55 protein-coding genes, 4 tRNA genes and 1 rRNA gene (1 of these 60 running past the window's edge) are annotated in these 57,671 nt (G+C 38.9%); 18 read left to right on the plus strand and 42 right to left on the minus strand.

Annotated elements, in window-relative coordinates; all coding sequences use genetic code 11:
• From BM073_RS16175 to rpmH, 6 genes are all read right to left on the minus strand, one after another.
• Nucleotides 1-317: ribosomal RNA gene (locus tag BM073_RS16175) — 16S ribosomal RNA — on the minus strand; the annotation flags it as partial.
• A gap of 360 nt (nucleotides 318-677) precedes the next feature.
• Nucleotides 678-1,187, minus strand: a complete 510-nt coding sequence (locus BM073_RS16180) for a DUF2480 family protein (protein ID WP_091655386.1) — start codon at nucleotides 1,185-1,187, stop codon at nucleotides 678-680.
• Nucleotides 1,184-1,870 (minus strand): tRNA (adenosine(37)-N6)-threonylcarbamoyltransferase complex dimerization subunit type 1 TsaB, encoded by a 687-nt coding sequence (gene tsaB / locus BM073_RS16185; RefSeq protein ID WP_091655387.1) that lies wholly within the window; start codon nucleotides 1,868-1,870, stop codon nucleotides 1,184-1,186. The genes BM073_RS16180 and tsaB overlap by 4 nt, the downstream gene beginning before the upstream one ends.
• 5 nt (nucleotides 1,871-1,875) lie before the next feature.
• On the minus strand, nucleotides 1,876-3,537 hold the full coding sequence (locus tag BM073_RS16190; protein ID WP_091655388.1) for a S41 family peptidase: 1,662 nt from the start codon (nucleotides 3,535-3,537) through the stop codon (nucleotides 1,876-1,878).
• Complete coding sequence (gene rnpA, locus BM073_RS16195; RefSeq protein WP_317042675.1) at nucleotides 3,530-3,910, minus strand: ribonuclease P protein component; 381 nt, start codon at nucleotides 3,908-3,910, stop codon at nucleotides 3,530-3,532. Before rnpA ends, BM073_RS16190 begins: the two co-directional genes overlap by 8 nt.
• Nucleotides 3,911-3,954: 44 nt before the next feature.
• Nucleotides 3,955-4,113: a 50S ribosomal protein L34 gene (gene rpmH / locus BM073_RS16200; RefSeq protein ID WP_073570883.1), complete on the minus strand. Its 159-nt coding sequence runs from the start codon at nucleotides 4,111-4,113 to the stop codon at nucleotides 3,955-3,957.
• A 149-nt stretch (nucleotides 4,114-4,262) separates the two neighbouring features.
• On the opposite strand from rpmH, the gene BM073_RS16205 reads away from it, so the two are divergent.
• Entirely contained in the window at nucleotides 4,263-5,903 is a 1,641-nt protein-coding gene (locus BM073_RS16205; RefSeq protein WP_091655389.1) for a M61 family metallopeptidase, read from the plus strand.
• A gap of 50 nt (nucleotides 5,904-5,953) precedes the next feature.
• On the opposite strand, the gene BM073_RS16210 is transcribed toward BM073_RS16205, so the two are convergent.
• From BM073_RS16210 to lpdA, 9 genes are all read right to left on the minus strand, one after another.
• On the minus strand, nucleotides 5,954-7,999 hold the full coding sequence (locus BM073_RS16210; RefSeq protein WP_091655390.1) for a M16 family metallopeptidase: 2,046 nt from the start codon (nucleotides 7,997-7,999) through the stop codon (nucleotides 5,954-5,956).
• A gap of 27 nt (nucleotides 8,000-8,026) precedes the next feature.
• A complete protein-coding gene (locus BM073_RS16215; RefSeq protein WP_091655391.1) occupies nucleotides 8,027-9,355 on the minus strand; it encodes a M16 family metallopeptidase in 1,329 nt (442 codons plus the stop codon).
• A gap of 209 nt (nucleotides 9,356-9,564) precedes the next feature.
• The gene (locus BM073_RS16220) at nucleotides 9,565-10,827 is read right to left on the minus strand and encodes a replication-associated recombination protein A (protein WP_091655392.1); all 1,263 of its coding nucleotides are present in this window, start codon (nucleotides 10,825-10,827) and stop codon (nucleotides 9,565-9,567) included.
• Nucleotides 10,828-11,003: 176 nt separating this feature from the next.
• Nucleotides 11,004-12,020: a threonine aldolase family protein gene (locus BM073_RS16225; protein WP_091655393.1), complete on the minus strand. Its 1,017-nt coding sequence runs from the start codon at nucleotides 12,018-12,020 to the stop codon at nucleotides 11,004-11,006.
• Nucleotides 12,010-12,960, minus strand: coding sequence for a glycerophosphodiester phosphodiesterase family protein (locus BM073_RS16230; RefSeq protein WP_091655515.1), 951 nt, complete (start codon nucleotides 12,958-12,960; stop codon nucleotides 12,010-12,012). Before BM073_RS16230 ends, BM073_RS16225 begins: the two co-directional genes overlap by 11 nt.
• Nucleotides 12,953-13,408, minus strand: coding sequence for a DUF2721 domain-containing protein (locus BM073_RS16235; protein WP_091655394.1), 456 nt, complete (start codon nucleotides 13,406-13,408; stop codon nucleotides 12,953-12,955). Before BM073_RS16235 ends, BM073_RS16230 begins: the two co-directional genes overlap by 8 nt.
• 94 nt (nucleotides 13,409-13,502) lie before the next feature.
• Nucleotides 13,503-14,327 (minus strand): anti-sigma factor, encoded by an 825-nt coding sequence (locus BM073_RS16240; RefSeq protein WP_091655395.1) that lies wholly within the window; start codon nucleotides 14,325-14,327, stop codon nucleotides 13,503-13,505.
• Nucleotides 14,327-14,860 carry an RNA polymerase sigma factor gene (locus BM073_RS16245; RefSeq protein ID WP_091655396.1) on the minus strand — a complete coding sequence of 178 codons (534 nt, stop codon included), beginning with the start codon at nucleotides 14,858-14,860 and terminating at the stop codon, nucleotides 14,327-14,329. Before BM073_RS16245 ends, BM073_RS16240 begins: the two co-directional genes overlap by 1 nt.
• Before the next feature lie 88 nt (nucleotides 14,861-14,948).
• Nucleotides 14,949-16,346, minus strand: coding sequence for a dihydrolipoyl dehydrogenase (lpdA, locus tag BM073_RS16250; protein WP_091655397.1), 1,398 nt, complete (start codon nucleotides 16,344-16,346; stop codon nucleotides 14,949-14,951).
• A 295-nt stretch (nucleotides 16,347-16,641) separates the two neighbouring features.
• Here lpdA and fabG point away from each other — a divergent pair, with 295 nt between their 5' ends.
• Nucleotides 16,642-17,388 carry a 3-oxoacyl-[acyl-carrier-protein] reductase gene (fabG, locus tag BM073_RS16255; RefSeq protein WP_091655398.1) on the plus strand — a complete coding sequence of 249 codons (747 nt, stop codon included), beginning with the start codon at nucleotides 16,642-16,644 and terminating at the stop codon, nucleotides 17,386-17,388.
• 95 nt (nucleotides 17,389-17,483) lie between these two features.
• Here the strand turns inward: fabG and BM073_RS16260 are convergent, their stop codons facing one another.
• The 5 genes from BM073_RS16260 to BM073_RS16280 form a co-directional block, all read right to left on the minus strand.
• Nucleotides 17,484-18,044, minus strand: coding sequence for a transposase (locus BM073_RS16260; protein WP_091655399.1), 561 nt, complete (start codon nucleotides 18,042-18,044; stop codon nucleotides 17,484-17,486).
• Nucleotides 18,045-18,272: 228 nt separating this feature from the next.
• Nucleotides 18,273-19,427 carry a hypothetical protein gene (locus BM073_RS16265; RefSeq protein ID WP_091655400.1) on the minus strand — a complete coding sequence of 385 codons (1,155 nt, stop codon included), beginning with the start codon at nucleotides 19,425-19,427 and terminating at the stop codon, nucleotides 18,273-18,275.
• 177 nt (nucleotides 19,428-19,604) lie between these two features.
• Nucleotides 19,605-21,242, minus strand: a complete 1,638-nt coding sequence (pruA, locus tag BM073_RS16270; protein ID WP_091655401.1) for an L-glutamate gamma-semialdehyde dehydrogenase — start codon at nucleotides 21,240-21,242, stop codon at nucleotides 19,605-19,607.
• 71 nt (nucleotides 21,243-21,313) lie between these two features.
• The gene (locus BM073_RS16275) at nucleotides 21,314-22,009 is read right to left on the minus strand and encodes a YjjG family noncanonical pyrimidine nucleotidase (RefSeq protein WP_091655402.1); all 696 of its coding nucleotides are present in this window, start codon (nucleotides 22,007-22,009) and stop codon (nucleotides 21,314-21,316) included.
• A 5-nt stretch (nucleotides 22,010-22,014) separates the two neighbouring features.
• A complete protein-coding gene (locus BM073_RS16280) occupies nucleotides 22,015-22,398 on the minus strand; it encodes an ArsR/SmtB family transcription factor (protein ID WP_091655403.1) in 384 nt (127 codons plus the stop codon).
• 107 nt (nucleotides 22,399-22,505) lie between these two features.
• On the opposite strand from BM073_RS16280, the gene BM073_RS16285 reads away from it, so the two are divergent.
• A complete protein-coding gene (locus BM073_RS16285; RefSeq protein ID WP_175557939.1) occupies nucleotides 22,506-23,153 on the plus strand; it encodes a carboxypeptidase-like regulatory domain-containing protein in 648 nt (215 codons plus the stop codon).
• Between the two features lie 47 nt (nucleotides 23,154-23,200).
• Here BM073_RS16285 and BM073_RS16290 read toward each other — a convergent pair whose 3' ends face one another.
• Together BM073_RS16290 and BM073_RS16295 are read right to left on the minus strand one after the other, a co-directional pair.
• Entirely contained in the window at nucleotides 23,201-23,590 is a 390-nt protein-coding gene (locus BM073_RS16290) for a GxxExxY protein (RefSeq protein ID WP_091655404.1), read from the minus strand.
• Between the two features lie 162 nt (nucleotides 23,591-23,752).
• Nucleotides 23,753-25,351, minus strand: a complete 1,599-nt coding sequence (locus BM073_RS16295; protein ID WP_091655405.1) for an aminopeptidase P N-terminal domain-containing protein — start codon at nucleotides 25,349-25,351, stop codon at nucleotides 23,753-23,755.
• A 112-nt stretch (nucleotides 25,352-25,463) separates the two neighbouring features.
• Here BM073_RS16295 and pafA point away from each other — a divergent pair, with 112 nt between their 5' ends.
• Complete coding sequence (gene pafA, locus BM073_RS16300; protein ID WP_091655406.1) at nucleotides 25,464-27,092, plus strand: alkaline phosphatase PafA; 1,629 nt, start codon at nucleotides 25,464-25,466, stop codon at nucleotides 27,090-27,092.
• 134 nt (nucleotides 27,093-27,226) lie between these two features.
• Nucleotides 27,227-27,640, plus strand: a complete 414-nt coding sequence (locus BM073_RS16305; RefSeq protein WP_091655407.1) for a transposase — start codon at nucleotides 27,227-27,229, stop codon at nucleotides 27,638-27,640.
• A 34-nt stretch (nucleotides 27,641-27,674) separates the two neighbouring features.
• Here BM073_RS16305 and BM073_RS16310 read toward each other — a convergent pair whose 3' ends face one another.
• Both BM073_RS16310 and BM073_RS16315 read right to left on the minus strand, forming a co-directional pair.
• Nucleotides 27,675-28,838 (minus strand): homogentisate 1,2-dioxygenase, encoded by a 1,164-nt coding sequence (locus BM073_RS16310; RefSeq protein WP_091655408.1) that lies wholly within the window; start codon nucleotides 28,836-28,838, stop codon nucleotides 27,675-27,677.
• A 114-nt stretch (nucleotides 28,839-28,952) separates the two neighbouring features.
• Nucleotides 28,953-29,150: a CsbD family protein gene (locus BM073_RS16315; RefSeq protein WP_091655409.1), complete on the minus strand. Its 198-nt coding sequence runs from the start codon at nucleotides 29,148-29,150 to the stop codon at nucleotides 28,953-28,955.
• Nucleotides 29,151-29,282: 132 nt separating this feature from the next.
• On the opposite strand from BM073_RS16315, the gene BM073_RS16320 reads away from it, so the two are divergent.
• Complete coding sequence (locus BM073_RS16320) at nucleotides 29,283-30,035, plus strand: glycoside hydrolase family 16 protein (protein ID WP_245756446.1); 753 nt, start codon at nucleotides 29,283-29,285, stop codon at nucleotides 30,033-30,035.
• A 105-nt stretch (nucleotides 30,036-30,140) separates the two neighbouring features.
• On the plus strand, nucleotides 30,141-30,761 hold the full coding sequence (locus BM073_RS16325) for an MCP four helix bundle domain-containing protein (protein ID WP_245756447.1): 621 nt from the start codon (nucleotides 30,141-30,143) through the stop codon (nucleotides 30,759-30,761).
• A gap of 33 nt (nucleotides 30,762-30,794) precedes the next feature.
• On the opposite strand, the gene BM073_RS16330 is transcribed toward BM073_RS16325, so the two are convergent.
• The 4 genes from BM073_RS16330 to BM073_RS16345 are packed head-to-tail and all read right to left on the minus strand — an operon-like array spanning nucleotide 30,795 to nucleotide 35,189.
• Nucleotides 30,795-31,355: a gluconate 2-dehydrogenase subunit 3 family protein gene (locus BM073_RS16330; RefSeq protein WP_091655411.1), complete on the minus strand. Its 561-nt coding sequence runs from the start codon at nucleotides 31,353-31,355 to the stop codon at nucleotides 30,795-30,797.
• Nucleotides 31,356-31,372: 17 nt separating this feature from the next.
• Nucleotides 31,373-33,052 carry a GMC oxidoreductase gene (locus tag BM073_RS16335; RefSeq protein WP_091655412.1) on the minus strand — a complete coding sequence of 560 codons (1,680 nt, stop codon included), beginning with the start codon at nucleotides 33,050-33,052 and terminating at the stop codon, nucleotides 31,373-31,375.
• 26 nt (nucleotides 33,053-33,078) lie between these two features.
• Entirely contained in the window at nucleotides 33,079-33,957 is an 879-nt protein-coding gene (locus BM073_RS16340) for a hydroxypyruvate isomerase family protein (RefSeq protein WP_091655413.1), read from the minus strand.
• Complete coding sequence (locus BM073_RS16345; protein ID WP_091655414.1) at nucleotides 33,957-35,189, minus strand: nucleoside permease; 1,233 nt, start codon at nucleotides 35,187-35,189, stop codon at nucleotides 33,957-33,959. The genes BM073_RS16340 and BM073_RS16345 overlap by 1 nt, the downstream gene beginning before the upstream one ends.
• Before the next feature lie 237 nt (nucleotides 35,190-35,426).
• On the opposite strand from BM073_RS16345, the gene BM073_RS16350 reads away from it, so the two are divergent.
• From BM073_RS16350 to BM073_RS16365, 4 genes are read left to right on the plus strand one after another with little or no spacing between them, the layout of a single operon-like run.
• Nucleotides 35,427-36,596 carry a Gfo/Idh/MocA family protein gene (locus BM073_RS16350; RefSeq protein WP_091655415.1) on the plus strand — a complete coding sequence of 390 codons (1,170 nt, stop codon included), beginning with the start codon at nucleotides 35,427-35,429 and terminating at the stop codon, nucleotides 36,594-36,596.
• Between the two features lie 28 nt (nucleotides 36,597-36,624).
• On the plus strand, nucleotides 36,625-37,677 hold the full coding sequence (locus BM073_RS16355) for a sugar phosphate isomerase/epimerase family protein (protein WP_091655416.1): 1,053 nt from the start codon (nucleotides 36,625-36,627) through the stop codon (nucleotides 37,675-37,677).
• 24 nt (nucleotides 37,678-37,701) lie between these two features.
• The gene (locus BM073_RS16360) at nucleotides 37,702-38,127 is read left to right on the plus strand and encodes a c-type cytochrome (protein WP_091655417.1); all 426 of its coding nucleotides are present in this window, start codon (nucleotides 37,702-37,704) and stop codon (nucleotides 38,125-38,127) included.
• A 4-nt stretch (nucleotides 38,128-38,131) separates the two neighbouring features.
• Nucleotides 38,132-38,869 (plus strand): 3-keto-disaccharide hydrolase, encoded by a 738-nt coding sequence (locus BM073_RS16365; RefSeq protein WP_091655418.1) that lies wholly within the window; start codon nucleotides 38,132-38,134, stop codon nucleotides 38,867-38,869.
• Between the two features lie 134 nt (nucleotides 38,870-39,003).
• On the opposite strand, the gene BM073_RS16370 is transcribed toward BM073_RS16365, so the two are convergent.
• The gene (locus tag BM073_RS16370) at nucleotides 39,004-39,672 is read right to left on the minus strand and encodes a hypothetical protein (RefSeq protein ID WP_317042676.1); all 669 of its coding nucleotides are present in this window, start codon (nucleotides 39,670-39,672) and stop codon (nucleotides 39,004-39,006) included.
• Between the two features lie 185 nt (nucleotides 39,673-39,857).
• Here BM073_RS16370 and BM073_RS16375 point away from each other — a divergent pair.
• From BM073_RS16375 to BM073_RS16390, 4 genes are all read left to right on the plus strand, one after another.
• Nucleotides 39,858-39,930 (plus strand) — tRNA-Lys (locus tag BM073_RS16375).
• A 202-nt stretch (nucleotides 39,931-40,132) separates the two neighbouring features.
• Nucleotides 40,133-40,206, plus strand: a tRNA-Pro gene (locus BM073_RS16380).
• A gap of 12 nt (nucleotides 40,207-40,218) precedes the next feature.
• Nucleotides 40,219-40,292, plus strand: a tRNA-Arg gene (locus BM073_RS16385).
• Nucleotides 40,293-40,329: 37 nt separating this feature from the next.
• A tRNA-Lys gene (locus BM073_RS16390) sits at nucleotides 40,330-40,402 on the plus strand.
• 571 nt (nucleotides 40,403-40,973) lie between these two features.
• On the opposite strand, the gene BM073_RS16400 is transcribed toward BM073_RS16390, so the two are convergent.
• Nucleotides 40,974-41,495 (minus strand): peptidase, encoded by a 522-nt coding sequence (locus BM073_RS16400; protein WP_245756448.1) that lies wholly within the window; start codon nucleotides 41,493-41,495, stop codon nucleotides 40,974-40,976.
• A gap of 192 nt (nucleotides 41,496-41,687) precedes the next feature.
• Entirely contained in the window at nucleotides 41,688-42,692 is a 1,005-nt protein-coding gene (gene gap / locus BM073_RS16405) for a type I glyceraldehyde-3-phosphate dehydrogenase (RefSeq protein ID WP_091655421.1), read from the minus strand.
• A gap of 252 nt (nucleotides 42,693-42,944) precedes the next feature.
• On the opposite strand from gap, the gene BM073_RS16410 reads away from it, so the two are divergent.
• Nucleotides 42,945-43,817, plus strand: a complete 873-nt coding sequence (locus tag BM073_RS16410) for a S1 family peptidase (RefSeq protein ID WP_091655422.1) — start codon at nucleotides 42,945-42,947, stop codon at nucleotides 43,815-43,817.
• A 154-nt stretch (nucleotides 43,818-43,971) separates the two neighbouring features.
• Here the strand turns inward: BM073_RS16410 and BM073_RS16415 are convergent, their stop codons facing one another.
• From BM073_RS16415 to BM073_RS16470, 11 genes are all read right to left on the minus strand, one after another.
• The gene (locus BM073_RS16415; RefSeq protein WP_091655423.1) at nucleotides 43,972-44,391 is read right to left on the minus strand and encodes a hypothetical protein; all 420 of its coding nucleotides are present in this window, start codon (nucleotides 44,389-44,391) and stop codon (nucleotides 43,972-43,974) included.
• 268 nt (nucleotides 44,392-44,659) lie between these two features.
• Nucleotides 44,660-45,388 carry a hypothetical protein gene (locus BM073_RS16425; RefSeq protein WP_091655425.1) on the minus strand — a complete coding sequence of 243 codons (729 nt, stop codon included), beginning with the start codon at nucleotides 45,386-45,388 and terminating at the stop codon, nucleotides 44,660-44,662.
• Between the two features lie 10 nt (nucleotides 45,389-45,398).
• The gene (locus BM073_RS16430; RefSeq protein ID WP_091655426.1) at nucleotides 45,399-45,848 is read right to left on the minus strand and encodes a hypothetical protein; all 450 of its coding nucleotides are present in this window, start codon (nucleotides 45,846-45,848) and stop codon (nucleotides 45,399-45,401) included.
• The gene (locus BM073_RS16435) at nucleotides 45,845-46,507 is read right to left on the minus strand and encodes a GTPase domain-containing protein (RefSeq protein WP_091655427.1); all 663 of its coding nucleotides are present in this window, start codon (nucleotides 46,505-46,507) and stop codon (nucleotides 45,845-45,847) included. Before BM073_RS16435 ends, BM073_RS16430 begins: the two co-directional genes overlap by 4 nt.
• Nucleotides 46,508-46,593: 86 nt before the next feature.
• Nucleotides 46,594-49,587, minus strand: coding sequence for a sensor histidine kinase (locus BM073_RS16440; protein ID WP_175557940.1), 2,994 nt, complete (start codon nucleotides 49,585-49,587; stop codon nucleotides 46,594-46,596).
• The gene (locus BM073_RS16445; RefSeq protein ID WP_091655429.1) at nucleotides 49,571-50,299 is read right to left on the minus strand and encodes a LytR/AlgR family response regulator transcription factor; all 729 of its coding nucleotides are present in this window, start codon (nucleotides 50,297-50,299) and stop codon (nucleotides 49,571-49,573) included. Before BM073_RS16445 ends, BM073_RS16440 begins: the two co-directional genes overlap by 17 nt.
• A 192-nt stretch (nucleotides 50,300-50,491) precedes the next feature.
• On the minus strand, nucleotides 50,492-52,723 hold the full coding sequence (locus BM073_RS16450; protein ID WP_091655430.1) for an NADP-dependent isocitrate dehydrogenase: 2,232 nt from the start codon (nucleotides 52,721-52,723) through the stop codon (nucleotides 50,492-50,494).
• Nucleotides 52,724-52,889: 166 nt separating this feature from the next.
• Nucleotides 52,890-53,702 carry an amidohydrolase gene (locus tag BM073_RS16455; protein WP_091655431.1) on the minus strand — a complete coding sequence of 271 codons (813 nt, stop codon included), beginning with the start codon at nucleotides 53,700-53,702 and terminating at the stop codon, nucleotides 52,890-52,892.
• Nucleotides 53,699-54,253, minus strand: coding sequence for a peptide deformylase (gene def, locus BM073_RS16460; RefSeq protein ID WP_091655432.1), 555 nt, complete (start codon nucleotides 54,251-54,253; stop codon nucleotides 53,699-53,701). Before def ends, BM073_RS16455 begins: the two co-directional genes overlap by 4 nt.
• On the minus strand, nucleotides 54,250-54,663 hold the full coding sequence (gene ruvX, locus BM073_RS16465; RefSeq protein WP_091655433.1) for a Holliday junction resolvase RuvX: 414 nt from the start codon (nucleotides 54,661-54,663) through the stop codon (nucleotides 54,250-54,252). Before ruvX ends, def begins: the two co-directional genes overlap by 4 nt.
• Nucleotides 54,663-55,421 (minus strand): hemerythrin domain-containing protein, encoded by a 759-nt coding sequence (locus BM073_RS16470; protein WP_091655434.1) that lies wholly within the window; start codon nucleotides 55,419-55,421, stop codon nucleotides 54,663-54,665. The genes ruvX and BM073_RS16470 overlap by 1 nt, the downstream gene beginning before the upstream one ends.
• Before the next feature lie 162 nt (nucleotides 55,422-55,583).
• On the opposite strand from BM073_RS16470, the gene BM073_RS16475 reads away from it, so the two are divergent.
• On the plus strand, nucleotides 55,584-57,236 hold the full coding sequence (locus BM073_RS16475) for a S41 family peptidase (RefSeq protein WP_091655435.1): 1,653 nt from the start codon (nucleotides 55,584-55,586) through the stop codon (nucleotides 57,234-57,236).
• A gap of 107 nt (nucleotides 57,237-57,343) precedes the next feature.
• Nucleotides 57,344-57,671, plus strand: the 5' portion of a protein-coding gene (locus BM073_RS16480; RefSeq protein ID WP_091655436.1) for a VOC family protein. 104 nt of this gene lie beyond the right edge of the window; 328 of the gene's 432 nt are visible here — the first part of the coding sequence; its start codon is at nucleotides 57,344-57,346; its stop codon lies beyond the right edge, outside the window.

Raw genomic sequence — 57,671 nt, forward strand, 5'->3', positions numbered from 1 at the left:
GTGCCAGTGTGGGGGACCTTCCTCTCAGAACCCCTACTGATCGTCGCCTTGGTGGTCCGTTACACCGCCAACTAGCTAATCAGACGCATGCCCATCTCTTACCGATAAATCTTTAACTATCTCATGATGCCAATCAATAGTGCCATGGGGTATTAATCCGAATTTCTCCGGGCTATCCCCCTGTAAAAGGTAGGTTGCATACGTGTTACGCACCCGTGCGCCACTCTCAACATCCCGAAAGATGTCTACCGTTCGACTTGCATGTATTAGGCCTGCCGCTAGCGTTCATCCTGAGCCAGGATCAAACTCTCCATTGTAAATTATCTAACTATACACAACTGATATATAAAGCATATATACCAGCCTCCCTGTCTTTCTTTCTCAGGTTATTATTTTTTCGCCTTACATCACTTCAAAGAACTTATTCTCTTGACATTTCAAGAGCTTGTGAGGACCAGCTTCCCCAAAAGCGAGTGCAAATATCGGGATTAATTTTTGGTTTCAAAACCGATTCGAATTTTTTTCAAAAAATTCTTTGCTACCCTTTCAAATTTCTGTTTTTCCCGAGGCTTTTCCTCAATTGGGAGTGCAAACATAGGTCAGATTATGAGATTACGCAAGAGTTTTTACCACAAAAAAACTCAAGTTTTTTCAAAAAATTTCCAGAGTATTAAAAATCAATGTTTTGGCTTCTTATAAAGCGGCACCGTGCTGCATGGTTCACCAAACATCACTGATTTTGCCCTCGCCTTCAACAAGGAAATTAATCTTCCGTATGCATATAAAGGAATCGGTAAATCACTACAGCCTTTGACAACAACCGGTCTGTCGTCAAACATATCCAAATCCAAATTCTCCAAATACTTTTCGGTAATGAAATTTTCAAGTTCAGAAAGACTTCCTACTACAAAACCTTTGGCAACTCCTTCTAAATAAGTAGCGACTAACATATATGCCCAAGTAGGAACAATCGCATCAGCAGAACAATTAATCGCAACCCATTTATCTGAATAAGCAGACCAATCCAATTCCTTCAAGGAGGCTCTAAAGTCCTTTTCTTTTAAAATCAATTCCTGAAATAAAAAAGGCTTCAAATCAAATTCAAGTCGTTCCTCTCTTGGATAACTTTCTTCTAAGTTTAAAGATACAATGGCACTTTGGGCAACTCTATTGACTATTTCACTCATTGCAATAGTGGATTTTTTTTGGATTGAAGCGCTTTAAATTCTTTCAGATAATTGGGAACAAAGTATGCTAAATCAGCGAACTCCTTATTCTGATACTTCTCCCATGCAATCCAACCAACAGATTCTGCACTGACTTGGTTCTCTAAAAAAACGGCATTTTCATGCAAAATAATTTGACTAGCCTTTCCTACAGCATCTCCTATGAAGCAAACTTTTCCTAAATCCAAATAAGATTGATAGATACCCTCTGTCAAAACCTCTGCCTCTAATGCTCTTTTCACACTTCCTTCATTTGAAAAAACCTGGCTATAAACTTCCATTCTCCTGGCGTCAAGCATTGCGATAATACGGAAGTCTTCATTTTCTTCTTTAGCCTGATAAGCCAAAGCCTGAAGCGTATTCACAGTAATTAGGGGCAGGTTCAAAGCAAAAGCAATTCCTTTTGCAGTAGAAACTCCTATTCTCAAGCCAGTGTAGGAGCCGGGGCCCTCCGAAACTGCAACTGCGTTTAAATCTGATGATTGAAGCTTTACGGAGTCTAAAACCTCATCGATCAACTCCATGATTTTTTCAGCATGAACTCCTTTTTCGTTGAGCTCTTTCATAGAAAGCAATTGTCCTGATCGATGAAGAGCAATCGATAGTTTGTCCGTAGCTGTCTCTATAGAAAGAATATATGCCATGTAATTTATTTTGCAGATGCAGTCAAAATCTTGCCCAATTGAGAAGGTTGCTTAATCAATTCCAAAGCTTTCAGCACATCCTTATCCTTCAAAAGCCCGGCTTCGATCATTCCTTCCTGGAAATAATATCGGGATACAATTTCTTCAGAAATTACTTTTTTCACCTCGTCCTTATAAGTGATCAAGTCTTGCTCCTTACTATGATTCACCCTTTTTTCCAAAGCTTCAATTTGATCTTTGATCTCATTATAATAAGGCGCCTTTTCAGCATTCTTTTTCATATCCGACACAGACTTTTCTAAGTAAGTTGTGTAATCATACTCTTTGCCTTCAAGCCACTTAATGAAATTCTGATATTCCTGATCCGTTATGCTGAACTCTCTAGGCTTACCTATGGATGGATGCTTATAAAAATATTCAGTGGCATAGTCAAAAACATGATTTCTCGCTACCAGACTATAAGTGATAGGAGCATATGTTTTAGATTCTATCATCTCATCAGGCTCAATTCCTGCTCCGTCTCTAACTATTCTTCCATTTTTAGTCTTGAACTCTTTTCTCAAAGAATCAGGAATGGAATATACCTCACCATTTTCTCTAGTTTGTGCATAATCTATTGCCTGAATACACCTGCCGCTTGGAATATAATATTTAGCGGTGGTAACTTTCATTTGAGCATTATATGTCAGTGGAATAGTGGTTTGTACTAATCCTTTACCGAAAGACTTCCTACCGATCAATACGGCTCGATCATAATCCTGCAGAGCCCCTGCCACAATTTCTGAGGCAGAAGCACTTCTTTCATTGATGAGTACGACTAGTGGGATATCTTTATCTAGAGGAGTTTTAGTCGTTTTGTAGGTAAAATTCACATTTTCCAGCTTACCTATAGTCTTTACGACCTCTTTTCCCTTAGGAATAAAAAGGTTGACTATCTCCACTGCCTCACTCAAAAGACCCCCTGGATTATCTCTTAGATCTAGCACAAGCTTCTCAGCTCCTTGGCTTTTCAAAGCAATCAATGCATTTCTCACTTCTAGGGAAGCATTGGTAGTAAAGTCTCCCAACTTGATATAACCCGTCTTTTCATCAAGCTTACCATAATATGGTACGTTCTTGAGGGAAATCTTCTTTCTGACCAGGTTAAACTCCAAGGTGTCGAGATTTCTTTTGACTTTTATTTTGACAGGGGTGTTAGCAGGACCTTTCAGTAAATCAGAAACTTCTGAGGTATTCTTTTTTGAAACATCAACTGAGTCCACTTTCAAAAGCTGATCAGCGATTTTCAGCCCCGCAGATTGGGCAGGAAAACCAGTATAAGGCATTATAATAATATTCCCTTCACCTCTTCCTCCAATCAAAGCACCAATCCCTGCATATTCTCCTGTTGTTAACATCCTGAAATCAGCAGATTCTTCTTCTGGAACATACTCAGTGTAAGGATCCAATTCCTCAAGCATGGCATTAATTCCAATTGAAACCAATTCGTCAGGATCGATCTCATCCACATAATAGGAATCAAGTTCTCGAACTAAGGTTGCGAAAATATCTATGTTTTTGGCTAGAGCGAATAACTTGTCATTTTTCGCTTTGAATGCAAAAAATCCTGTCAAAAGCAATCCTCCACAAAGGATGATTACCATATATCGCTTTAATTGATTACTCATGATGTTCGGAAACTTGGGTGGAAATTTGTTGTAAAATAGACACAACTTTCTTGGAAATAGTTGCAAAATCTATGGGCTCTGAAGCTACATATATCAGACCAATATGCAATCCTGACTCTGAAATTGTAAGTGAATGTTTGTTAAGACGGTAGGCTTCTTTCATCCTTCTCTTAATCAAATTTCTATCAACCGCCTTTTTGATTTTCTTTTTTGAAACGGAAAAAAGTACCTGAATAGTTTCCCCTTCCTGCTTTTTGGGTAAATACAAGACTTTAAAAGGGTATAAAAAAAAAGAGGAACCTTCGTTAAAAAGTTCCTTAATAGACTTTTGGGCATGAAGCCTTTCACTCTTGGGAAGTTTGTAATTCATCATCAGGTAAGGATTCGCATTAAAAATACGAAAACTACCTTGAAGAATTACTTCTTCAAGGTCTTTTCAGAGGATACAGATAGTTTCTTTCTACCTTTTGCTCTTCTGGCTTTAAGAACTCTTCTACCGTTGGCAGTGGACATTCTTTCTCTAAAGCCGTGCTTGTTTTTTCTTTTTCTGCGAGAAGGCTGGAATGTTCTTTTCATGATGGAATATCTTTAACTGATTGCTTTCTTTATGGTCTATTTGGAATTGGCCTTCCGGCTTACCCTCCAAAAAGGACTGCAAAGATATGCAGCCTTTTTTTAAATACAAACTGTACCTTTACAATTGTTGAAAGTCAATACCTTAATTCATGTTCGAATTTCTATTTAAAAGCTCAAATCCACTATCACAGTTCCTCGAAATTGAACTTAAAATACCTGTATCCCAATCGGGCGAAGTACAATTACAACTGCCATCATGGCGCGCAGGACGCTATCAATTTGCGAATTACGCTCAAAATATTCGAAAAATCAGTCTTTCTGACCAACAAGGAAAACCAATACAGCTTAGGAAGAATAGTAAAGACTGTTGGGCTTTCGATGCCAAAGAAATTCAGACATATTTTTTAAACTATGAATATTATGCTGGAAAAATGGATGCGGGATCTTGCTGGGTGGACGATCAGCAGATTTATATCAACTTCGTCAATTGTTGCTTCGAAGTAAAATCCTCTGATGATTTTCCATATTCAATTGAAATACAAGATTCACGATTTAAGGATTTTGTCTGCACCTTATCCAAAAGATCAGGTGGACAATTTCTGGCAGATAGCTTTCAAGAACTCGCAGACTCCACTTTTCTTACTTCAGAAAAATTAACACATTGGGAATATGAGTCCAATCATGCCCAATTTCATATCTGGATAAATGGAGAAATAGCATTTTCAAAAACAGAATTACTTCAAGCTTTCAAAAACTTTACAGATAAATTAATTGCTGATTTTGGAGAGTTCCCAGAAAAAGAATACCACTTCATCTTTCAGCTATTGCCATATAAGCATTTTCATGGAGTTGAGCATAAAAAAGGAACAGTCATCACATTTGGTCCAGCTCAGGAATTGTCCAACCCGGAACAATTTGGGGATTTGATGGGGGTGAGTTGTCATGAAATGTATCACGCATGGAATGTTTGCCGAATAAGGCCACAGGAATTATTGCCTTATGATTTTTCAAAGGAGAATTACAGCGAAGCTGGATGGATCTTGGAAGGAATCACCACATATATGGGTGACCTTTATCTGCTAAAATCCGGTTTTTTTAATCTGGATGAATATTTAAAAGAACTTGAAAAAATAATTTGGCGAGTAAGTTCAAATTTTGGCTGGAGGAATAAAAACTTACTGGATTCATCTCTGGAATTATGGCTAGACGGCTATCAAGAAGGTATTCCCGATAGGAAACAAAACATTTATGCAAATGGCTGTTTGGTTGCATTTGCTATTGATTTGGAATTGCTTCAACAGGGTTCATCCTTAACCGAAGTCATGAAGGAGGCCTGGCAGCGATTCGGTAAACCTAATATCGGTTATGATTTACAGACGTTCTGGAAGCTGATCCAAAAGCGAGAAGGTCATTGGGACAGCCAAACTTTTTTTAGAAAATTTATTGCAGGGAATGAGGATATTCTCAAGTTGTTGGAGCAGTTAATTCTGCCCTTTGGCATGAAAATTACAAAGAGTCCAAATGAAGAAATCCTAACCAAGCAACTGGGAATCATTTTAAAGGAAGGTAAGATTCAGAAGATCCATCCTGAAAGTCCAGCCTACTTTAATTTGATGGTAGGCGATGAGATCATTGAAAGCAAAATCAAATCTTCACAAATAACTCTGAAAGTAAAAAGGCTAAACGGAGGACAGCATCAATTGTCTTTTGATGAGGGTGGGAATTTCTTTCCTGTAGTTCAGGTGAAAAAAATGGAAGAAACATTACTGATGCAAAAATGGAGAAAATAAAAAAAGCGGAGAACAATCTCCGCTTTTCTAATTTTGTAAGAGAAGTACTCTTATTGAAAGTCTTCTGCTGTCAATTCAGGGTTTATCTCCAAAGAGGTAATCTTTGCTTCTAGGGGAACTGGAATCATCTGTGATTTGATAGTCCAAACCATAGGGAAAAGAACCCCTCCTTTTTCTTGATATTCTGAATAGAAAGTATCTCCTGATGCAGGATTTTCATTTTTGATTTTCAAACCGCTGTCAGCTGAATAATAGTTTACCAACTGAGCTCCTGAGGGAGATTTGATAATTACTTTGTAAGCAGGAGTTCCCTCAACATCTTTTAATCCATCCAATTCAATAGAGTAACCTAATTCTTGATACCAAGCCTCTGGGAATAAGTAAGAATTGATTTTTGCCATTTCAAACTGCTCTCCTGTCAATTCCATTGTTTGGCCTTGGGCGCTGATAGATCCACTGTCTTCAAGGATAGTTGTGCTCTGCATCACATTTCCCATGATGAGCGTTTTTTGTCCATACTTACCACCCTCTGCATCATAAACAGCCTGAAGAGTCAATTTATTACCCATCACATCTGCTTCCATTGAAATAGAAGCTGTTTTGATCGCTCTGGCATTTTCTTTCCCGCCAATTGCAGAAAGATAATTTTCCATCACCATCTCTGCTGTCATATCTGCATCTGCTGTTAATTCCTTAGCCGGGAAGCCCATGTTATCATACATTTTCACCTCCCCAAAACGAGCTAGTTTGTCTTTTATCTCTGAACCATTACCTACAGCAGTGATATAGAGTTTATCTGGCTCTATTAATTTTTTGGCAGTAGCATTAATATCAGCAACAGTAAGCGCATTGAGCTTCTGCAAGTATGTTTTATAATAGTCAGAAGGTAGATTATAGCGTTCGATGTTAAGTGCGAAGTTTGCAATGGTGGAAGGGCTTTCCAATGATCTACCGAAAGAACCGGAAAGGTTTGCTTTTGCTTTCTCCAATTCCTCTTCAGTCACTCCCTCATCCACAATCTTATTGAACTCATGTAGGAATTCAACTACTGCCGAATCCGTCACTTCAGTTCTGACAGAAGCATTGGCAGAGATTTGAGAAACCAATTTATCAGAACCAATGGAAGAATAAGCTCCATAGGTATAGCCTTTATCCTCTCTAAGGTTTACAAATAGTCTTGAAGAAGATCCGCCTCCTAAAATTTGATTCAACAGCCTACTTGGAATATAGTCCTCATCCCCCAATTTCAATTGAACTGGTTGCGCAATATTGATTACGGTTTGAACTGAAGAGCTTCTATCTACCAAACCCACTACATTCTCAGATGATCTTGTTGGCATTTTGTATTCAAATGATGGAACTTTTCCAACTTTCCAATTGGAAAAATACTTTCTCACCACTTTTTGTGCTTCTGATTTTTCCATATCACCCACAATCACCAAGTAAGCGATATTTGGTTTGAAGAAAGTATTGTAATACTCTTTAACATCCTCGACTGAAATATTTTTGACGGTTGCTTCAGTCGTTACCTCTCCATACGGATGATCTTTGCCATAAACCATTGCAGAACTTAATCTGCTAGAAATAGCATTTGGATTATCCTTACTTGTGGCAAGGCCAGTCAATGTTTGCTTTCTCTGCTTTTCCAATTCATCTTCCGGAAACACAGGATTAAACAAAACATCAGTCATCAACTCCAAGGTTTTATCCTGATGCTTTTTCAAGGAAGAAGCAAAGATGGAAGTTGAGCCTGCTGAAAGGCTGGCTCCAATGAAGTCAATTTCTTCATCTAGCTGATCTTTTGTTCTATTTTTTGTTCCAGCCATCATCATTTGGCCGACAAAACCAGTCAAACCAGCTTTATCTCCTTCCATTAATGGATCTCGGTCCAATACAAGATTGAAAGTTACTCGAGGTAGTTTATCATTTTTTACTACAAAAACTTTCAGACCATTATCTAATTTGAAAGTTTCTGCATCGGCAATTTTTATCTCAGGAGCAGGTCCTGATTCTGGAAATTGACTTCGATCTACTTGTGCAAAGCCAATGGTGCTTGCCAAAAGAATGCAGATATATGTTGCAATTAGTTTTTTCATTTCATTGTTGATTTAAAGTTGAAACAATTATTCAGTGGCGTCTTTTGGTTTTGGCAAATAATACAGTACCACTCTTCCATTGAGATTAAGATACTCATTAGCTACTCTTTTGATATCCGCTTGCGTCACTTTACTGTAATAGTCCATGGTCTTATTGATATAATCTGTATCTCCATAAATCACATGGGCTTCTGCCAAATTTTGTCCGATACCTGATACTGAGGAATTACTGCTGACGATGTTGTTCTCAATAATATTCTTCAGTTTTTCAAAATCTCTATCTGAAATACCTTCATGCTGTACCTGCTGAATCAACTTATCGATTTCCGACTCCAATGCTTGCGGCTCAACTCCCATATTGGTGATTCCATACATGATGAACAAACCTCCATCTTCCAATTCCAAAGGAATAGCAGCTATCGCCAAAGCTTTTTGTTGATTGTCAACCAGTTCTTTGGTCATCAAAGAAGAGTTACCACCAGTTAGGTAAGTTGAAAGCATGCTCAAAGCATAAGAATCCGGATGCGTCTGAGGAGGAAGATTGTATGCCTGAATTACTGCAGGAATCTGAATATTGTCATAGATAACATCTCTAATCTCCGCAGTCTTTTTAGGTTCAGCGACTTTTGGTCTATAGATATCTTTATTGCTGCTTGGGATTTCGGCGAAATACTTTCTAACCCACTTTTCAGTCTGATCATAATCGATATCACCTGCAATTGTCAAAGTGGCATTATTAGGCACATAAAAGTCCTTATAGAATTGCTGGAATTCTTCAATTTTCGCAGCATTCAAATCATCCAAAGATCCAATTGGCGCCCATCTGTATGGGTGTACAGAATAGGCTCGTTTTAGGGTCTCAGGAAGAATGGTACCATAAGGCTGATTCTCATAGCGCTGACGATATTCTTCTTTAACTACCTCGCGCTGGGTCTCTACTCCTACCTGATCTACTTTGGAATGCAACATCCGCTCACTTTCCATATATAGAGTCAATTCCAGTTCGTTTGAAGGAACAGTCTCATAGTAGAAGGTGATATCATTACTGGTGAAGGCATTCAAAGTTCCCCCTCTTCCCTGGATGATATTCATATATTCCCCTCTTTCGATATTCTCTGTTCCTTCAAACATCAAATGCTCGAAGAAATGCGCAAAACCTGTTCGGTCAGGCTGTTCGTTTTTCGAACCAACATGGTACAATACTGAGGTGTTGACGATTGGAGTGGAATTATCTTTGTGCATAATGACGTGCAAGCCATTATCCAAAGTAAATTCCTTAAACTCAATCTTGTTTTGGGCTAAAACTGGGCTGCCTAGCAGTCCAACTACCAAGCCTAAAGCAGTTAGTTTTTTCATGGTAAAAATTAAGGGTTTGTTTTCTTACTAAAGTTAAATCTGTAAACTCTTGGGATTTGTTTAACATGTCCACTAATGGACAATATTTTTCAATATTGTTGATAAATATGCCGTTAAACACAAATTCGCCCTTAAAAAATCATAAATAGCTGGAATAAAAAAATTTTCGTTGAAAAAATTATCTTAAATCAAAAACAGCCATTTTCCTATCAATAGCCATATTTTTCGCCCCACTTTGACTGAAGGTATCTTCTAAGTTCATTCTCCCTGGCGTTTTGACCTGGATCATATAGCTTCATTCCTTTTATCTCTTCTGGTAAGAACTCCTGATTTACAAAATTGCCCGGGAAATCATGGGAATATTTATAGGCTTTTCCATAATTCAAATCCTTCATCAATTTTGTGGGTGCATTTCTAAGGTGAAGTGGTACAGATAAGTCCCCCTTTTCCCGAACTAGGCTTTGAGCTTGATTGATCGCCATATAAGCGGCATTACTCTTTGGCGAGCTTGCCAAATAGGTCACGCATTGAGAAAGAATGATCCGAGCCTCAGGATAACCTATGATTTTGACTGCTTCAAAGCAATTGGTTGCCAAAAGTAAGGCGTTCGGATTAGCATTACCGATATCCTCAGAAGCTAAAATCACCAGTCTGCGTGCTATGAATTTGACATCTTCCCCTCCTTCGATCATTCTTGCCAACCAATACACGGCTGCATTGGGATCAGAGCCTCGGATGGATTTGATAAAAGCGGAAATGATATCATAATGCTGCTCACCGGACTTATCATAAAGCGCAACTTTTTGCTGAGCAATCTGCATCACTTTGTCATCAGTGATCACGCAGGGATCCTCGTTGATGCCATCAACTACTATTTCAAGAAGGTTCAGAAGCTTTCGTCCATCTCCCCCAGAAATTCGAAGTAAAGCGTCTGATTCTTTCAGTTCTACTTTTATTTTTTTGAGCTCGATATCTTGTTCTAAAGCTTGCTGAATCATAGCCTCCAGTTCTGCTTTTCCTAAGGAATTCAAGGTAAATACTTGGCATCTGGATAGTAATGCAGCATTTACCTCAAAAGATGGGTTTTCAGTAGTTGCCCCAATCAGTCGAATAATGCCTTTTTCCACTGCCCCTAAAAGCGCATCCTGTTGCGACTTGTTGAAGCGATGAATTTCATCGATAAAAAGAACCACCCCCATTTGAAACTTTGCCTTTTCAATAACTTCTCGAATGTCTTTTACACCTGAACTGATAGCCGACAGGGTATAAAAAGGAGCTTTGATCTCATTGGCGATGATATTGGCAATAGTTGTTTTTCCTACCCCAGGAGGTCCCCATAAAATCAAAGAAGGCACATTCCCGGACTTAATTGCCTTGTACAAAAAAGATTTGGGAGAGGACAAATGCTCTTGACCGATCAGATCATCCAATCTGGTGGGTCGCATGCGTTCGGCTAAGGGAGTAGAATTCATTTTTTCAGAAGCAAGAAATTAGAAGTATGAAACTATAAAGATTCACACATCAATTTTCACAGTATTATAAAGTTTCAAATTGAGTGTTTTTTCAATTTGAAATGGGAAAATAACATAAAAAAAGGCCTTTTCAGGCCTTATGAATTATTAAAGAAGTAAAATATCCTAGTCTGCCTTCACTTTGCTTTTTTTATCCTTTTCCCAAACTCCTCCAGTTGATCGTCTGTGAAATCCAAATGTGTAACAAAACGAACCAGATCTTTTCCAAATTTGACTGATTTGATATTTTGATCGGAAAGCTTTTTCATAAATTCCTCGGGAGTGGTTCCTTCCAATCTAGCAATGACAATATTGGTCGCTACGGGAAAAATTTCTGATACTACAGGCAAATCACCCAGCATTTCTCCCAAAGACTTTGCACGAGAATGATCTTCTTTTAGCCTATCTACTTGATGGTCCAATGCATAAATTCCTGCCGCAGCCAAAAATCCGGCTTGGCGCATTCCTCCACCAAAGGCTTTTCTGACTTTTCTAGCTCGTTTAATATCCGATTTGCTTCCAACCAAAGCTGAACCCACCGGACAACCCAATCCTTTGCTAAGGCAGATAGAAATGGTATCAAAAGTAGCTCCCCATTCTTGAGTTTTTTCACCGCTGGCTACCAATGCATTAAAAAGTCTCGCGCCGTCCAGATGAAGCTTAATCCCCTTTTCTTGACAGAGATTTTGAACTGGCTTGACCTCATCCAGAGTATAAATACTTCCCCCTCCTTTATTCATCGTATTTTCCAGGGAAACCAAAGTTGTCTCAGGAGCATGCACATCATCTGGATTGATGGATTCAGCGATTTGCGCCGCTGTGATTTTTCCCAAGTCTCCTTCAAGTAATTTCACGGAAGCCAAAGAATTAGCCATAATCCCTCCACCTTCATATAAATAAATGTGTGAGTACTTGTGGCAAATGACCTCTGTCTGAATCTGGGTATGCAATCGAATCGCTATCTGATTTGTCATGGTTCCAGACGGACAGAACAGCGCTGCTTCCATGCCGAATAGTTTGGCTATTTTTTCTTCTAAAGCATTTACTGTTGGATCTTCTCCAAAGACATCATCTCCTACAGGGGCAGCAAACATTGCTTCTTTCATTCCTGGAGTAGGACGTGTTACTGTGTCGCTTCTTAAATCAATTAACATGGGTAAAATAGGGGGATTTTGAGCTTTTACTTGGGCTTAGGTTCTTGATAATTTGAGCTGCTTCTATGGGTCTATCGGTAGCTAAGATATCTGCCCCATTCTGAATAAATGAAGCATAGATTTCATCGCCTCGAGCCTCGGCTCTTCTATCCAGGTTTCCTATCACACCGAGAATAGTAAAAACTCCTCTTTGGTGAAGGGCCTGATTAAATTCTTTTGATCTTTCAGTTACCCCTGTGAAAGCGATAACTCGGTTCCAAGGTATACCTGTTTCTTCTAAGCGCTTGATTTCATTTTCATTTCGGATAGTCACTGACAGCATTAAATCCGGGGCTAGCATATGAAGTTTTTTGGCAGCTGGAAAAGTATATGAAATCAAAGCAGCGTAGGCTTCAGACTCTGTTTTTCTAACCGTTTCAATTACTTTTTCAAAAGGAACAGAACGTTTTATATCTACTGTCAAAGGTGCTTTTCCTTTCGCCCAGATTAAAGCCTCTTCTAGGGTAGGAACTCTGAATTCAGTCAAATTACCATCCATATCCTCCAAGAATAATCCCTCGATGTATTCAAAAGTAACCTCATTAACTTTTCCGGTTCCATTGGTTGTCCGATCCAAGTCATCATCATGCATCAAAACAAGGACTGAATCTCTGGTCATAGCCACATCCAATTCGATTATTGCAGGAGTGTGCTTTAATACATTTTCAAAAGTTTCGATGGCATTTTCAGGAAAACCTGGGTAAGGTCCTCCTCTATGTGCAGAAACCAAGGGAATCCGATCGGAAGTCCAGGAATAAAACTGTCGTGTTTCTTCTAAATTGATCAGCTTAATTTGATGAACTTCACTCTGATCGGAAGTTTCAACAGCCGATTCAACCGGTTTATTTTCACATGCGGTAAACAGCAGTATCCAGCTTACTGCCAGGAATAGTTTATTCATTCTTTTTATTTTCTTTTCTGAAAAATACATCCAAGCTGCTTATACGCTTCTCGAAGACCTCTTCCATATCTGAAAGTTCCAAATTGAGAGCTTTGGTAGAAATTTGAATTTCAATCAGAGATAGCCCCAAAGAAACAAGCAAAGCTCCCATGCTACCTACAAACACCCAATTTGCGGCTACGGTATAGCCTTGGAAAAGCAAATACATACAAATGATGCATAATAAAAAGCTGAATACTCCGAAAAGCTGCATGTTTTTGATCAATGTCAGTCTTCTCCTCAGATTATGAATTTGCTCAACTATTATCTCTTGGTCAGGAGACTTCATGTAGTTTTTGTGAAGCCCCCTTATAAGACTGGCTATGGCCAAAAATCGATTAGTAAAAGCAAGCATCAGCAATGTAATTGCCGAGAAAAGCAATGCCGGAGTAGAAAGTTGGAGTTCCATGGGTAAATAAATGATTTGCTAGTCTCTAAGTTCAGAAAAAACAATAAAAAAGCCCGTTCTTTTCAAAACGGGCTTCAATTTAATTTTAAATCAATTAGGCGACTTCACCCAATACCACCAACTTCTCTAAGGTTGGGGACTGCGAACCACCTTTAGGTTCTATGGTAATCGCGAAGGCTCCTGCTTCAGCTACAGCTTGCATTTGCTGCAGGGTAAATCGCTCTCCTGGATTGACCAGACCGATTCCCACAGGACCATCCGGTCCTATAGCCCAAAGCTGATAATCATATTCTCCACCCAGAGAATTAAGTTTATTCACTGCAATGAATACTTCTTGCTGCCCTTGATCCCAAAAGACATCAACTTTAGCATCCTTTTGCATTTCAAATGCCTCACCTTTCATCTCGACTCTTTTAAAATCGCCTGCAACCAGACGATCAAGTCTCGAATCGGTTTCCTCGTACTGGAGCTTTACTTGATTGAGATTATCAGCCAATACTTCCTGTTCCTGAACTAAGGCAAGGAACTGTTCTTCTGTCTCGTAAAATTTACTCGCAAAATATATTGCGAGACCTGAGGCAATTACTGCCACAATGCTTGCCGCTACTGCAAATGGTTTCCAAGGAGAAATTTTCACAACCTTTCCGGTCTCTTCCGGAGCAACTGTAGGCTTCAACTCTTTTCCAGGAGCAAAGTCCTTTTCAAGGTCGGCCATAATTTTCTCTTTCAACCCTGCAGAAGGTATAGGAGCGCTTGCTTGGTCAAAAGCTAACATTGCTTCCTCGATCTCATCTAACTCTTTCTGAATCTCGGGATGCTGTTTAGCTAAGGCCAGAACCTCTTCACGCTCGCGATCAGACAACTCTCCTAATAAGAAGAGCTCCAATTTACCTGATTCTATGTATGCTTGAATGTTCACTAGATTCTGTCTATGTTCTTTTTTAATACTAATAACGCAGCCCGGACTCTGGATTTAACAGTGCCGAGGGGGATCTCAAATTCTTCGGAGATTTCAGAATGGGTGTATCCTTTGAAATAAATATACTCAATTACAAATTTTTGATCCTCATTGAGCTCATTCATCAGTTCTTTTACTCCTATGCCTTCGACATGTTCCTCAGTTCCTGACTGACTTTCAAGACCATATACGAAATCATCTATTCCATTGGTCTTACTGGATTGAGAAATTTCTTTAGATCGAAGTTTATCAATGGCAGAATTCCTGCAAATATTGGCCATCCAGGTATATAAGCGGCCTTTAGATTCTTCGTAGGAGTCAATTTTTCGAGTGATTTTGATAAATGCATCGTGAAAAACTTCCTCTGCAATATCCTGATCAGATATAATTCGAAAAATAACACCCAGCAGCGCACGGGAGTACTTTTCGTATAAGTAGTCTACCGTTTTTTTATCTCGGGCCCTAAGCCCTTGTATGAGTTGTTCTTCCTGCAAGAGTGAAACGCGGTTGGTTGAATTGGTTAAAAAGAAAACACCAGACTTTTGTTTAAGTCTGGTGCCAAAATACTAGATATTTTTCGCATTACAAGTGGATCACTTCATCATAAGCAGCTGCTGCCGCTTCCATTACTGCCTCAGACATAGTAGGGTGAGGGTGAACAGTTTTGATCAATTCGTGACCAGTTGTCTCTAATTTGCGAATAGCAACGATTTCAGCAATCATTTCAGTTACATTGGCTCCGATCATATGGGCACCTAGTAACTCTCCATATTTTTTGTCAAAAACCAATTTCACAAATCCATCCTTAGCTCCAGCGGCAGAAGCTTTACCAGAAGCTGAAAAAGGAAATTTACCAATTCTTACTTCATAACCTGCTTCTTTTGCTTTTGCTTCAGTATAGCCAACTGAAGCAATCTCAGGAGAACAGTAGGTACATCCGGGGATATTATTGTAATCCAAAGGTTCTGGGTGGTGTCCAGCAATTTTCTCAACGCAGATAATTCCTTCAGCAGATGCAACGTGAGCCAAAGCCGGTCCTGGAACAACATCTCCAATCGCATAGTAACCAGGCATATTGGTTTTATAGTACTCATCTACTTTGATTTTTCCTTTTTCCACCAAAATTCCAACATCTTCCAATCCACAATTTTCCAAGTTGGAAACAACACCAGCTGCTGAAAGCACTACATCACATTCTAAGGTCTCTTCCCCTTTGGATGTTTTTACGGTCACTTTACAGCCAGATCCTTTTGTATCTACAGCAGTCACTTCAGAAGAGGTCATGATCTTCATTCCTGCTTTTTTGTAGGTTTTTTCCAATGCTTTGGAAACTTCAACATCTTCAACAGGCACAATTCTATCCATGTACTCAACGATAGTCACTTCTGTGCCGATGGAATTATAAAAATATGCAAACTCCACTCCGATAGCACCTGAACCAACTACCACCATTTTCTTAGGCTGCTTTTCCAAAGTCATAGCCTTTCTATAACCGATGATTTTTTTGTCATCAATTTTCATGGAAGGCAATTCTCTGGATCTTGCACCAGTTGCGATGATAATATTATCTGCAGAGTAAACTGTCTTTTTTCCGTCCCTATCTGCTACTTCGACCTTTTTACCGGGCTGGATTTTTCCCCAACCTGCGATAATTTCGATTTTGTTTTTTTTCATCAGGAACTGTACGCCCTTGCTCATTCCGTCTGCCACACCTCGGCTTCTTTTGACCATTCCTTCAAAATCAGCTTTTGCATCTTTTACCGTGATACCGTAATCAGAAGAGTGATTGATGTATTCAAAAACCTGTGCACTTTTCAATAAAGCTTTGGTAGGAATACAGCCCCAGTTCAAACAAATCCCTCCCAACTCTTCAGCCTCTATGATGGCAGTTTTCAGTCCTAACTGAGAAGCTCTAATAGCGGCAACGTAACCACCTGGACCGCTTCCCAAAACAATTAAATCAAATTTGGTCGAAGACATATCTTATATACTTGTTTAATAACGATTTGAAACTATGCAAAAATAGGCCTTTTGGGTTCAGAAAAAAATTTGGATTATTTGGATCAAACAGGTTTAAAAAGACTTGTTTTAGAATACAAAAGCAGATTTCCAAATGAAATCCTGCTCTTACCCTATTCACATTTATAAAATTTTTAAATCATCAGAATTGTCAGTTTTATTCCTTGAAAATCAGCGAAAATTTAATTGTCGCTTTCCGGAGAAACGATTCTTACAGCTTTTTTTCTAATTTTGACAAAACAAAATTTTACTATTCATGGGTTTACTTTCAGGAAAAACAGCTTTGATCACCGGAGCTTCCAAAGGAATTGGAAGAGCAATTGCCATTAGATTTGCACAAGAAGGCGCTAATGTGGCTTTTACATTTTTATCCTCTGTTGAAAAAGGACAGGCTTTAGAATCAGAATTGGCAGGCTTTGGCATCAAAGCAAAAGGGTATAGATCCGATGCTTCTGACTTCAAAGCAGCAGAAGATTTGGTCAATGCAGTTGTCGCTGAATTCGGAACTTTAGACATTTTAATCAATAATGCGGGAATCACTCGTGATAACTTGTTGATGAGAATGACTGAAGAATCTTGGGATGAAATCATGAATGTCAACTTAAAATCCTGCTTCAATACTGTCAAGGCTGCCACCCGCACCATGATGAAAGCCAAATCCGGATCTATTATCAATATGACTTCTGTGGTTGGTTTAAAAGGAAATGCAGGACAGGCTAATTATGCAGCTTCCAAAGCGGGGATCATTGGTTTTACCAAGTCAGTTGCATTGGAGCTGGGTTCTAGAAATATCAGATGCAATGCGATTGCTCCTGGATTTATAGAAACTGAAATGACAGATGTATTAGATGAAAAAACGGTACAAGGATGGAGAGATGCTATTCCTATGAAGCGTGGCGGAAAGCCTGAAGAAATTGCGGATGCCTGTGTTTTCTTGGGCTCAGATATGAGTACTTATATTTCAGGACAGGTGTTACATGTGAATGGGGCGATGTATACTTAATTAACCTTTGAGGTCTTCAAGACCTCGAAGGTTTTTATTTAATAATAGAGGCTTTCGAGGTTATTGGAGTCTTCAAATATCTAAAGGAAAATTTTTTATTCTAATGAAAGATCTTCTATCAAATCTAACACCTGTTCCAATTCATGGACTTTTTTAAATTCTTCTAATCCACCAAACCAATCTAGGACAAAATCCCTTTCAATGTTCGTAGGTTTTTGTGAGATCAAGGCATTGAAAGATGAAAACTTCCAACTTTTAAAGTCTTTCACAATTCCATGCTTTTGAGGATTCTTATGAATATATATTATCACCTGGGATAAATAGCTTTCTTGACCGACTCGTTTCCTTTTAAATTTTCTTTGAAATAATCCACCATGCCGATCATAAAGCTTGTTATAGGATTTCGCATAGCTATTTAAAAAGTTCGAAAATGAACCAAGAGCAGCTTCTGGCTTTGTATCTTCTTTTACCTGGATCATAAAGTGAAAATGATTTGGAAGTAAACAATAGCTTAATGTTGAAAAATAACCTGAGCAATGATCTTGATATTTCTTTAAAAAATAGTTATAGTTTTCCTCATTTCGAAAAAGTAACTCTTCTCCATTGGTTCTGGAGTAAATATGGAAAAAATCACCAGCTAAAAATGGGTCACTCATAAATAGTGAGATTTTAAATATGAAATCCTAGAACAAGAGTTTATACTCAAAAATAATGAAGTTAAAGCAAATGTATTTGTGAGACCTTCGAGGTTTTAAAAACCTCAAAGGTCAGGGGTGCGGCTGGGGAGACTTAGCGGTTTTTTTTACGCTCCCCATACAAGCATGTTTCTAGAAGGTCTTCATTAAGAAAATAGATGAGGGTTGGTTTCCTAGATAAAGTAGAATTTAATTTTTAAACCTTGATAGATCTATTTTATAAAACTCATACTCGTCTTCGGATTTTTGCTCGGGTTTGTTGATAAAAAGACCTTCGGAAGTGCTGAACAAATTTTCAAATTTAGTCCCAGGATAATACACCTGTTCCAATTCTGCTAAAAGCTTCCAATCCTCATCATAAATAAGCATTAAATAGGTAACCTCCTTCGATACCGTCTTTTGATGTAAATCAACTTTGTCGGTTTCATTTCTTTTCTCTCTCAAATGGATAAATCTTATAAATAAACCTGTTCTAACATCTTTGATCAGATATAGATTAGAAGCTCCATCCTCCGGCTTAACCCACCTTCCTGAATTTTTGTTTCCTTCATATTTTTCAGGAAAATAATAAATGGAAGAAAGAGAGTTAAGCTTTAGTCTTTGAATTACTTCACAATTTTTGATTTGATATAATGAGTCAGAATAAGGAAACATCGCCCAAGATCCTCCTTCTTCCACCATTCTAACCAACTTTCCACCCTGAGTAGACTCTCCAAAACTCTTATCGTATGGAGCAAGAAAATCTGACTCACAAACAAGCTTCCCATTTCTATCAAATTCACCAATCCAGGAAGTAAAACTCAAATCTAAGCCATCTCTTCCCTCTCGAAATGCCATAAATTCAAAGGGGTTGAAGGTTAACTCAAAGTTTCCTGATGGAAGTGAATGAAAAGAATTTCTAGCATCACCGAGATAAATATACCTTCCATTTGCAAATGAATCCATCTCACGTCTAAAGGTAGTCATCAAGGTGTCTCTGAAGTAAATATTTGTATTTCCCGTTGAGTTTGTAACCAACAACATATCATCTTCCAAAAATCCTCCAACTTCAGCTCTTCCCTTGATCCCTTTAGGGCCCTCAGTAGGAATAGTTAGCAAATCAACTCTTCTACCTGATCGAACATCAAAAAATTGAAAAGTCTCATTCCATTTGGTATAAAGCAATTCTTTCCCATTTCGAATGGTCGTTTTGTGAAATCCCATAAATCCAACTCCCTCTTTTCGCTCAAAACTCAAACTATCAACAACGAAATCTTCCAAATCTCCTTGAAATACATGAGTAGACTTTTCAGGTCCACAGGAAATAAAAGTCCAAAGAAAAAGTATAAAAATTATTTTTTTCATATCTCTATTTGCATCACATAATTAAACTAATTTAAATTTAATATATTTAAAAACAAAAGCCCCGATCCCGATTTTATCGGGATCGAGGCTTTTGAAACCTTTAAGGTCTTAGGGATTTCGAAGGTTTTTGAAATTTGATTGATTTGTCTCAATTAGACCTTCGAGGTTTTAGAAACCTCAAAGGTCGCTACCCAAAAACGGATATCGATAGTCGGTTGGAGACACGAATGTTTCCTTAATCGTGCGAGGAGATACCCAGCGCAGTAAGTTTATCATGGAACCTGCCTTATCATTGGTTCCTGATGCTCTAGCTCCACCAAATGGTTGCTGACCAACTACAGCGCCGGTTGGCTTGTCATTGATGTAGAAGTTTCCGGCTGCATTTCTCAGCTTGGTACTTGCCAACTCAATCGCATATCTATCCTGAGAGAAAACAGCTCCCGTCAAGGCATAAGGCGAGGTTTGATCTACCAATTCCAAAACAGTTTCGAAATGCTCTGCATTGTAAACATAAATGGATAACACCGGTCCGAAAATCTCTTCACACATGGTGGTATACATCGGATCCTGCGTTAAGATTACAGTCGGTTCTATGAAGTAACCTTTAGACTTATCATATTTTCCGCCAGCAATGATTTCCACCCCTTCCGCAGCCTTTGCATTATCTATATACTTAGCGATTTTATCAAATGACTTTTCGTCAATGACTGCATTGATAAAGTTTGTGAAGTCTTCTGTTCCACCCATTTTCAGGCTGGCCAAATCTTCCAGCATGTACTTTTTCACATCTTCCCAAAGATTGGATGGAATATAGGCTCTTGAAGCAGCTGAACATTTCTGCCCTTGATACTCAAAAGCACCTCTAACCAACCCTACTGCAACAGCCTTCGCATCAGCAGATTTATGGGCTAATACAAAGTCTTTTCCACCTGTTTCACCAACAATTCTTGGATAGGATTTATAAAGCTGAATGTTTTCGCCGATAGTTTTCCAAATGTGCTGGAAAACCCCTGTAGAACCAGTAAAGTGTATTCCGGCGAAATCAGGATGCTTGAAAATGATTTCTCCAGCAGTAGGTCCATCCACATAAATCAAATTGATCACCCCATCCGGTACTCCCGCTTCCTTGAAAACTTCCATCAAAACCTGAGCAGAATATATTTGCGTGTAGGCAGGCTTCCAAACGATGGTGTTGCCCATCATCGCTGCGGATGTTGGAAGGTTCCCTGCAATCGCTGTAAAATTGAAAGGAGTCAAGGCAAAAACGAAACCTTCAAGCGGCCGTTGCTCTACTCTATTCCATACTCCGTTTCCGGACACAGGCGGCTGTTGAGCATAAATTTCGGTCATGTATTTCACATTGAACCTCAAAAAGTCGATGAATTCACAAGCTGAGTCGATCTCTGCTTGCATGGCATTTTTGGATTGACCCAACATCGTAGCAGCATTGATTTTAGCACGATATGGTCCGGCCAATAAATCTGCAGCTTTCAAGAAAATAGCTGCTCTTTGTTCCCAAGCCAGGTTTTCCCAAGCTTCTTTGGCTCCCAAAGCTGCATTGATAGCTTGCTTGACGTGGGATGCGTCTCCCTCGTGAAAATGTCCTAAAATATGCTGATGATCATGAGGAGGAGACATGGGTCTGGTTTTTCCGGTACGTACCTCCTCACTTCCGATATACATAGGCACGTCCACTTGCTTGGACCTTGCTTCTTTCAAAGCTGCCTGTAACTCTTTTCGCTCTGGGCTTCCCGGAGCATATGATTTTACCGGCTCATTGACAGGAGTCGGTACGCTGAAAAATCCTTTTAACATACTATTTGGTGTTTATATGATTTCTGATTTTCAAAGATAAGTCATCCCCCGCTAAGAGAAAGGGATTTTACTCACAAAAGGGATTCTAACTCCTGCAAATGTTTAATTTCATAAGTAGGCTTTAATTCTATGACCTTCCCTTCAGGATTGAAATAAACTTGATCGATATTGGCATTTTGAGCTCCTAAAATATCAGAGTTAGGATTATCTCCAATCATCAGGCAATGCTCTGCTTGGGTTTTCAACTGATCCAATGCATAATGGAAAATTCTTGGATCCGGCTTCTTATGTCCGGTAGTCTCAGAAGTCACTACTAATTCAAAAAATACATCCAAACCGGAAGATTTCATTTTCTTTGCCTGGGACTCATTGAACCCATTCGTGATCACATGTACTCTATATTTTTCCTTCAGATAGGTTAAAATTTCTTTAGAATATGGAAAAACATGGGATTTTGAGGAAGTACGATGCATGAAATCTTCTTCAAACTCCTGAGGAATGGCATCAGCCCGGCCTCCTGCATGAGAAAATATTCTAGGAAAGCGCTCCTTTCTGAGATTGACCTTGTCGATTTTCCCCACATTATACCAATCCCACAACTGAAAATTGACTGCATGGAAAGAGTCAAAAAAATGCTGGAAGCTAGGGATACCTAATTCCACCAAACTGTAGTGTTCATATAGCTCAGCTAAAGATTCGGTGACATTTTTATCATAATCCCAAAGTGTATGGTCTAAATCGAAGAATATATGTTGGTAAGTTTTCAAAGGGTCTATTTTCTGTATTGGTTATTCTGAATTTTATTGATAGCAAGCTCCCGGTTAGATTTGAGAATTTCAAATGTTTCCTGATCGCGAATTAAGTTGGGATCTTTTTGAATAAACTTAAAAATCTGCTGAATGATTTCAAGGTACTCTTCTAAAATGTAGTAAAACATCCATTGGTCTACCCTTCGACTTCCCAGTAGACCCGCGTTTTTTAAATAAATCAAATGACGGCTGGTTTTTGTTTGGGTAAAGTCAAGGATATGCTCCAAATCTGAGATGGTCAGCTCCTTATTCAACATTAATAGATGAATAATTCTTACCCGAGGTTCTTCACTGAGAGCCTTGAAGATTCGCAAACCATAATTTAAACTGATATTTTTGAGTCGCATTAGTAAGATTTAACGCTTATTTCTCGGTGAAAATAAAAAATCACCCGAAATTAGGGTATTATCGCATCCAAAAGCCAACCTTTGGCCGTCCAATAAGTTATTTATTTGTGAAGAATTCAATTTTACTCCCATTTCTATCGCTACTTTTTGTAGGATTTCTTTTTTCCTTCTCGTCAGTTCATGCCCAAGAGCGTGAAAGAAAGGTGATTCAGTTATCCGGTGTCATCCTTAACGCTGACAGTACCGATGCTGTTCCGGGGGTCAACGTATATGTACCCAAAAAAGGTCGTGGCACAAGCAGTGGTCGTTTTGGTTACTTCTCGATGCCAGTGTTAGAAGGAGATAGTATAGTTTTCAGCTTCATCGGATTAAAAAGACAGACTTTCAAAGTTCCTGATAATGTGGAAAATGATAGGATTAGCCTTATTCTTACCATGGAGGTAGATGAGATTGCATTGGCGGAAGTAGAAGTAATGCCTTATCCAACGGAAGAGGAGTTCAAGAAAGCTGTCTTGGCAATGAATGTGGTGGATCCAATGTCCATCTCCAGAGCTAATATGAGTCCTGAAATGTTATTGAGATGGGCTGAGTCCATGCCTGCATCGGGCAATGAAAATTTCCGATACTTTCAACAGGGTGTGATGCAGCAAAATCAGGATATATATGGACCTAGACCTTTGAGGCTGCTAGATCCATTCGCTTGGGCACAGTTTATTCGGTCGATCAAGAGAGGCGACTTGAAAAGCCGTGATTAAATTCAATCTCCCGCAAAGATTAAAAGAGGCAAAGGTGAAGTGAAGGATTATGAAGATTCTTTAAGTCCATTTACAACTCTTACAATTCCATTTACAAGCTTTATTTCATTGAAGTTTATAAGAAGGCCTAACCTAAGGTCCAATACCTTTAAGTAAGTTTTCAACTGCTTTGGATGAATAGGGAGAATTTTTTCAACCGACTTAAGCTCAACCAACACCTTCTCATTCACTAAAAGGTCTCCTCGATAGCCTAATCCGATTTCTTCCCCTTTCCAAAAAACAGGAACTGGAACCTGAGTTTGAATTTCTAAACCTTTTTCTCTTAGCTCCTTTGCAAGGATTCTTTCATAAATGGATTCAAGTAATCCTGGACCTAGCTTAAAATAAACTTCGAAGGCCGAGTCTAAAATTATTTTTGAAATTTGATTTTCTGTCATCTTAAAAAAATTAGGTTTCAAAAAATTAATTTCTTTCTTTCTCGCTAAGATAACTAGTAAAAAAATATGGAATCAAAATTAACTGATTCCATATCTACATATAATCTCTTAAATAATTATACTCTCAATTACTTTGCATTCTTCTATTCTTTGCGGGAGTTATTATTCAATTTCCGGGAGCACCCAGTTTTCCAAGACGCTTGGAATCCGCATCATTTCCTCAATAGCAGCAATAGTTCTCGGAGCATCAGAAGACAAATTGATAGGATCACCAGAGGTCACCAGAATATCATCTTCAATTCTTACTGCAATTCCCCACCATTTTGGATCACAGTCACTTCCTTCTGGAATATATATCCCAGGCTCTACAGTAAGTACCACACCTTCTTTTAATACACCATAACCGCCTCGGTCGTGTACATCTAAGCCCAAGTGGTGACTAGTGCCATGAGGGAAATAATTATGTCTCTGGCCAGGCTTGATAATTCCTAAGGCAGCTAATCCCTCATCTATAATTTGCCGAGTTACTTGTCCGATTTGACCGAAATCTACGTCTGGCTTACATAGCGCAATTCCGGCATCCTGAGCCTTTAGAACCAATTCATAAATAGCCTTTTCTTCTTCATTAAATTTTCCACTAACCGGTATGGTTCTAGTTACGTCTGCAGTATAACCCCTCCATTCAGCACCCAAATCCATCAGCAATAAACGCTCATTGACATGCTTCATATCATTATCTATATAATGTAGAATACAGCCATTATTTCCTCCTCCTACTATGGATGGATATCCTACATTTTCAGCTCCATACCTTTTGTATATAAATTCATGGATTCCTTGAATTTCCCGCTCAGACATGCCCACCTTGGTTGCCTTCATTACCTCAATTTGACCTATTGCAGATATTTTTACAGCCTTTTTCAATAGAACCAATTCCTCTTCAGTTTTAACTTCTCTCAACACATCCATCATCTGAGCTAGTGCAAAAATATCTGTCTTAGAGTTAGGCACTTTTTGTTTCACAGCCATCCTCTTTTCCGGAGTATCCGCTGCCAAAAAATCTTTAATTACTTGGTCATCGGCTACTTCAGGAAAACGCTGTCTATATCTTCCTATTACTTGCGCTACATTGGCCGAATTTTCAATATCTGTGGCTCTGATTAATTCATAAAGCTGCAATTTAGCTTCAGATGCTTCTTCAGGATAGGAGGCTTCTTTTTTAAAGGAATTAATCATCCGCTTCAATGGAGCATTACTGCTTCCTCCTTCAATATCTTCGTTTAGATTGAAAGAAAGGACTTTATCCGTTGAATCGAAATTTATGTAAGGAGACTTAACAAATTCCTCGAAAAGAAATACTTCCTGAAAGCCAAGTTTTTCTCTGACTCCTTCAACTCCCAATCGCTTCCCATTCCACATTTCTGCCCTTGGGTCTCTAGGCTGAACAAAGATTACCTCATCCACTTCCTTTCCATTGACTTCTTTAGGCTCTGAGAAAATAACCAAAGCAGAGTTAGGTTCTCTCAATCCAGTCAGATAATAAAAATCTGTATTGGGATGATAGATGAAATCAACATCATTGGAACGATTTTTCACAGGGTTATTGAAAATCACAGCTGCAGAATTAGCCGGCATTAATTCTCTAAGAGCATCTCTTCTGGATCTATGCCATTCAGCCGAGAGACCATCCTGAAAATACGACTGGGAAAAAGAGCACCAAGAAACGCTCAAAAAGAGAAAAAGGAACGTGAGTTTTTTCATATAAAGGGAATTTATTCTTTGGTTACAATGTCTATTCTTTTAGCCATTTAACAAAGTCTTAATCCTTTAAAAGCCTCATATGCTTATCTTTGGTAGCTTAAAGATTATTAAAATGAAAAAAATCAGTTTTGCCCTTCTATTTTCCATGCTTTTTTCTCTGGCATTATTTGCTCAGCAGCAGGCAGAAAAACCCAAAATTGTGGTTGGAATCATTGTCGATCAAATGCGGCAAGAATACTTCTACAAGTTTGCAGACCGCTATTCTGATGGAGGCTTTAAAAGGTTAGCCTCTGAAGGTTATATGATGAAAAACGGGCATTATAATTACATCCCTACCTACACTGGGCCTGGGCATGCTTCAGTTTATACAGGAACTACACCAGCTACTCATGGAATCATCGGGAATAATTGGTATGTAAGAAGGCTGAATAAAATGATCTACTGTGCAGAGGATTCTACCGTAAGTAATGTGGGAGGAACAGTCATGAGTGGTCAAATCAGTCCGAGAAATTTGCTCACAACAACCATAACCGATGAATTGAGGTTTGCCACAAATAAGCGCTCAAAGGTTGTTGGAATCGCCATCAAAGATCGTGGAGCAAGTTTACCTGCAGGTCATCTTGGAGATGCCTATTGGTTTGACAGCGATAATGGAGAGTTTATGACTTCTACTTATTACAAGTCAGAACTTCCGACATGGGTAAGTAATTTTAACGCTTTAAAACGACCTGATTCCTTACTAAACCAAACTTGGCAACCACTTTATTCCGCAGATTCATATATCAATAGCATTGATGATAACAATGAATTTGAGGCACCCTTTATCGGAAAAGAGACCCCAACTTTTCCCTATAATCTTCCTGAATTGAGAGAAAACAACGGGAATTATGGTTTGATTGCCGCCACTCCATTTGGAAATACTTTGACTTTGGAGTTTGCATACGCAGCTATAGAAGGTGAAAAATTAGGAATGGGAAAAGAGACCGATTTTTTGGCGGTTAGTTTCTCATCTCCCGATTATATAGGACACAGATTTGGACCTACTTCCAAAGAATTGGAGGATAATTATCTGCGACTTGATCTGGAAATTGAGCAGTTTTTAAACTACCTCGACAAAACTTATGGTAAAGGGAATTACTTGGTATTTCTTTCTGCAGATCATGGCGTGGCAGACATCGCTACCTATATGGAAAGTGAAAGAGTACCTGCGGGAAATTTGAATTTCGGGTATATTTTAGGTCAGGCCAGAGGATATATGACTGTGAAATATGGAGAAGGTAATTGGATTTTAAACGGGTCAAACGACCAGATTTTTTTAAACCATGAGCTGATTCAGGACAAGGGGCTAGAACTAGACGATATTCAGGAACAGCTGGCGAACTTCCTCCTAAGATATAATGGGATAAAAGAGGTTTATACTGCCTCAGCGATGAGAAGTACGGCCTTCACACAGCATAGACCTCATTTATTGCAGATGGGCTATAACCATAAAGCTTCTGGGGACCTATTAATTATTTTGGAACCATCTTGGTTGACTGGGGGAGCAAGAGGTACTTCACACGGAACTGGATTCACCTATGACACTCACGTTCCTATCGTCTTTTTTGGATGGGGAGTAAAATCAGGAGAAAGTACACGATATGCTACAGTCACCGACATAGCTCCTACCCTTTCGATGCTATTGAATATCCGACTTCCAAATGGAGCAACCGGACAGCCGATCCATGAACTGTTTGATTAGAAAAACCAAAGCCTAAACAAAATCCCAGAATAGTACAATTCTGGGATTTTTTATTGGTAATTAATGAAAACAAAATCTGAAAAACTTTTTAAAAAATTCTTTTATCCTTAAATTCAATTCTTTCATATATAAATATGCGCCACTCACACTCAGACATATGGACGCATTTGGTTTTTAGTACCAAAGGTCACAAACCCTCAATAGATTCACTAAAAGTGGATATAATCAAACAAGGGCTTGGGGATTTCATCGCGTCTATTCCAGATCAACATGGCACTTTTTGTGTTCTCGTAGATCATTTTCACATGTTAATCAAGCTGCCAGAGAACCTTTCAGTCAATCAACTAGCAGAACAGATTCAAGAATTGATTTCGCAGCGTTTAAGACAAGAAGGGTTCGATCCAGATACTTTAGAATGGGATAGTGATTACCATGCGCACTCTGTTAGTTTGAATCGCCTTTCCATGGAAAAAAGTCTGATCGAAAGGCAAGACATTAAGCACAAGGAAATTTCTTTGAAAGAGGAATTGAAATTTTTGGGCTTATAAAAAAAAGGCTGGTCTATTAACCAGCCTTCAATTTTTATTCCGACCAACTCATCGGGTAGTTTTTATCAACAAACTCCAATGCATCCGTGGTTATTTGCAGTGGTTTAAAGGTATCTAACATTACTGCATATTCTTCTGTGGATTTAGCGCCAATCGATTTCTCAACTGTTCCTGGATGAGGTCCATGCGGTAAACCTCCCATGTGAATTGTAAATGAACCTCTGTCAATGCCTTTTCTACTCATAAACTCTCCTTCGGCATAATATAAGACCTCATCAGAATCGATATTTGAATGATTATATGGTGCCGGAATTGCTAATGGATGGTAATCAAACAATCTCGGCACGAAGGAACAAATCACAAAACCCCAAGCTTGGAATGTCTGGTGTACGGGTGGTGGCTGATGGATTCTACCTGTTATAGGTTCGAAATCATAAATAGACAATGCATAAGGATAGAGATACCCATCCCAACCTACGATATCCAATGGACTGTGATTGTATGAATAATGATGAAGCATTCCCTGCTTTTTGATTTGAACAAGGTAATCTCCCTTTTCCTTTTCGATGTGAAGCTCATGGGGTGGGCGTATATCTCTTTCGCAGTAAGGTGAATGTTCCAACAATTGTCCTACTTCATTTCTGTAGCGTTTGACTGTCTCAATGGGTCCGTGTGATTCGATCACCAAAAGACGCAATGGACCTTCCTCTTTAAATTCAAGCCTGTAAATGGTTGTTCGAGGAATCACGATGTAATCACCTTTTCTCAATTCAAGTTTTCCGAATTGAGAATACATTACTCCTTCACCATCATGAATATATAACAGCTCATCTCCGTCAGCGTTCTTGAAATAATAATCCATCTTACGCTTTTTGGGAGAGCATATTCCCATCATCACATCATTATTCATCATCAGCATCCTCCTGGCATCCAGGTAATCTTCACCTGTAAATTCAACTCCAGAAGTTTTTAGATGTGTTTGATTTAAACCATGTTGGTCAGCAACTTGCCATTTAAATGGCTTGGATTGACCTATGGATTTCACCTCATTTGGATTGTAAATGTGATATAAATTGGAATAGATTCCCGAAAAACCTTTAGAACTAACTAGCTCTTCCTTATACAAACTTCCATCCGGCTGTCTGAATTGAGTGTGTCTTTTTGGCGGAATAGATCCTAATCTGTAATAATATGCCATGACTATTTGGGTTTATGAGGGCAAGTTACAATTGAATAATCAAGCTTGAAACTACCAGATAAAAAAAGGTCAGCTGAATATACAACTGACCTTCACCAAATTGGTTATCTTTGATTAACTATTTTGAGAGTCTTCCTCAAAAATCATTTGTCTTAAATTCTCGATTTTTTCACCGGTCTTCTCTTGCAATAGCCCTAAAATCTCATCTTCCTGACCTTCTGTGAATTTTAAATCGTCGTCAGTAAGTTGGGCATATTTCTGCTTCAATTGACCTTTAACTTGATTCCAGTTTCCTTTAAGTTGCAATGACATAAAATAAATAGTTTTCGTTATAAAAAGATTACAATATATATAACGGAAAATATGTAAAATAGTTTCATACCTAAATAGTAAATGAAGAAACACATAATAAATCGACTTATCACATTAAACCTATTTTTCCTAATGTCCACTCAAGGTTTTAGCCAAAAATTACTTTGGAATGAAGAATTTAATTATGAAGGATTTCCTGCTGACATCAGCTGGTCTTATGATGTAGGAGACCATGGGTGGGGGAACAGAGAATTGCAATTTTACACCAAGGAGGAATTAAAAAACGCCAGAGTTGAAAATGGAAAATTGATCATTGAGGCACATAAAGATTCAGATTATCCCAAAGGTTATACCTCTGCCCGATTAGTGAGTAAGAAAAAGGCTAGCTGGCAATATGGGTATATTGAAGTAAGGGCCAAACTACCAGAAGGAAAAGGTACATGGCCGGCAATTTGGATGCTCGCAGATGAAAACCGCTACGGAGGCTGGCCAAAAAATGGAGAAATAGATATCATGGAACATGTAGGGTATGATCCGGGGGTTGTCCATGGGACAGTTCATACCGAATCCTTCAATCATGTCAAAGGCACTCAGAAGGGAGCTCAAAGGCAAGTTGACACATTCAATTCTGAATTCCATACATATGCAATTGATTGGAGTGAAGAAAAGATAGACTTCTTTATTGATGATCAGCTTTACTTCACCTTTGAAAACACCGGAGGTGGGCCTGAAGAATGGCCATTTTCTCAGCCTTTCCATATTATTTTGAATATTGCTGTTGGAGGAAATTGGGGAGGAAAAGAGGGCGTAGATGCAAACATTTGGCCACAAAGAATGGAAATCGACTACATTCGCGTCTATGAATACAAACCAACGCAAGAATAAGACTGCTTAATTACTTGGGAAAATCTCGAACTTTTCCTAAAATGACAAATATAAATCGTTAGTGATACTATCTCTATGCAAGATTACTCCCTGAAAAGACGGAAAATGAGAGCCCTCCTCATCATAAGTGTCTTATTATTATTGATATATGCAAAAAATCTAATTGAGAGAAGGTCATTTAGGGATATAAGTTCCACATTTACCGAAGTCTACAATGACCGCTTATTAGTGGAGGGATATATTTTTCAGATTTCTGAAGGTCTCTTCCAGATACAAAAGTTAATTGACCATTGTAATTTGGACTATGATTATTCCAAAGTAATCGATGAAATTGAGTCCAATGAAAAGGCTATTCTCCAAATAGTGGAAGATTTTGAAAACACTAAACTAACGACTCAGGAATCTGAGCTTTTGGGAGATTTCAAAAAAATCATTGTCAATGATCTTAGCATCAAAAGCTACGACTTGCTATATACAGACAGTGCAGGGGTGAATAGAAATCAGGTGAAGCTCTATGATCAAAAAATATCGCAAGCTAGGCGTGATTTGGATAACCTTAGTAAAATTCAAATGGTCGAAGGAGAAAAATTAATCAGTAAAGCCAAGGTGATGATTAATCGTTCTCAAATCTGGGCTCAGTTTGAAGTAGCATTACTTATCATCTTAATTGTGGTATTATTTCTTTTGGTTTTTCGGAAATCAGAAGAAACGAAAGGAATGATATAAAAAAAGCCTGCTTCGAAGCAGGCTTTTTTATTTTTACCCTATTGCGTAGGCCTTATCGCCTTTATTGTAATCTATGCAGCCATCGTATCTTCCTGGCACTTCTACATAATTCAAGGCCTGAGTAGCTCCTATTTCAGATGAGAAGTAACCCAAAACCGTCAAATCCCGAAGCATATTGATCACTTGAGGCTCTTTATTTTCTGAGGTTTTGTATTGCTCATATAAACCATTAAGGTAAGCCAGTCTGTCCTCTGCTGGAGCGCCTACAAAATCCGTCCCTTTTTCAGATTTAAACTCTTTGCGAATCATATTCAATCCGTCCACAAAGGCTTTTTGTTGGTCAGCATTATATGTATCCTTAACCATCATGACGATAAAGGAACCAATGCCAACTGCTTTGGCACCAGGGGTATCTGTCTCAGGAATAATTGTATCTCCCAATTCATCTAGGAATGTAATGTCGTCAGGACCGAAATTCAAGCCTTCAATTTGCTTATCAGGAGAACATCCAGTTAAGATGGCTGTTGCACCAACCATAGTCCCTCCCATCATCAATACGACGCTCTTCAACGCGTCTCTTCTATTCATAGTCATGTCTTTTTCTTTTAGAATTAGAGATTACGCTTTTTCAACTCTTCCACTGCAAAAGCAGCAGCCCTAGCCGTCATAGCCATATAAGTAAGTGAAGGGTTTTGTGCGGCAGCAGAAGTCATCGCAGCACCATCAGTCACGAATACATTTTTCGCATCCCACACTTGGTTGTTCCCATTTAAAACAGAGGATTTTGGATCTCTACCCATCCTTGCTGTTCCCATTTCGTGGATACCTTGTCCAAAAGTATAGCCTGAATCATAGGTTTGAACATCTTTAAAACCTGCTACTTCCAACATTTCAGCCGCATCCGCCATCATATCTTTTCGCATGTTTTTCTCATTCTCTTTGATCTCGGCATTCATCACCAATGCCTCCATGCCCCATTTATCTTTCACAGAATCACTCAATCGGATATGATTATCATGATAAGGAAGGATTTCTCCGAAAGCGGTGAACCCAATACTCCACGGTCCTGGTTCTGTCAAAGCTTCTTTCATAGGTGCCCCAAAGTTTAATTCAGCTACATCTCTATTCCATCCACTTCTACTTGCACCTCCTTGGTATCCGAAACCTCTCAGGTAATCTCTTTTTTCTCCATTTAGGTTTCTAAATCTTGGGATATAAAGCCCAGTAGGTCTTCGACCAAAATAATATTTATCCTCATATCCATCGATCGTACCTCTGGCACCCAAACGGAAATGGTGATCCATTACATTGTGACCTAGTTCTCCTGAACTGGAACCTAATCCGCCCGGCCAAATATCGGTAGCAGTTCTCATCAAAATTGCCGTTGAGTTGAAAGCTGAAGCACATAGGAAGATGATTTTTGCATCATACTCCACTGTTTGATTTGTTTCAGCATCTAGCACTTCTACTCCAGTGGCCTTCTGTGTGTCTTTATCATAAATCAATCTTCTGACAATAGACCATGGTCTTAGAGTCAAATTACCGGTAGCTACTGCTGCTGGCAAAGTAGAGGCCTGAGTACTGAAATATCCTCCAAAAGGACATCCTAAAGAGCACTTATTTCTATATTGACAGCCTACTCTTCCCGGTAATGGCTGGGTGATATTCGCCGGACGGCCCATGATCCAATGTCTAGCTCCCTTGTAATGAGCCTTGATTCTTTCTGCTGCATCCTTTTCGACACAGTTCATAGGCATAGGAGGCATAAACTCACCATCAGGGAGAATATCTAACCCATCCTTATTTCCGGAAATACCTGCGAATTTTTCTACATAAGAATACCATGGAGCTAAATCCTTATATCTGATTGGCCAATCCACAGCGATTCCTTCTTTAGCATTTGCCTCAAAATCAACATCTGCCAATCTATAAGACTGTCTACCCCACAATAGAGAACGCCCACCTACTTGATATCCTCTGAACCAGGTAAAAGGCTTTTCTTCTACATAGGGAGAGTCACTTTCGTGAGCCCACCAGTCTAGATTTAATTCATTTAAAACATAATCCCTTCTTAGATTGGGATGATTCTCCAACATTTCTTGGGTTCTACGTCCTCTATGGGGAACTTCCCAAGGGGGAAGTGTGGCAGTCTTATAGTCCTTTACGTGCTCTACGTTAGGTCCCCTCTCCAGGAGCAATACTTTCAGCCCCTTCTCCGTCAGCTCTTTAGCAGCCCATCCGCCACTAATCCCTGACCCAACTACGATTGCATCATACGATTGATTTGCCATAAATATGGTTTTTTGGTTTATTAATTTTATACATCACAGACCTGAACCGCCTGGCCAAGCGCAGCAAGTTTATCTTCTGATTTTGGGATAAATTCATGTGAAACAAAGCCTTTATAGCCTGTTTCCACGATAGCCTTCATAATTGCCGGATAATAAATCTCCTGATTTTCATCCAACTCATTTCTTCCTGGATTTCCGGCTGTATGATAATGACCAAAGTATTGGTGGTTATTGCGAATGGTCCTTATGACATCTCCTTCATCTATCTGCATATGATAGATATCATAGAGCAATTTAAAGTTCTCGCTATCCAATCTTTTGCAAAGCTCAACTCCCCAAGGAGATTTATCACACATATAATCTTTGTGGTCCACTTTGCTATTCAATAATTCCATCTGAATGATTACCCCATGCTTTTCGGCTTCTGCCAAAACCTTTTTTAAGCCAGTGACACAATTTTCCAATCCAGTCTCATCATCCATACCTCTTCTATTTCCCGAAAAGGCAATTAGGTTTTTGAACCCATACTTAGCTACAATTGGAATGATCTCTAAATAATTTTTCACCAATTGATCGTGAAACTTAGGATCGTTCCAGCCATCAGCAATGCTTATTTCTGCCCCATTACACATGGAGCATTCCAAGTCGTATTTTTTAAGGGTATCCCAAGTAGATGGTCCAATGATATCTATTCCTTTAATGCCTAAGCTTTTTGCTCCAACACAAAGCTCTTCCAGAGTCAACGGCCTCATAGACCAAAGACAAACACCATGGTTGATATTTCCTTTCAGAGGGAGATTTTTCTTTTCATTTAATTCGAAGGAACTGAGAGTGCCCAATGCAGCACCTCCCAACAAAACTTTCTTAAAGCTTTCCCTTCTTCCGGGATTAATAGGTTTGGACATTAGAGGTTATTTTGAGGTTTAATTTTTTCATCCTTAAAAAGGAACATGAAAAATAGTAAAACCAGAACTGAAATACCAGAAGGAATTAACCAAATAGACTTCCAGTCATGATTTCCTTCTGATAAAAGGTAAAAATCGGATATGATGCCTGCGGCCCAAAAGCCAATCAGCATTCCAACTCCATAAGTAGCTAAGGTAATCAACCCCTGAGCAGAAGATTTGAATTTTTCCCCTGCATGAGCATCGGTGTAAATCTGTCCACTGACAAAAAAGAAGTCATAACAAACACCATGAAGAGCTATTCCCACCAAAAGCATCCAAACGCCCTCATCCGCATTTCCAAAAGCAAAGAAAACATACCTCAATGCCCAGGCTAACATAGCTACAATTAATGTCTTTTTAATTCCGAATCTAGAGAAGAAAATGGGAAGGGCTAGCATGAATAAGACCTCGGAAATCTGACCTATTGTCATTTTTCCAGTTGAGTTTTCTACTCCTATTTCTGTTAGAAAAGGACTGGCATTTTGATAATAAAATGCCAATGGGATACAAATTAAGATGGAGGAAAGAAAGAATATGGCAAAATTTCTATCCTTCAGTAAGGATAATGCATCCAATCCTAAAACTTCCGAAAGTTTGAAATCTCCCTCTGTTTTTGCTTTGGGAGGAGTATGAGGGAGTGTAAAACTGAAAATCCCCAAAATCAGCGAAACTATTGCCGCCATCAACCAGGTATTTTTCAGTAAACCATCAACCAATCCGGCCTGACTATCCCAGGCGAAAGCAGAAATTAATATGCCTGCAGCTATCCATCCAATAGTCCCCCAAACGCGGATCACGGAAAATTCTTTAGCCGGATTCAGCATTTGGTTGAATGAAATGGAATTGACCAAAGCCAGAGTAGGCATGAATAAAATCATGTAGGCTAATAGAATTGGAAAAAACTCGCTAAAATCTTGGCTTTGGTATAGGAAATACATCAGGACAGCACCTATCAAATGAATAACTCCCAAAATTCTCTGCGCATGGAAATACCTGTCAGCTATCAGCCCCACCACAAAAGGGGCAATGATGGCCCCAAAGGATTGAGTGGAAAATGCCAAAGAAATCTCCTGATCTCTAGCGCCTAGATTCGCTCCTAAAAATGTCCCCATTGTAACATACCAAGACCCCCAGACAAAAAACTCGAGAAACATCATCAAGGACAATCGAACTTTAATCAAAGCTGCCATATACTGGGGGATTTAGATGGAAATTGGGAGGATTGTTTAGAATTTGGGCTTTTTACCGTATTTTAAGCAAGTCCTTTGACTTTGTGAAATAAGGCGATTAAAAGTTTTGGCAAAGCCACTCATAACTTGATGCAACTACTGATCAATTAATCCTCTAATTCGGTCTAAGATGTGAGGATTTTTTGCACTAGAATCAATTATTTCAAGAAAAATAACCTGAAAACCTACACCTGACCTATGTCAACTAACAAGAAACTCAAGATCGGATTAATCGGAGGCGGACCCGGCTCTTTCATTGGAGCAATCCACCTAAATGGCGCTCTGATGGATGGTCTTTTTGAATTAGCCGCTGGAGCTTTTTCTTCCAATCCGGAGAAATCCCAGCAAAGAGGTGAAGAACTGATGCTAGATTCTAGCAGAGTTTATGGAAGCTATGATGAAATGATCGAAAAGGAATTACAGCTTCCTGAAGAGAAAAGAATCGATGTGATCGTCATTGTCACTCCTAATAATGTACACTTTGACCCATGTGTGAAAGCCATTAAAGCAGGCTTTCATGTTGTATTGGACAAACCTCTCACGCTGAATTACCAAGAAGCAAAAGAGTTATATCATGTGGTAAAATCCAGCAGCAAAAGATTCCTCTTAACGCATACCTATTCGGGATATCCTATGATTAAGCAGGCAAAGCAAATGATAGAAGAGGGTAAAATCGGCAAAGTCTGGAAAGTATATGTGGAATATCCTCAGGGATGGCTCTACAAACTACTGGAAACTGAAGATAACAAGCAGGCAGAATGGAGAACAGACCCTAAAAGAAATGGTTTGGCAGGCTGCATGGGAGATATTGGAACCCATGCTTTCCACTTAGCAGAGTATGTATCAGGCTTGAAAATGGAAAAGCTATGTGCAGATCTGTATATCAAAGTAAAAGGAAGACCTATTGATGATGACGGCGTGGTACTCATGCGTTTTGATAATGGAGCCTCAGGAGTCTTGATGGCCTCACAAACAGATACTGGTTTAGAAAATAATCTTAAAATCCGTGTATTTGGAGACAAAGGAGGGATAGAATGGCAGCAAGAGGATAATAATAGCCTGATTGTAAGATACCCTAATCAACCAGCTCAGATTTTCCGAGCAGGGACTGGGTATTTGGGTTCATTGGCTCAGGAAAACACCAGAACTCCTGCAGGACACCCTGAGGGCTATGTAGAGGCATTTGCAAATTTGTACAGGAATTTCGCAAGATGTATCTACGCTGAAAGAGCAGGACAAACTCCTAAAGCAGAATGGGAAGATTATCCAGGAATTGAAGATGGAATCCGAGGAATGGCATTCATTGACCATGTATTGGCAAGCACCCAATCAGAAATTAAATGGACTCCATTTATAGTAGAAAAGTAAACTCATAACCTAAAAAACCTTTATAAAAATGAAAACGATCAAAGGACCTGCAATTTTTCTTGCACAGTTTGCTGATGACAAAGCTCCTTTTAATAACCTCAAAAATATCTGTCATTACATGGCAGATCTGGGATATAAAGGTGTTCAGATTCCATCATGGGACGCTCGAATGATAGACCTTCAAAAGGCAGCTGAAAGTAAAACTTATGCAGATGAAGTTGCCGGCACGGTAGAAGAAGCCGGCTTAGTAATCACCGAGCTTTCTACCCATCTTCAAGGACAGCTTGTAGCTGTTCATCCAGCTTACAATGAATTATTCGATGGCTTTGCTCCTGCCAATCTCAAAGGAGATCTTAAAGGAAAAACTGAATGGGCTACCCAGCAGTTAAAATATGCTGCTAAGGCCTCTCACAACCTTGGATTGACAGCGCATGCCACCTTCTCTGGTGCATTGATGTGGCACACTGTTTACCCTTGGCCTCAAAGACCTGCGGGACTAGTAGACACCGGGTTCACGGAACTTGCAAAAAGATGGACTCCTATCCTGGATGAATTTGACAAATATGGAGTGGATGTCTGTTATGAATTGCACCCAGGAGAGGATTTGCATGATGGAATTACTTTTGAAATGTTTTTGGAAAAAGTCAATAACCACAAGAGAGCAAATATCCTTTATGATCCAAGCCATTTTGTATTACAGTGCTTGGACTATTTACAGTTTATTGATTTCTATCATGATAGAATCAAAATGTTTCACGTAAAAGATGCCGAATTTAACCCTACCGGAAAACAAGGTGTCTACGGAGGTTTCCAAGGATGGGTAGAAAGAGCTGGAAGATTCAGATCTTTAGGTGATGGACAGGTTGATTTTGGCGGAATTTTTAGCAAACTTTCGCAATACGATTTTGATGGATGGGCAGTATTAGAATGGGAATGTGCAATCAAGCATCCTGAGCAAGGTGCAGCTGAAGGTGCTCCATTTATTGATGCTCATATTATTCGAGTTACAGAGAAGGCTTTTGATGATTTTGCCGGCACTGGAGCAGATGAATCCTTCAACAAAAAGATTTTAGGAATTTAGAAAACCATATTTAATCAATTTAACATGAAAATTACAAAACCATTAAGCCTTGGAATGTTGGCATTGGCAGGATTAGCCTTTGCTTGTGGAGGGGGAGAAAAATCCTCTGAGAGCGCGGCCACTGAAACAGCTGCTGCACCAGAGCCAGCGAAAGAGATCAGTTTAGAAGAAAAATACCAAGATGATCCTATATACATCAAAGGCTTGGAGAAAATTAAGGCTTCCGACTGTCAGTCTTGCCACATGGTAGAAAGAAAAATTGTAGGGCCATCTTACGCAGATGTAGCGGCAAAATATGAAAGCACCGAAGAAAATGTAGCTATGCTTGCTCAGAAAGTCATCAATGGTGGTGTTGGAAATTGGGGAGAGGTACCAATGCCAGCGCATCCAGGATTGAGTGAGGAAGATGCCAAGGATATGGTGAGATATGTTTTGCTTTTGAAAAAATAAGAAAATGAAGAAAAGTTATTGGATAATGACTTTGGCAGCCGGTCTAATGATCGGCTGTTCTGGTCAAAAAACAGAAGAAACCGAAAATACAGAAGTTGTAGCTGAGGCACCTGCTGAAGAGTGGATCAGTCTATTTGACGGACAAACCTTCAGTGGCTGGCATAAGTATGGTGGCGGTGAAGTAGGAAAAGCCTGGAAAGTAGCAGATGGAACTCTTTATTTGGACGCTGCTAATAAAGACGGATGGCAAACAGGAGACGGGGGAGATATCGTTACTGACGAGGAATTTGAGAATTTTCACCTGAAATACGAATGGAAGATTGCTCCAAATGGAAATAGCGGGGTCATTTTCTTCGTGCATGAATCTCCAGAATACGACTACTGCTGGCAGACAGGCCCTGAGATGCAGGTTTTGGATAATGAAGGCCATCCTGACGCAAAGATCATCAGCCATAGAGCAGGCGACCTTTATGACTTAATAGTGAGTAAGGAAGAAACGGTAAAACCAGCTGGAGAATGGAATCAAGCTGAAATTATTGCTGATAACGGAAATCTTACTTTGGTTCTAAATGGAGTGAATGTGGTAGAAACAACTATGTGGACTCCTGAATGGGAAGCCTTGATTGCAGACAGCAAGTTTAAAGACATGCCTGGCTTCGGCAAGTATAAAAAAGGCAGAATAGCTCTTCAAGATCACGGTGATGTGGTTCATTATCGAAATATCATGCTGAAAAAGCTCTAAGTAATAAGAGGCTGTCTCAAAAGCGCAATATGTCACATTGAGCGAAGTCGAAATCTAGGCCACAACGATAGAAATGGCCTTCGACTCCGCTCAGGCTGACACTAGAGCTATTTATGAGACAGCCTCTTAATTTTTTATAATCTGGTCGTATGTTCTTTTTTGATGTAAGCTATTTTGTCTTTCCACTCAATTTCATACCAGATATCCTTACTGGACTTGATTTTAATCCGGTGACCGGGTTCAACTTGATCCACTAATTCTCCACCAGCAGTAGGCTTAGACACGATGAATGTAGGGCTATGGGTAATTAAGCCAGTTGAAGGGCCTTTCAAGAAATTATTAACAAGAAATATGGAGCAAATCAACAAAACTGTAGGCCAATAAGAAGTAGATTTCTCTTCTTTTCGTCCGGTCCACCAGGTAGTAATCATAGAGAAAACCAAGAATAAGGAAAGAAGCCCCACAATAATCTCCTTGTAATCCACCAGAAATAAGAGGAAACGCCCCCCATCACTTACTTCATAACCATATAAAGTAGTTTGACCGGTCAGACTCTTGATTTTAGAAATAGTCTGTGAATTTGGGCTTTGATCGTAATACTTACTCAAGTAGAGTGTAGCCTGCTCTTTATCTCCCATACCTTCTGCAATGAAGGCCATTTTCAGAAGCATTGAAGGAGAATAAAGCCCAGATTGATAGTTTGGAACATAAATTTCCATGGCTTCCTTGTAACTTCGAAGTTCAAACAAAGAATCTGCTTTTTGAAGGTCATTTACATCAGCCTGACAATGAATACTTTGCAAGAGTATTGTGAAAAATAATAAAAGTTTTGCGAGAAAGATTGATTTTGAGTTTGGCATTTATAAATCAGAGTCATAAATTTGCAGTCCAATTACGGCAATGATCTAACAAAAAGCAAGGTTAGGTAGTCGATTTGAAAAGATAAAAACAGAGAAAAAAGCGTTAAAAAACGTCAAATCTCACTAATGATTCCGTAGCTCAGCTGGTAGAGCATAACACTTTTAATGTTAGGGTCCTGGGTTCGAGCCCCAGCGGGATCACAAAAAATTGATTCTCATGTAGGGCGAGAAGTTTATTCCGATGAGCGAAGCGAAATCGGAAAGCCCCAGCGGAATAACAAAAATTTAACTTGCAAGAAGTTAAAAAGAAAGTTTTTCAAGGATTTACTTGAGAGTTTGTGGAGAAGCGAAATAATTCTAATTTCGCAACTTCAATTTGAAAGGATAGAGTTATTAAAGTCTTCGGGGTGTAGCGTAGCCCGGTATCGCGCCACATTTGGGATGTGGAGGTCGTAGGTTCGAATCCTGCCACCCCGACTTATTTATCCAGGTCCTGTAGCTCAACTGGATAGAGCAACTGCCTTCTAAGCAGTAGGTTTCAGGTTCGAGTCCTGACAGGATCACTTTATCGCAAGCGGAATTACGTTCCGCTTTTTCTTTGATTCCGTAGCTCAGCTGGTAGAGCATAACACTTTTAATGTTAGGGTCCTGGGTTCGAGCCCCAGCGGGATCACAAAAGCAGGCTAGAAATGGTCTGCTTTTTTGTTTTATAAATCATTCCATAAAGCTTGATAGGGCGAGAAGTTTATCCCGATGAACGAAGTGATATCGGGAAGCCCCAGCGGGATCACAAAAGCAGGCTAGAAATGGTCTGCTTTTTTGTTTTATAAATCATTCCATAAAGCTTGATAGGGCGAGAAGTTTATCCCGATGAACGAAGTGATATCGCCCCGAAAATATCGGGGCCAGCGGGATCACAAAAGCATGCTAGAAATAGTCTGCTTTTTTGTTTTATAAATCATTCCACAAAGCTTGATAGGGCGAGAAGTTTATCCTGGGAGAAAGGAGTAATTCAACTTGGAAAGATGGCTTTATATGATTCAAAAAAGAGGCTATCTCAAAAGTGCAAACTGTAACATTGAGCGTCCCGAAAATTGTACGGGATCGAAATGTTGGCCACATCGATAGAAATGGCCTTCGACTCCCTGCCTGACGTCAGGCAGGCGCTCAGGCTGACACTAGAGCTAATTCTGAGACAGCCTCTTTATATATTGATTCTGCCAAAATCACAGTCAAATATCTACCTAAAAATTCAATGGATCCAGATGCTTGAAGTGACCATTTTGCTTGATTTTTTCTCTCGCTTGTTCTACAGCCTTGATAACAGGTATCATTCTTTTAAAATGACTGATCATATAACGCATCCTATCTTCTTCATTGGTCAACTGAAGTAATTCCAATTCTTCTTCCAACTTTAAACCGACTTTATGGGCATAAGTAAAGGATGTGACTTCTTTTTCATTGATTTCATGAGGATAGTTCAAGAGGTATAAAATCTCCTTGAGATAAAAGAGAAACTCAAAATTCAGAGCATCTGTCACCACCGGATTATTGGGCAAAAACTCAACCTCTCCTCCAGCATAGAGCTTTCCTTCCATGGGATTGTCAAAATTCAGGATTTTAAAAGCCCTCAGGCCTTTGGTCATAATATCCAACCTTCCATCTTCATATCGTTGATATATTCGCTCCAGCTTCACCTCAGTGCCAAACCCGGTCAATTTATCGAAGAAGGAACAAACGCCGAAAGTGATTTCTTCCTTTTCCACGTCATTCAATAGCTACCTATATCTAGGCTCAAAAATATGGAGATTCAATTTCTCCTCTGGGAAAGCTACTAGTTTAAGTGGAAATAAAGGAAGGTACATCTTTTTGAATTTTAGATGGTAACCATATATACGGGGATTTAGTTATTTCGGCTTCATCAAAAAAAAGCCCCGAATTTTTCGGGGCCTTGAGGTTTATTTCTTTACAATGAAAGTCAGGAGGTCAACTACCTTGTTGGAATAGCCCCACTCATTATCATACCAAGAAACCACTTTTACAAAAGTATCTGAAAGCTGAATTCCAGCCTCAGCATCAAAAATGGAAGTTCTTGGATCTCCAATGAAGTCATTAGAAACTACTGCATCCTCAGTATATCCTAAAACACCTTTCATGGTAGTTTCGGAAACCTCTTTCATTTTAGCACAAATTTCCGCGTACTTGGCAGGCTTCTTCAATCGTACAGTCAAGTCAACTACAGATACATCCGGAGTAGGAACTCTAAATGCCATACCTGTCAACTTACCATTCAATTCAGGAATTACTTTACCAACAGCTTTAGCAGCTCCTGTAGAAGATGGGATGATGTTTTGACCAGCTCCTCTTCCGCCTCTCCAATCCTTAGCGGATGGACCATCTACCGTTTTTTGAGTAGCAGTAGTAGCGTGCACAGTTGTCATTAATCCTTCTTCAATTCCCCAGTTATCATTCAATACTTTGGCAATTGGAGCAAGACAGTTTGTAGTACAAGATGCATTGGATACAAACACCATATCATCTGTGTAGCTATCTTCATTGACACCCATTACAAACATTGGGGTATCATCTTTAGAAGGGGCTGACATGATCACCTTTTTAGCTCCTGCGTCGATGTGACCCTGAGCAGTCTCTTTTGTCAAGAATATACCTGTAGACTCAATTACATAATCTGCACCGATTTCACCCCACTTAAGGTTAGCAGGACTCTTTTCGGAGGTCACACGGATAGCGTTTCCATTTACGATCAACTGACCGTCTTTTACTTCCACAGTACCTTTAAATCTGCCATGGGTAGAATCGTATTTTAACATGTAAGCCATGTAGTCCACGTCGATCAAATCGTTGATTCCCACAACTTGAATATCATCTCTTTCTTGTGCCACTCTAAAGGCAAGACGACCGATTCTTCCGAATCCGTTAATTCCTACTTTAATTTTGCTCATAATTATTTTGATTATTGTATAGGTTTGATTCCTAAATCTTCCCGGAACCAGCCACTTTTGGCTAAAAAACTTCTGGGTTGGCTAAGTTATTACAATTTTTCGGCTAGCCCAAACGCAATATTCAGCAAGATATGGATGATTTTAAATTCCCTGTTTTCAAACGATTTCGAAAAATGAAAATTCAAATTCTTTTAAAGATTAGTTTTTTAAGTGAGCTTTTGAGTACTTTAAAACTGATCAAGAAAAAATCAAATGTTTGTAAATGCCATCAATGAAGTTGCGGGCTACACCCGGGCTATACACTCCATTTCCAGAAATTTCGGAGGCACTCAGGTTAATCGTGGATCTGCCACCCTGTTTTTTGTCAATTCAGAAGGCTGGGCACTTACCTGTAAGCATGTTGCTCAATGGCTTTCCCAAGCTGATCAGATAAACAGAAACTATACCTCCTTTCTTCAGCAGAGCCAAGGAATGAGTGGAAAGCAACAAAACAAGCTAGCTCAAAACTTGGGACTTGGTCCTGATAAAGCTTCAGAAATGAGAATCACTTTTGTGGACTGTGTGGATTCCATGAATAACCTGAAGTTTATTCTTCATCCAGACTATGATTTGGCTTTGATCAAATTTGAGGGAGTCGGCAACCTATTAGTAAAAAACTTCCCTTATTTCATGGAAGATGAGAGCGCTGTTCAGCAGGGTGCCATACTCTGTCGTCTGGGCTTTCCATTTCCGGAATTTTCAAATTTCAAATTTGATGCACAATCCCAGACTTTGGTTTGGACCAATGAAGGAAATGCAAGATCTCCCCGATTCCCAATAGAAGGCATGATTACCCGGTTTTTGGGAGATAATAAAGGGCAAGTTTATGGAATAGAAATGAGCACACCTGGCCTAAGAGGTCAAAGCGGCGGTCCTTTATTTGATTCAGATGGAAGGGTCATAGGAATGCAATCCCGAACGAAGCATTTGCACCTGGGTTTTGATATCGAGGATAAGGAAGTAGTAGCTCATGGCAAAACCAAAAAAATCAATGATTACGCTTTTATTCACCTAGGTGAATGTATTCATGTAAAAGTAATCAAGGAGTTTTTAAGCAAGAATCAGGTCTCTTTTCAGACAAAATAAAAAACGGACCCTTTATCACCCCTGAAAAAGATCCGTTCCTGAAAAGTTGCTTAACGCCTTTAAATATCAAACAATAATCAAGTTTAGTTGAAAAATTAATTTTGATTCATTTTGATAGATAAGTGTGATGCTTTTATAAATAAGTGTGGCTTTATCAAGTTAATTGTCTTGCCATACATTCAATAGCCGCTTTTGCCTTTTGGATAGCATGTTTTACTAAATCAGCTTTTACCATTCCATTTCCGATTTGATTTTCTTCTTCAAGCCATCGTTCCGGGTCCTTTTTCCCTTTTGATTGATTAATGCTTCGGGTAGTTACAGCAATGTTTTCAGGAAGATTGACGATTTGGGCTATTTGCATATCATCCAAGCTGTCCTTGTACCGGGAATGGATCAATTCTGAAGGATAGATATGATCGTAGTCATACGCATCACCCCCCCAGAGTTCCTGCCCTGTGTAGCTGTCAATATAAAATGCTCTACCGTTTCCTTTTTTGACGGCCTGAGCATGAAGCTCGGCCTTCACTTTTTCAAAAGCTTTATTAATTTCTCCTCGATGATAGGGTCTGGACATGATAAAGTAGATTATAAAGTTGGTGCGTGATTTCCTTTGTTGGATCCTTTGGGATGCCGATAGCAGGGAAGTGAAGTTAAAACAGCTAAACTGCGATTGTTTGTACCACAATATTTACAATCATAAACAGCCTTTTCTGAACCTTCATAAAGCTTATGTTTTCCTTTATTTGGCCCCAAAGGATGCCTAAAACAAGGTGAGCTTGTCAGGTTAACAATGGAATTGAATTTAGTACCGCAATATTCGCAGAGGTGGGTGTTCATCGAAATTAAAAATATATTTCAACTTCAAGTTCTTTGGACACACTTTTCTCATTTCGTGAATTGAATGATGCATTTACCCCAATTTTTTTTGCAAAGAGACTTAAACTAGCACCTACTTCTAAGGATTTATTTATTTCCTTAGATACATTGACTTTCATCTTTTCACTTATCAATAAATTATTATGGATAGGATTTCTTTTTTCAATCAAAGACCAAATAATTTTATCTTTAGACAACCCAGATTTCAAGGCAAAGTCACAAGCTTTTTCATATTGTGGAATATTACCAGTATATTCATTTTCCAATTCGTACATACTAAACATTAGCACATTATTATTATTACTTGATTTGATATGTCCACTTCCCGCAGGAAGACTTCCACCAATACCCCAATCTGTTTGATCAATTAATTTTTCTTTATTAATAAGCGTTGTCTTGAAACGCTTTGCGCCTAAAATAGCACTTAATTGCGATAGATTATTAAGTTTTTTTAATTCAAAATCATCTTGATTATGATTTGGTAATACATAAATGTCATCAATAAACGGATGTTGAATATAGACCTGATTAATCTTTTCGCCTTCTTCGAACTTAACAGGTAGTAACTCTGCCTCATTTATTGAGATAATTTCATACTCACTATTTTTCAAATAGCTCTTTTCCCATTTAGCCGACATAGCTTGGATTTCATTTAAAATAAGATAGGCCTTCGGTAAAATTATACTTGATTTCATAAATAAATGTTTAAGTATTTTTAAGAATAATAAAACTTAGTAACGCTGCTGAAAAAACGTATATAAATATTTGAAAATAATGGTAATTTATTAGTGAGTTCTTAATAAAAACTATACTTTTCTGATTATACGACTTCCCAATCTGACTTAGACAGGACTCTAAATAAGATTCTAAATATTTGGGTTTCCCAGTATAAAAGCAGGTGAAATTGGCTATTCTACCGCTACTATCTCTTTCATTTAATTGTCCTTTTATAAGGACACCTTTTGGGATTTTTTTAATGACCTCTGAGAAAATTTCTTTACTTTTAGAAATTGTAAAATCATATTTCCCTCTTAGAAGTTTACGGCCTGAAACTATTTTTATAATTTCACTCTTTTCTAAAACTCTATTGGAATCCACAAACAAAAAGTCAATTTGGCCCCATTTATCTGCCTGAATGAATAAAGTATTTTTCATTTAAACAACATACTTTTCAGATTGGAAATTTCTTTACTGCTTGTCAAATTGACTAATTCAATTTCTCTAATTTTATCTATTTCAAATTCTGGTAATAAAATATTTATAATATTTTCTGTATCTTTTCTCCTAGAATTCTCTGAATCTTGCTGATTATGCAGCTTATCAACATGCGATCCTATTAATATTACTCTTTTATTATTATTATGCCTGAAAACAAAATCAATAAAGGCCTTTGTTGTTAAACAATATTTCTCGTCTATCTGGAAAAGATAACAATTAAAAATAAAGAATATAAAATCAGATTTTATAATTAAATTTTCACAATAAGCCATTATAGAACTCTCGCTACCTGGGATATCTTCAGTTGATAATAATTTTATTCTTTTATTATCTTGTTCTATTATTTTTTCTTTAATTTTTTCACCAGTAAGCGATGTTGGGTCGGGATTTTTCAAGATCTTCCCCTCCGTCAAATAATGAAAAAGTGTAGTTTTCCCACTGGATGAAGGACCTAGAATAGCAAGTCTAATTTCTTTTATAGGTGATCCTTCTGATTTTTTTGATTCTTCATTCCCCCAAAAACCAAAGCCTTCTTTTTTCAACAAGAAGAATCCTGTGGATCCCGCTAATAAAACAGTCAATAATAATGGCAACATATTTTTTTATTAAATAAAATAAATTACCACCTAACGTTTAATGTTAATTTATATTTGTTCAAAAACCATATATAACCGTCACCTTTTCACCCACAAAAAATAATCACCCTAACTTCAGTGCCTTTTTTACCGGATACAAACTCTACACTTTGTTCGGTATAGCCGGGTAATAAACTGAGCTTCTCCCGAATCATCTCCATGCCCTTGGATTGATGGGAAGATCCTTTTTTTGCCTTGATACCTTCTCCATTATCCTTTACTGTGCAAAGAATTTGGTTCCTGGATAAGATCTCATACCTAACCAATAGCTCTGGATTGGGATGGTCTACTGAAAAAGCATGGTTGAACACATTCTCCACCAATGGCTGAATAATCATTGGCGGAATTTTCAAATCTTGCTTTCGCTCTAATGCATCTCCCTCTATGGACCATTTCACCCGATTTTCCATACGGATATTCTCTACCTCTATATATTGTTTGAGATAGTTGATTTCATCCTCCAAAGTGATAAGAGCCTGACTGCTTTGATCTAAAGTACTTCGAATCAGCTTACTGAACTTACCCAAATAAGACAAGGCCTGCTTGGTTTCTTTTTTGAGAATGTAGTACTGGATACTATTGATGGCATTAAAAATAAAATGTGGATTCATTTGAGATTGTAAAGCCTCCAGCTTGATTTCCACAATGCGTTGCTTTAGCGATGATTCACTTCTAATTTGATTTAGCCTAACTTTATAAATCATAAAAAATATCCCGGAAAGTAAGACAGCCATCAAAAGGAAAAACCACCATTGCAAATAGTAAGGCCTGGCAATATCAAATCTCAATAATTGATTTGAAGTGATTTTACCCGAAAACAAATCCTGCACCTCCACCTCCAATTGGTAACTCCCGGCAGGCAAATAAGGCAATTCGATCAATGCATCCTCGCTGAATTCTGTCCATTCAGCTCCAGGCTTGATTCGATAATGATAGCGCAATCTTCCATTACTTAAGTTAGCTTTTGGCTGAAATCTGATGCTTAAAGAATTTTCCTCTGCGCCAAGGTTCAACCTGCTATTCTGATAAGCGAACCATCGAAAATTTTCCTGATCGACGGCCTTTCCATTTATTTTGAGATCCGTTATTACCAACTCAATAGGCGGGTATTCTTTTGCAATCAATTCAGGTAAATTGATGACGTAATATCCTTCGTCTAGTCCTACATAAAGCTTATCCTCAATTCTTTTTGCAGTTTTGAAAATCCTATTGAAAACCCCTTTTTCCTCGGACCAAAATCTAAGCTCACCCTCCTCCAGAATATGAAGTCCCAACTCAGTACCTATAAAAATCACCCCTTTATATTCCTCTATGAATAAAATGGAACTACCCAACAAATCCTCTTTAGGCCATTTTTTAAGAATCTCAAACTTGGGATGAACTCGGGCCTGATATAAGTCGCCAAACTCCGTCCCCAAAAGCAAAATCCCATTACCTAAGGAGTGCATAGTCTTAAACTTTGACTCCTTCCACAGGCCCTCATTTTTATAGGAGAAAAAGGTCTGACCATCCCAATGGTACAAACCATGAAAAACTGAAGCCAGATAAGTCCTTTGGTCCCCCTTGACTACCTTTGCGATCTGCAATGGAGTATTGGAAAGCTCGGGTTCAAAATAGGTGTATTCAAAATTTCCAGGATTGGAATAGATTCTTACACCAGCATATGGGTTGGTTTCCAAAAGCAGCCCATCCGGAGTGAAGCCTATACTATATGCATGTACCGGTAGATAAGTCCGAATTCGCCCTTCCAAACTCATTTCGAAAATTCCCACATTGGTATTTACCCACCAGGATTCCCCTTCTTTATGCAATTCGTAATACTCAATTTCCTCAGCTGGAATAGCCGGATCTAATTCAAAAAATCCATCCAAATGTTTAGGTATTTTATGGGGAAACTTTCGATAGAATTCGGATTGTACTTTTTTGAAATCCTTTGAATAAACCTCGGCAAAACTTCCTTCCTTTTTTTGAATTTGGAGTCCGTCTTGACTTAAAATTGCCAATATATCGCCATCCCCAGCTATTCCTTTTACTTCCCTCTCTTCAAAGCTATTATAGGTAATCACATCATCCAGCCTGATTTGATAAAGGCCTTTGTCCTGAGATCCTAGATAAAGCATTTTCCTTTTTTGATCGACCGCACCAGCAAGGATGAATTTGGAATCTACACCCAACCATTCTCCCACATCTTTAATTTGCCCTTTATCAAGGAGAAAAACACCTCCATCCTTTGAAAACAAACTGGCCGCAATCAAATAGTCTTCTTGATTTACTCCATTCAAATGCCCCCAAACTACAGATTGCCCAAAACTTTGAGTTGGTTTTTCCCCTTGTAAAAATTGGTCTATACTCAACTGCTGAATAGAGCCTTTGTCACTTAAGAATAGTTGATTTTCTTTTGTAAAAAAAGAATAAATGGGAAGCCAATCATTAACTTTTACAGCTTCATAACTTCCTCCTTTCAACCTAAGTTCAAAGCTTCCACTTCTATAGGTCGAGTAGAAAATCCTATTTTCATATTCAAAAAATCCAGCAGTATAATTCAAATCATTCCCTCGGATAGTAGATGGAATAGATGTGATTTGGAATGTTTGCAAATCCGCCACACTCACCCCGTCTTCAGTCCCAATCAACATTTTATCCTCGTAAGGATAAAAATGCCTAATCCTATTATCTGCTAATCCATCTTTCTGAGTAAAAACGCGGAATTTTTTTCCATCGAAAACCGAGATCCCTCCACCGTAGCTTCCGAACCATAAATTTCCATTTTTGTCCTCTGCGATAGCCCAGCAACTGTTGAATGCAAGTCCATCTGTTTCAAAAAAATTCTTAAACCTCCCATTTTCGAATTTGGAAAGTCCATTCTCGGTTCCAATCCAGACTATCCCTCGAGAGTCAACAAAAAGGGATCTTATTGCATTGTTTGGAAGTCCATCAACTGTAGTATAATTATAGGAAGGTACTTGCTGGGAATTTCCTGAAATTGAAACGAACCAAAACAGGAATGAAAGAAACGCGAGTTTTTTAATAAAAGCCCTCATTGAGATTAGCGCTCTTTCTGACAGACACTGAGACTTTATCTCCATTTTTTAGGATCATGTAGCCCTCTTTCTTTTCGTATTTCTGAAATTTTGTACAATTAGCTAAAATGGAATGATGAAGTCTTACAAAAAGATTGCTGGTTTCTAATCGCTTTTCGAAATACCCTATTGACTTTGAAATAAGCCTCCTTTCTCCACCCTCCAAATAGAATTCAGTGTAATTGCCCTCTGCTTTTAAGTAAAGAATCTTTTCTAAAGGGATATACTCATCTAATTCCTGAGATTTTAAGACAATGACTTGATGCTTTTTTAATTGTTTTTCGATAAGAAGTAATGTTTCATCAATTGGCTTATTCTTCTTAAAAAAGCGTGAAATTGTTTTATGTAATTCGTCGATATCAATGGGTTTGAGCAAGTAATCAAAAGCCTCATTTTTGATCGCATCAATTCCATGCTCTTTGTGGGCAGTAGTAAAAATGACTTCAAAATCTCTCTGAGGAAATTTTTCCAATAAATCAAAGCCATTCTTTTGTGGCATTTGTATATCCAAAAAAATCAAGTCAGGTTCATGCTGCTGTATAGCTGGCAATGCTTGATCGACAGAATTACACATTGCCAAAATCTCAAATCTTCCCGGAAAATTCATTTCCAATAGAATACTTAGAGATTCTAGGGCATGCTTTTCGTCGTCAACAAGGATGGTCTTAATCATAACCTCATATTTCTAATAAAAAATTAATATTGAAATTAAGATTTAAAAAATTTCAATCAATATATGAGTGTCTAAATTTTCTCCTTAAGTGATATTATTCCTACAAAAACGCCCCCCAGATTAGCATTCCTAGTTTGTAGTAAACAAAAAAGCCAGACAATTTGCCTGGCTTTTCTTTCATTATTATATCGTTCAGCTTAACTGCTTCAACAGCTCATTGAAACTGGTACTCGGTCTCATTGCTGTGGATGCTTTGGATTCATCTGGTCTGTAGTAGCCTCCAATATCTACTGGCTTTCCTTGAGCCCCATTGAGTTCAGACTCGATCTGGTCAGCTTTATTCTGGAGTGACTTAGCTAGAGGAGTAAATTTGGTTTGGAGATCTGTGTCTTTTGTTTGAGAAGCCAAGGCCTCAGCCCAATAAAGCGCCAAATAAAAATGACTTCCTCGGTTATCCAACTTTCCAACGACCCTTGCCGGAGACTTATCATTCTCCAACCACTTTCCTGTTGCCTGATCCAAAGTCTCAGCCAGCAAAAGCGCCTTTTCATTATTGAATGTTTGTCCCAAATGCTCTAGAGAAACAGCCAAAGCCAAAAACTCACCCAAAGAATCCCATCTTAAATGTCCTTCCTCGGTAAATTGCTCGACGTGCTTCGGCGCTGAACCTCCTGCACCAGTTTCGAACAAACCTCCTCCATTCATTAATGGCACGATAGATAGCATTTTTGCACTGGTACCCAACTCAAGAATTGGAAATAAATCTGTCAAATAATCTCTCAATACATTCCCAGTCACAGAAATGGTATCCAAGCCTTCTTTGATTCGGGATAAAGAGAAATTGGTGGCTTCCACAGGATTCATGATATGAATTTCCAATCCATTCGTATCATGATCCAATAAATAGGTATTCACCTTTTTGATCAATTCTGCATCATGAGCTCTTTGAGGATCCAACCAAAATACTGCAGGAGTATTGGAAAGTCTTGCTCTAGTTACAGCCAATTTCACCCAATCCTGAATAGGGGCATCTTTTGTTTGGCACATTCTCCAGATATCTCCTTTCCCTACCGGATGGCTCAGAAGCTCTTTTCCTTCCTGAGTCACCACTTTCACAGTTCCCGGGAAAGGTATTTCAAAAGTCTTATCATGAGATCCATACTCTTCTGCTTTTTGAGCCATCAGTCCAACATTAGGAACAGATCCCATAGTAGCAGGATCAAATGCTCCATGCTTTCTACAGAAGTCTATCGTAGCCTGATACACTCCTGCATAGCTTCTGTCTGGAATTACCGCTTTAGTATCTTGAAGTTTCCCAGCTTTATTCCACATCTGACCTGAACTTCGGATCATTGCTGGCATAGATGCATCGATAATCACATCACTTGGTACATGTAAATTAGTAATGCCTTTATCGGAATTCACCATAGCCAAATCAGGGCTATCCGCATAGCAGGCATCAATATCAGCCAGAATAGCGGCTTTTTCGGCGGCTGGAAGTTTTTCAATAGCAGAAAGCAAGTCACCAAACCCATTATTGACATCAACTCCAGCCGCTTCTAGAGCTGCTGCATGTTTTGCAAATACAGGTTCAAAGAAAACCTTTACTGCATGTCCAAAGATGATAGGATCAGAAACCTTCATCATGGTAGCTTTCATATGAAGTGAAAAAAGCACTCCTTTTTCTTTGGCATCCTGCTTGGCCTTTTTCAAAAATGCTTTCAAAGCAGCAATGCTCATGGTTGAAGCATCGATTATTTCACCCGCTTGAATTTTTAAGCCTGTTTTTAGAATTTCTTTTCGCCCCTCTGCTCCATGAAGCTCAATTGTAACGACAGTTGCCTCGGGTAAAGTGACCGACTTTTCACTTCCGTAAAAATCCCCCTCTGTCATACTATCTACATGAGACTTGGACTCAGCAGACCATTTTCCCATGCTATGAGGATGCTTTTTTGCATATGCTTTTACGGCTTGAGGGGCTCTCCTGTCAGAATTACCCTCTCTTAATACCGGGTTTACTGCAGAACCTTTGATTTTGTCGTATTTAACTTTAACCGTTTTTTCTTCCTCGGTTTTAGGTTCCTCAGGATAATCTGGAAGCGCATATCCTTTTGCCTGCAATTCTTTAATTGCCGCTTTCAATTGTGGAACTGATGCAGATATATTCGGAAGCTTGATAATATTAGCCTCAGGTGTCTTGGCTATTTCTCCCAGTTCAGTCAATGCATCATTGATTTGCTGCTCAGGCTTAAGATATTCAGGGAAATTTGCGATGATTCTTCCTGAAAGGGAAATATCCCGAGTCTCTACAGTCACTCCAGCAGATTTCGTAAATGCCTGCACTATGGGTAATAAAGAATAAGTGGCCAAGGCAGGTGCCTCGTCAGTTAATGTGTAAAGAATTTTTGGGGTTTGATTGCTCATGATAAGAACTATACGAAATAGGTGTAAAAGTCATTTTTCCCTGAACCTTTGAAGTTTCTAATTCCAACAGGTGAATTTTGAAAAAAGAGAAAAAAGACCTGAAAATTATGGGGCTAAAATACGGAAAATATCCTTGCATCAAATCCCGTCAGTGGAATAGAAGGCCTTATTCCTGTACTCTTCTGTCAATCGTGAAATCGTCTGCGTCCATCCAAGCCGGAAATTTAGAACGGTAATTTTCCAATTCGGTTTTTTCTAATTCAATTACCTCCACCCTCTCTTTTTCTCCTAAATGAATAAGTTCCTTTCCTTTGAAATCAAAAACTGCGGAATGTCCCACATAGGGAACCTGATTTCCGTCAGTCCCTACCCGGTTTACTCCAACTGAATAGGCCAGGTTTTCAATTGCTCTGGCAGGCAAGAGCTGATCCCAGGCTGAAGCTCGCGGCGCAGGCCAGGAGGCTACGTAAAAAATCAGGTCATAAGCCATTTGATCATACAGACGATAATTTCTTGACCAAACTGGAAACCTCAAATCATAACAGACTTGCGGGCAAATTTTCCAACCCTTCCACTCAAAAATAGGCTGACTTTTCCCTGCTGCATAATGATCATGCTCATCAGCCATCCGAAAAAGGTGTCTTTTATCATAGTGCTTCACTGATCCATCCGGGGTAACCCAAATCAAACGGTTATAGTAATTTCCATTTTCCTGAATAATCGCACTACCCGTTACTACCGCTTTGGTCTGAGCTGAAATTTGCTTCATCCATTTGCAGATGGTCAAATTCATAGGCTCTGCCAGCTCAGGAGCATCCATACTGAAACCAGTAGGAAACATTTCCGGAAGGATAATGAGATCTAGTTTTTCCTTGATACCCCATATTTTCTCCTCCAACATGGAAAGATTTGCAGTCTTATCTTTCCAGTAAAGATCCGTTTGGATAAGCGCTATTTTCAAAGAGCTGGAATGACTCATTTAAGCGGGTAAATCATTCTATAATCAGTAGAAACTTTCCCTTTACTTACTTCAATCAATTTGGATTGCACCAACCTCTTTTTCAGGCCTTTTAAATAATCCACAAATAAGATTCCTTCTAAATGATCGTATTCGTGCTGAATCACTCTTGCTGTCATTCCCGAAAACTCTTCCTCTTTCAGATTCCAGTTTTCATCAAAATACTCAATGGTTAATTTTTCAGGCCTGATGATTTCAGCTCTGACATCAGGTATACTCAAGCAACCTTCTTCAAAGCCATAATCATCTCCATACTCGTCAAGAATGATTGGATTGATAAATGCTCTGCGAATCCCCTTTTCCTCATCATTTTCATCCAGCATCAAGGAACTGTCAATCACAAAAAGTCGAACACCCTGATTTATCTGGGGAGCTGCCAAACCTACACCATTAGCATGATCCATAGTGGCATACATATCCTCGATTAATTTTTGGATATCTTTTCCTTCTTCGATTTCTTCAGCTTCCTTTTTCAGGATAGGGTTTCCATATGCGACGATAGGATATATCATTTTCTTTCTAAATACGATTGTAAAATTATTGCTGCACTGACTTTGTCCAGATTACCTGCTTTCTCTCTTCTGTCCTTTTTTTTGCTCCCCATTGTGATCATGGATTGCATAGCCATTTTAGAAGTGAATCTCTCATCCACCAATTCAGTTTTCAAATTGGGAAATGCTTTTTCTAGCTTTTCCTTCAAAGCCAACACTTTTGGAGTCATTTCCGTTTCCGTACCGTTCAATTTGGTGGGATAGCCCAATACTATTGTGCTTACTTCTTCTTTTTGAAAATAATTCTTGAGAAAATCCATGAGTCGATAGGTCTCAATCGTCTCAAGAGGATTGGCCAGCATCTGCATGGGATCTGTGACCGCTAAGCCAGTGCGCTTAGTTCCCAGATCAATGGCGATAATTCTGGGCATTAGTTGATTCGGATTTTATTGGTGATTTTTCTGACAGCTTCTTTCTCCAGTTCAATTGCTTTTGGAAATAAAAGTTCGTCTTCAATCTGTGCATGAATGACTAATTCTTTTTCAAAATTCTGTAATTCATGATAAAGCACCTTCATAGTCAAAGGTGCATTTTCTTCCAGTGTATAGTCAGAAGTTAATTTTCTAATCCCTTCCATTTCATCATCATGAATTTCATGAGCGTCTGCCAAAAGATGAATAGGGTCCTTTTTCAATATTTTCAGTGCATCATGCAGGGCAAAATTCCCCTCTTCTACATCCTGCAATAACTCTATGCGTTTGAAGAGTCTACTTTCTTCCTCATGAATATGGTGGATAAAGTCCTCCACAAACAGCGGGAACATAATCCTCAAATCATTCAGCAAAGCTTGATAGGTTTTATCAACCTGAATCCCTGAAATCAAATTGGAAAGAAAAGGGAGTTCCTGTCTAACAAAATAATAGTGCTTATTCTTCAGATAGGCTACCAGTACTTCGATGGGATTGAGATAAAGCTCCTCATTTGTAGGTTCCTTTTTAGCAGCCCAGGCCTCCAATTCAGTGATCAGCTGACCTGGTTTAACTTTATGCTTTTTGCAAACCTGCTCCAGGGAATGTGTCTCGTATTGGTAAAAACTGATTCCAAAATAATGCAGCACGGAAGCAAACACATAGTTTTCCGATACTAAATCACCTACTAAGATTTTATTGAAATCTTGCTTCGCCTGCATTTGACAAAAATAAATTATTTTAACAGAAAAATGGGGATTTAATCCGACCTTTATCTGTTCCCCTCGTATAAACATTTACTATGTTTATCCAAAACAACTTTTAAACACTGGTTGAATCCGGTAGTTTATAGGGAGAAAATAACCAACTGAAAAAGTAATATCGTGAGCGAGACAAAGAATTCAAAAGCACAGATCCGACTTCCAATTATTCTAGCTTTGGCTATATCTGCGGGAATTTGGATCGGAGCTACTTTTGCTGAACCCAAAAGCAATCAAAATGATTTAAGAGCCGCTCTTTACAAGCTTCAGGAAATCATGACCTATATCAACAGAGATTATGTGGATAGCGTCAATACCAACGAGCTCGTAGAGTATGGCATCAATAAAATGCTGGAACAGCTAGACCCCCACTCCAGCTATATTCCTGCCAGGGATGCCACCTTGGCGCAGTCCCAATTAGATGGAGAATTTGATGGGATTGGTGTTGAATTTGGGATTATCAGGGACACAATTTACGTGGTTGCCCCATTGACTGGTGGTCCTTCGGAAGCTCTTGGAATTCAATCTGGTGATCAAATTATTAAGGTAGATGGTAAAACAGTGGCGGGCACTGGAGTGACCAACCGTGATGTTTTTGATTTATTGAGAGGTCCAAAAGGATCGAAAGTGATGGTTGATATTAAAAGAAAAAATCAACCCGAGCTGATTTCCTATGAAATTACCAGAGATAAAATCCCTCAATACAGCATCAATGCTTCTTATATGGTCAATAAGGAAATCGGATATGTAAAGATCACCCGATTTGCAGCAACCACCTACGATGAGTTCAAAGAGGCAGTAGCGGATTTGAAAGGTCAGGGAATGAAAAAATTGATCATAGACCTTCAGGGAAATCCGGGAGGATATATGGGAGCAGCCATCAATATCGCAGATGAAATTTTGGGAGATCGTGCTCTTATTGTTTCTCAAGAAGGAAAAGTTGAACAATACAGTCAAAAGGCCTATGCCTTCAGACCAGGAATATTTGAACAAGGGTCTGTAATTGTTTTGGTCAATGAGGGCTCCGCATCTGCTTCTGAAATTCTGGCCGGTGCGATTCAGGATAATGATAGAGGATTAATTGTGGGTAGACGATCTTTTGGTAAAGGCTTGGTTCAAATGCCAATTGACCTTTCTGACGGAGCAGAACTCCGATTAACTATCGCTAGATACTTTACGCCTTCCGGAAGATCAATTCAAAAGCCATATGGCCCGGATTATCAAGCCTACGAAAGAGACTGGATGGAGAGATATGAGCATGGAGAATTCTTCTCAGCTGATAGTATCAAATTCAATGACAGTCTGAAATACGAGACCAAAAAAGGCAGAATAGTGTATGGTGGCGGAGGAATCATGCCTGATTACTTCGTACCATTGGATACCACCTACAGTTCAGCTTACGTGAGTCGCTTATTTAATTCAGACTCTTCCAGAGAATTTATCCTAGACTATTCCAACAAAAACAAGGACAAGTTTACAGGAATGAGTTTGGAGGAATATTACAAAAGCTTTGAAGTTTCAGATGCCATGCTTCAGGAATTGATTAAAGTTGGAGAGAAAAACAAGGTAAAGTATGATGCCGCAGATTTCTCGAAGTCAAAAAGCTATTTAAAAACCTTGGTAAAAGCTCATTTGGGAAGACAAATTTATGATGATGATGCTTTCTACATGGTCGTAAATGATATCAATGAAGTATACCTTCAAGCAATCAAACTCTTTGATGAAGCCGAGCGAATTGCTTTGGCTAGCAATCTAAGATCAGTCAATGAAGAATAAACCCAATCCTTTCCTAATCAATCAAAAGGGCAGCTGCAGAGCTGCTCTTTTTTTTCATTAGGCAAGAAAAACTTACCTTCCTAATAATAAACCTAATTTACCCACCTATGAAAACCTTACTTTCAGTTCTATTACTAACTATGGCTAGTTCCGCATTCGCTCAGATAAAAGTTAATCATATAGCTGTTCATGTTTCCAATCTTGAAAAAAGCATGAATTTTTACGAAACAATCTTGAACTTGGAGGAAATAGAAGAACCCTTCAAAGATGGGCTGCATGCATGGTATGATATAGGAGGTGGCGCCGCTTTGCACTTAATTGAAGTTGCCAATACACCCACAGAAATTTCTAAAACAAATCATCTCTGCTTTAGCATGGATGATATGGATGCTTTCATCAGTCGATTGAAAAGTAAAAATTATCCATTTGAAGATT

It is taken from the genome of Algoriphagus ornithinivorans (assembly GCF_900115305.1).
Taxonomy (GTDB): Bacteria; Bacteroidota; Bacteroidia; order Cytophagales; family Cyclobacteriaceae; genus Algoriphagus; species Algoriphagus ornithinivorans.

Excerpts from the sequence above, each read along its gene's own strand:
- BM073_RS16180 (WP_091655386.1), bottom strand. The coding sequence starts at position 1,187 with ATGAGTGAAATAGTCAATAGAGTTGCCCAAAGTGCCATTGTATCTTTA.
- tsaB (WP_091655387.1), bottom strand. The coding sequence starts at position 1,870 with ATGGCATATATTCTTTCTATAGAGACAGCTACGGACAAACTATCGATT.
- BM073_RS16190 (WP_091655388.1), bottom strand. The coding sequence starts at position 3,537 with ATGAGTAATCAATTAAAGCGATATATGGTAATCATCCTTTGTGGAGGA.
- rnpA (WP_317042675.1), bottom strand. The coding sequence starts at position 3,910 with ATGATGAATTACAAACTTCCCAAGAGTGAAAGGCTTCATGCCCAAAAG.
- rpmH (WP_073570883.1), bottom strand. The coding sequence starts at position 4,113 with ATGAAAAGAACATTCCAGCCTTCTCGCAGAAAAAGAAAAAACAAGCAC.
- BM073_RS16205 (WP_091655389.1), top strand. The coding sequence starts at position 4,263 with ATGTTCGAATTTCTATTTAAAAGCTCAAATCCACTATCACAGTTCCTC.
- BM073_RS16210 (WP_091655390.1), bottom strand. The coding sequence starts at position 7,999 with ATGAAAAAACTAATTGCAACATATATCTGCATTCTTTTGGCAAGCACC.
- BM073_RS16215 (WP_091655391.1), bottom strand. The coding sequence starts at position 9,355 with ATGAAAAAACTAACTGCTTTAGGCTTGGTAGTTGGACTGCTAGGCAGC.
- BM073_RS16220 (WP_091655392.1), bottom strand. The coding sequence starts at position 10,827 with ATGAATTCTACTCCCTTAGCCGAACGCATGCGACCCACCAGATTGGAT.
- BM073_RS16225 (WP_091655393.1), bottom strand. The coding sequence starts at position 12,020 with ATGTTAATTGATTTAAGAAGCGACACAGTAACACGTCCTACTCCAGGA.
- BM073_RS16230 (WP_091655515.1), bottom strand. The coding sequence starts at position 12,960 with ATGAATAAACTATTCCTGGCAGTAAGCTGGATACTGCTGTTTACCGCA.
- BM073_RS16235 (WP_091655394.1), bottom strand. The coding sequence starts at position 13,408 with ATGGAACTCCAACTTTCTACTCCGGCATTGCTTTTCTCGGCAATTACA.
- lpdA (WP_091655397.1), bottom strand. The coding sequence starts at position 16,346 with ATGTCTTCGACCAAATTTGATTTAATTGTTTTGGGAAGCGGTCCAGGT.
- fabG (WP_091655398.1), top strand. The coding sequence starts at position 16,642 with ATGGGTTTACTTTCAGGAAAAACAGCTTTGATCACCGGAGCTTCCAAA.
- BM073_RS16260 (WP_091655399.1), bottom strand. The coding sequence starts at position 18,044 with ATGAGTGACCCATTTTTAGCTGGTGATTTTTTCCATATTTACTCCAGA.
- BM073_RS16265 (WP_091655400.1), bottom strand. The coding sequence starts at position 19,427 with ATGAAAAAAATAATTTTTATACTTTTTCTTTGGACTTTTATTTCCTGT.
- pruA (WP_091655401.1), bottom strand. The coding sequence starts at position 21,242 with ATGTTAAAAGGATTTTTCAGCGTACCGACTCCTGTCAATGAGCCGGTA.
- BM073_RS16280 (WP_091655403.1), bottom strand. The coding sequence starts at position 22,398 with ATGCGACTCAAAAATATCAGTTTAAATTATGGTTTGCGAATCTTCAAG.
- BM073_RS16290 (WP_091655404.1), bottom strand. The coding sequence starts at position 23,590 with ATGACAGAAAATCAAATTTCAAAAATAATTTTAGACTCGGCCTTCGAA.
- BM073_RS16295 (WP_091655405.1), bottom strand. The coding sequence starts at position 25,351 with ATGAAAAAACTCACGTTCCTTTTTCTCTTTTTGAGCGTTTCTTGGTGC.
- pafA (WP_091655406.1), top strand. The coding sequence starts at position 25,464 with ATGAAAAAAATCAGTTTTGCCCTTCTATTTTCCATGCTTTTTTCTCTG.
- BM073_RS16305 (WP_091655407.1), top strand. The coding sequence starts at position 27,227 with ATGCGCCACTCACACTCAGACATATGGACGCATTTGGTTTTTAGTACC.
- BM073_RS16310 (WP_091655408.1), bottom strand. The coding sequence starts at position 28,838 with ATGGCATATTATTACAGATTAGGATCTATTCCGCCAAAAAGACACACT.
- BM073_RS16315 (WP_091655409.1), bottom strand. The coding sequence starts at position 29,150 with ATGTCATTGCAACTTAAAGGAAACTGGAATCAAGTTAAAGGTCAATTG.
- BM073_RS16320 (WP_245756446.1), top strand. The coding sequence starts at position 29,283 with ATGTCCACTCAAGGTTTTAGCCAAAAATTACTTTGGAATGAAGAATTT.
- BM073_RS16325 (WP_245756447.1), top strand. The coding sequence starts at position 30,141 with ATGAGAGCCCTCCTCATCATAAGTGTCTTATTATTATTGATATATGCA.
- BM073_RS16330 (WP_091655411.1), bottom strand. The coding sequence starts at position 31,355 with ATGACTATGAATAGAAGAGACGCGTTGAAGAGCGTCGTATTGATGATG.
- BM073_RS16335 (WP_091655412.1), bottom strand. The coding sequence starts at position 33,052 with ATGGCAAATCAATCGTATGATGCAATCGTAGTTGGGTCAGGGATTAGT.
- BM073_RS16340 (WP_091655413.1), bottom strand. The coding sequence starts at position 33,957 with ATGTCCAAACCTATTAATCCCGGAAGAAGGGAAAGCTTTAAGAAAGTT.
- BM073_RS16345 (WP_091655414.1), bottom strand. The coding sequence starts at position 35,189 with ATGGCAGCTTTGATTAAAGTTCGATTGTCCTTGATGATGTTTCTCGAG.
- BM073_RS16350 (WP_091655415.1), top strand. The coding sequence starts at position 35,427 with ATGTCAACTAACAAGAAACTCAAGATCGGATTAATCGGAGGCGGACCC.
- BM073_RS16355 (WP_091655416.1), top strand. The coding sequence starts at position 36,625 with ATGAAAACGATCAAAGGACCTGCAATTTTTCTTGCACAGTTTGCTGAT.
- BM073_RS16360 (WP_091655417.1), top strand. The coding sequence starts at position 37,702 with ATGAAAATTACAAAACCATTAAGCCTTGGAATGTTGGCATTGGCAGGA.
- BM073_RS16365 (WP_091655418.1), top strand. The coding sequence starts at position 38,132 with ATGAAGAAAAGTTATTGGATAATGACTTTGGCAGCCGGTCTAATGATC.
- gap (WP_091655421.1), bottom strand. The coding sequence starts at position 42,692 with ATGAGCAAAATTAAAGTAGGAATTAACGGATTCGGAAGAATCGGTCGT.
- BM073_RS16410 (WP_091655422.1), top strand. The coding sequence starts at position 42,945 with ATGTTTGTAAATGCCATCAATGAAGTTGCGGGCTACACCCGGGCTATA.
- BM073_RS16415 (WP_091655423.1), bottom strand. The coding sequence starts at position 44,391 with ATGTCCAGACCCTATCATCGAGGAGAAATTAATAAAGCTTTTGAAAAA.
- BM073_RS16425 (WP_091655425.1), bottom strand. The coding sequence starts at position 45,388 with ATGAAATCAAGTATAATTTTACCGAAGGCCTATCTTATTTTAAATGAA.
- BM073_RS16430 (WP_091655426.1), bottom strand. The coding sequence starts at position 45,848 with ATGAAAAATACTTTATTCATTCAGGCAGATAAATGGGGCCAAATTGAC.
- BM073_RS16435 (WP_091655427.1), bottom strand. The coding sequence starts at position 46,507 with ATGTTGCCATTATTATTGACTGTTTTATTAGCGGGATCCACAGGATTC.
- BM073_RS16440 (WP_175557940.1), bottom strand. The coding sequence starts at position 49,587 with ATGAGGGCTTTTATTAAAAAACTCGCGTTTCTTTCATTCCTGTTTTGG.
- BM073_RS16445 (WP_091655429.1), bottom strand. The coding sequence starts at position 50,299 with ATGATTAAGACCATCCTTGTTGACGACGAAAAGCATGCCCTAGAATCT.
- BM073_RS16450 (WP_091655430.1), bottom strand. The coding sequence starts at position 52,723 with ATGAGCAATCAAACCCCAAAAATTCTTTACACATTAACTGACGAGGCA.
- BM073_RS16455 (WP_091655431.1), bottom strand. The coding sequence starts at position 53,702 with ATGAGTCATTCCAGCTCTTTGAAAATAGCGCTTATCCAAACGGATCTT.
- def (WP_091655432.1), bottom strand. The coding sequence starts at position 54,253 with ATGATATATCCTATCGTCGCATATGGAAACCCTATCCTGAAAAAGGAA.
- ruvX (WP_091655433.1), bottom strand. The coding sequence starts at position 54,663 with ATGCCCAGAATTATCGCCATTGATCTGGGAACTAAGCGCACTGGCTTA.
- BM073_RS16470 (WP_091655434.1), bottom strand. The coding sequence starts at position 55,421 with ATGCAGGCGAAGCAAGATTTCAATAAAATCTTAGTAGGTGATTTAGTA.